Origin of the sequence: Rhodococcus sp. YL-1 (assembly GCF_001942025.1) — a bacterium.
GTDB lineage: Bacteria > Actinomycetota > Actinomycetes > Mycobacteriales > Mycobacteriaceae > Rhodococcus_F > Rhodococcus_F qingshengii.
In genome coordinates this window covers 461,374-518,457 of sequence record NZ_CP017299.1, presented here as the reverse complement: position 1 = coordinate 518,457, position 57,084 = coordinate 461,374, and the positions used below count along the sequence as shown (strand labels likewise).

The 57,084-nt window shown below is 62.1% G+C and carries 55 protein-coding genes (2 of these 55 cut by a window edge); 22 read left to right on the top strand and 33 right to left on the bottom strand.

Features of this window, described 5'->3' with window-relative positions:
- Nucleotides 1-510 carry the 3' portion of a sensor histidine kinase gene (locus tag BH682_RS02455; protein WP_075831949.1) on the top strand. Its footprint begins 870 nt before the window's first position, so 510 of the gene's 1,380 nt are visible here — the last part of the coding sequence; the start codon falls outside the window, past its left edge; its stop codon occupies nucleotides 508-510.
- Here the strand turns inward: BH682_RS02455 and BH682_RS02450 are convergent.
- The 7 genes from BH682_RS02450 to BH682_RS02420 all read right to left on the bottom strand — a co-directional run bounded on the left by BH682_RS02450 (nucleotide 407) and on the right by BH682_RS02420 (nucleotide 8,804).
- The gene (locus BH682_RS02450) at nucleotides 407-1,396 is read right to left on the bottom strand and encodes an LLM class F420-dependent oxidoreductase (protein ID WP_007732341.1); all 990 of its coding nucleotides are present in this window, start codon (nucleotides 1,394-1,396) and stop codon (nucleotides 407-409) included. The genes BH682_RS02455 and BH682_RS02450 overlap by 104 nt on opposite strands.
- A 6-nt stretch (nucleotides 1,397-1,402) precedes the next feature.
- Nucleotides 1,403-2,089, bottom strand: a complete 687-nt coding sequence (locus tag BH682_RS02445; RefSeq protein WP_003943463.1) for an HAD family hydrolase — start codon at nucleotides 2,087-2,089, stop codon at nucleotides 1,403-1,405.
- A gap of 269 nt (nucleotides 2,090-2,358) precedes the next feature.
- Nucleotides 2,359-3,810 carry a catalase gene (locus BH682_RS02440; protein WP_003943483.1) on the bottom strand — a complete coding sequence of 484 codons (1,452 nt, stop codon included), beginning with the start codon at nucleotides 3,808-3,810 and terminating at the stop codon, nucleotides 2,359-2,361.
- A 31-nt stretch (nucleotides 3,811-3,841) separates the two neighbouring features.
- Nucleotides 3,842-4,396, bottom strand: coding sequence for a Fur family transcriptional regulator (locus BH682_RS02435; RefSeq protein WP_003943517.1), 555 nt, complete (start codon nucleotides 4,394-4,396; stop codon nucleotides 3,842-3,844).
- A 112-nt stretch (nucleotides 4,397-4,508) separates the two neighbouring features.
- Nucleotides 4,509-5,252, bottom strand: a complete 744-nt coding sequence (locus BH682_RS02430) for a helix-turn-helix domain-containing protein (protein ID WP_075831947.1) — start codon at nucleotides 5,250-5,252, stop codon at nucleotides 4,509-4,511.
- Nucleotides 5,221-6,840, bottom strand: coding sequence for an AMP-binding protein (locus BH682_RS02425; protein ID WP_142006325.1), 1,620 nt, complete (start codon nucleotides 6,838-6,840; stop codon nucleotides 5,221-5,223). The genes BH682_RS02430 and BH682_RS02425 overlap by 32 nt, the downstream gene beginning before the upstream one ends.
- Nucleotides 6,834-8,804: an alpha-ketoacid dehydrogenase subunit alpha/beta gene (locus BH682_RS02420; protein ID WP_198165719.1), complete on the bottom strand. Its 1,971-nt coding sequence runs from the start codon at nucleotides 8,802-8,804 to the stop codon at nucleotides 6,834-6,836. Before BH682_RS02420 ends, BH682_RS02425 begins: the two co-directional genes overlap by 7 nt.
- Nucleotides 8,805-9,083: 279 nt before the next feature.
- Between BH682_RS02420 and BH682_RS02415 the strand changes: the two genes are divergently transcribed.
- From BH682_RS02415 to BH682_RS02385, 7 genes are all read left to right on the top strand, one after another.
- Entirely contained in the window at nucleotides 9,084-10,001 is a 918-nt protein-coding gene (locus BH682_RS02415) for an alpha/beta hydrolase (RefSeq protein WP_054187024.1), read from the top strand.
- Nucleotides 10,002-10,073: 72 nt separating this feature from the next.
- A complete protein-coding gene (locus tag BH682_RS02410) occupies nucleotides 10,074-11,372 on the top strand; it encodes a sugar ABC transporter substrate-binding protein (RefSeq protein WP_143542547.1) in 1,299 nt (432 codons plus the stop codon).
- A 17-nt stretch (nucleotides 11,373-11,389) separates the two neighbouring features.
- Complete coding sequence (locus tag BH682_RS02405) at nucleotides 11,390-12,919, top strand: sugar ABC transporter ATP-binding protein (protein ID WP_185744486.1); 1,530 nt, start codon at nucleotides 11,390-11,392, stop codon at nucleotides 12,917-12,919.
- A gap of 8 nt (nucleotides 12,920-12,927) precedes the next feature.
- Nucleotides 12,928-13,941 (top strand): ABC transporter permease, encoded by a 1,014-nt coding sequence (locus BH682_RS02400; RefSeq protein WP_190287611.1) that lies wholly within the window; start codon nucleotides 12,928-12,930, stop codon nucleotides 13,939-13,941.
- A complete protein-coding gene (locus BH682_RS02395) occupies nucleotides 13,938-14,789 on the top strand; it encodes a mycofactocin-coupled SDR family oxidoreductase (protein WP_064111995.1) in 852 nt (283 codons plus the stop codon). The genes BH682_RS02400 and BH682_RS02395 overlap by 4 nt, the downstream gene beginning before the upstream one ends.
- Nucleotides 14,790-14,838: 49 nt before the next feature.
- On the top strand, nucleotides 14,839-15,672 hold the full coding sequence (locus BH682_RS02390) for a mycofactocin-coupled SDR family oxidoreductase (RefSeq protein ID WP_075831945.1): 834 nt from the start codon (nucleotides 14,839-14,841) through the stop codon (nucleotides 15,670-15,672).
- 26 nt (nucleotides 15,673-15,698) lie between these two features.
- Nucleotides 15,699-16,001 carry a hypothetical protein gene (locus BH682_RS02385; RefSeq protein ID WP_054187019.1) on the top strand — a complete coding sequence of 101 codons (303 nt, stop codon included), beginning with the start codon at nucleotides 15,699-15,701 and terminating at the stop codon, nucleotides 15,999-16,001.
- 264 nt (nucleotides 16,002-16,265) lie between these two features.
- Here BH682_RS02385 and BH682_RS02380 read toward each other — a convergent pair whose 3' ends face one another.
- From BH682_RS02380 to BH682_RS02365, 4 genes are read right to left on the bottom strand one after another with little or no spacing between them, the layout of a single operon-like run.
- Nucleotides 16,266-16,913 carry a hypothetical protein gene (locus tag BH682_RS02380; protein WP_042922823.1) on the bottom strand — a complete coding sequence of 216 codons (648 nt, stop codon included), beginning with the start codon at nucleotides 16,911-16,913 and terminating at the stop codon, nucleotides 16,266-16,268.
- On the bottom strand, nucleotides 16,897-18,612 hold the full coding sequence (locus BH682_RS02375) for a GMC oxidoreductase (RefSeq protein ID WP_075831941.1): 1,716 nt from the start codon (nucleotides 18,610-18,612) through the stop codon (nucleotides 16,897-16,899). Before BH682_RS02375 ends, BH682_RS02380 begins: the two co-directional genes overlap by 17 nt.
- Nucleotides 18,609-20,093 carry a flavin-containing monooxygenase gene (locus BH682_RS02370; RefSeq protein WP_075831939.1) on the bottom strand — a complete coding sequence of 495 codons (1,485 nt, stop codon included), beginning with the start codon at nucleotides 20,091-20,093 and terminating at the stop codon, nucleotides 18,609-18,611. Before BH682_RS02370 ends, BH682_RS02375 begins: the two co-directional genes overlap by 4 nt.
- The gene (locus tag BH682_RS02365) at nucleotides 20,090-20,614 is read right to left on the bottom strand and encodes a TetR/AcrR family transcriptional regulator (protein ID WP_223304522.1); all 525 of its coding nucleotides are present in this window, start codon (nucleotides 20,612-20,614) and stop codon (nucleotides 20,090-20,092) included. Before BH682_RS02365 ends, BH682_RS02370 begins: the two co-directional genes overlap by 4 nt.
- Before the next feature lie 183 nt (nucleotides 20,615-20,797).
- On the opposite strand from BH682_RS02365, the gene BH682_RS02360 reads away from it, so the two are divergent.
- The 5 genes from BH682_RS02360 to BH682_RS02340 all read left to right on the top strand — a co-directional run bounded on the left by BH682_RS02360 (nucleotide 20,798) and on the right by BH682_RS02340 (nucleotide 24,564).
- Nucleotides 20,798-21,502: a response regulator transcription factor gene (locus tag BH682_RS02360; RefSeq protein WP_075831937.1), complete on the top strand. Its 705-nt coding sequence runs from the start codon at nucleotides 20,798-20,800 to the stop codon at nucleotides 21,500-21,502.
- 149 nt (nucleotides 21,503-21,651) lie between these two features.
- Nucleotides 21,652-21,918 carry a response regulator transcription factor gene (locus BH682_RS02355; protein ID WP_232354230.1) on the top strand — a complete coding sequence of 89 codons (267 nt, stop codon included), beginning with the start codon at nucleotides 21,652-21,654 and terminating at the stop codon, nucleotides 21,916-21,918.
- A gap of 131 nt (nucleotides 21,919-22,049) precedes the next feature.
- Entirely contained in the window at nucleotides 22,050-23,117 is a 1,068-nt protein-coding gene (locus BH682_RS02350) for a sensor histidine kinase (RefSeq protein ID WP_042446628.1), read from the top strand.
- Complete coding sequence (locus BH682_RS02345; protein WP_075831935.1) at nucleotides 23,114-24,211, top strand: hypothetical protein; 1,098 nt, start codon at nucleotides 23,114-23,116, stop codon at nucleotides 24,209-24,211. The genes BH682_RS02350 and BH682_RS02345 overlap by 4 nt, the downstream gene beginning before the upstream one ends.
- Before the next feature lie 47 nt (nucleotides 24,212-24,258).
- On the top strand, nucleotides 24,259-24,564 hold the full coding sequence (locus BH682_RS02340; protein ID WP_007732306.1) for a hypothetical protein: 306 nt from the start codon (nucleotides 24,259-24,261) through the stop codon (nucleotides 24,562-24,564).
- 6 nt (nucleotides 24,565-24,570) lie between these two features.
- On the opposite strand, the gene BH682_RS02335 is transcribed toward BH682_RS02340, so the two are convergent.
- From BH682_RS02335 to BH682_RS02325, 3 genes are read right to left on the bottom strand one after another with little or no spacing between them, the layout of a single operon-like run.
- Entirely contained in the window at nucleotides 24,571-25,467 is an 897-nt protein-coding gene (locus tag BH682_RS02335; RefSeq protein ID WP_374103517.1) for a hydroxymethylglutaryl-CoA lyase, read from the bottom strand.
- Nucleotides 25,468-25,483: 16 nt separating this feature from the next.
- Nucleotides 25,484-26,698 (bottom strand): CaiB/BaiF CoA transferase family protein, encoded by a 1,215-nt coding sequence (locus BH682_RS02330; protein WP_007732303.1) that lies wholly within the window; start codon nucleotides 26,696-26,698, stop codon nucleotides 25,484-25,486.
- A gap of 36 nt (nucleotides 26,699-26,734) precedes the next feature.
- A complete protein-coding gene (locus tag BH682_RS02325; RefSeq protein WP_075831931.1) occupies nucleotides 26,735-28,501 on the bottom strand; it encodes a multicopper oxidase family protein in 1,767 nt (588 codons plus the stop codon).
- 272 nt (nucleotides 28,502-28,773) lie between these two features.
- Here BH682_RS02325 and BH682_RS02320 point away from each other — a divergent pair, with 272 nt between their 5' ends.
- The gene (locus tag BH682_RS02320; RefSeq protein WP_075831929.1) at nucleotides 28,774-30,075 is read left to right on the top strand and encodes an HNH endonuclease signature motif containing protein; all 1,302 of its coding nucleotides are present in this window, start codon (nucleotides 28,774-28,776) and stop codon (nucleotides 30,073-30,075) included.
- Between the two features lie 88 nt (nucleotides 30,076-30,163).
- Here the strand turns inward: BH682_RS02320 and BH682_RS02315 are convergent, their stop codons facing one another.
- Together BH682_RS02315 and BH682_RS02310 are read right to left on the bottom strand one after the other, a co-directional pair.
- Nucleotides 30,164-31,096, bottom strand: a complete 933-nt coding sequence (locus BH682_RS02315; protein WP_081557256.1) for an oxygenase MpaB family protein — start codon at nucleotides 31,094-31,096, stop codon at nucleotides 30,164-30,166.
- Between the two features lies 1 nt (nucleotide 31,097).
- Nucleotides 31,098-32,879, bottom strand: coding sequence for an acyl-CoA dehydrogenase (locus tag BH682_RS02310; protein WP_075831927.1), 1,782 nt, complete (start codon nucleotides 32,877-32,879; stop codon nucleotides 31,098-31,100).
- 149 nt (nucleotides 32,880-33,028) lie between these two features.
- Here BH682_RS02310 and BH682_RS02305 point away from each other — a divergent pair, with 149 nt between their 5' ends.
- A complete protein-coding gene (locus BH682_RS02305; protein WP_007731498.1) occupies nucleotides 33,029-33,679 on the top strand; it encodes a TetR/AcrR family transcriptional regulator in 651 nt (216 codons plus the stop codon).
- Nucleotides 33,680-33,722: 43 nt separating this feature from the next.
- The gene (locus tag BH682_RS02300; RefSeq protein ID WP_063315200.1) at nucleotides 33,723-34,064 is read left to right on the top strand and encodes an Imm51 family immunity protein; all 342 of its coding nucleotides are present in this window, start codon (nucleotides 33,723-33,725) and stop codon (nucleotides 34,062-34,064) included.
- Nucleotides 34,065-34,126: 62 nt separating this feature from the next.
- On the opposite strand, the gene BH682_RS02295 is transcribed toward BH682_RS02300, so the two are convergent.
- From BH682_RS02295 to BH682_RS02280, 4 genes are read right to left on the bottom strand one after another with little or no spacing between them, the layout of a single operon-like run.
- Nucleotides 34,127-35,161: an aspartate-semialdehyde dehydrogenase gene (locus BH682_RS02295; RefSeq protein ID WP_003943474.1), complete on the bottom strand. Its 1,035-nt coding sequence runs from the start codon at nucleotides 35,159-35,161 to the stop codon at nucleotides 34,127-34,129.
- Between the two features lie 6 nt (nucleotides 35,162-35,167).
- Nucleotides 35,168-36,433 (bottom strand): aspartate kinase, encoded by a 1,266-nt coding sequence (locus tag BH682_RS02290; RefSeq protein WP_003943494.1) that lies wholly within the window; start codon nucleotides 36,431-36,433, stop codon nucleotides 35,168-35,170.
- Between the two features lie 49 nt (nucleotides 36,434-36,482).
- A complete protein-coding gene (locus BH682_RS02285) occupies nucleotides 36,483-37,436 on the bottom strand; it encodes a hypothetical protein (protein WP_007731502.1) in 954 nt (317 codons plus the stop codon).
- Nucleotides 37,436-37,801 (bottom strand): hypothetical protein, encoded by a 366-nt coding sequence (locus BH682_RS02280; RefSeq protein WP_042922809.1) that lies wholly within the window; start codon nucleotides 37,799-37,801, stop codon nucleotides 37,436-37,438. Before BH682_RS02280 ends, BH682_RS02285 begins: the two co-directional genes overlap by 1 nt.
- Before the next feature lie 270 nt (nucleotides 37,802-38,071).
- Between BH682_RS02280 and leuA the strand changes: the two genes are divergently transcribed.
- Nucleotides 38,072-39,880 (top strand): 2-isopropylmalate synthase, encoded by a 1,809-nt coding sequence (gene leuA / locus BH682_RS02275; protein WP_003943488.1) that lies wholly within the window; start codon nucleotides 38,072-38,074, stop codon nucleotides 39,878-39,880.
- A 240-nt stretch (nucleotides 39,881-40,120) separates the two neighbouring features.
- On the top strand, nucleotides 40,121-40,498 hold the full coding sequence (locus tag BH682_RS02270; RefSeq protein WP_003943489.1) for an SHOCT domain-containing protein: 378 nt from the start codon (nucleotides 40,121-40,123) through the stop codon (nucleotides 40,496-40,498).
- A gap of 162 nt (nucleotides 40,499-40,660) precedes the next feature.
- Here BH682_RS02270 and BH682_RS02265 read toward each other — a convergent pair whose 3' ends face one another.
- The gene (locus BH682_RS02265; RefSeq protein WP_003943476.1) at nucleotides 40,661-41,554 is read right to left on the bottom strand and encodes a LysR family transcriptional regulator; all 894 of its coding nucleotides are present in this window, start codon (nucleotides 41,552-41,554) and stop codon (nucleotides 40,661-40,663) included.
- Between the two features lie 90 nt (nucleotides 41,555-41,644).
- Between BH682_RS02265 and BH682_RS02260 the strand changes: the two genes are divergently transcribed.
- Genes BH682_RS02260 through BH682_RS02250 form a run of 3 tightly spaced genes read left to right on the top strand, consistent with a single transcriptional unit; the run spans nucleotide 41,645 to nucleotide 44,571 of the window.
- A complete protein-coding gene (locus BH682_RS02260) occupies nucleotides 41,645-42,586 on the top strand; it encodes an EamA family transporter (RefSeq protein ID WP_003943484.1) in 942 nt (313 codons plus the stop codon).
- Between the two features lie 25 nt (nucleotides 42,587-42,611).
- On the top strand, nucleotides 42,612-43,865 hold the full coding sequence (locus BH682_RS02255; RefSeq protein ID WP_003943457.1) for a Mur ligase family protein: 1,254 nt from the start codon (nucleotides 42,612-42,614) through the stop codon (nucleotides 43,863-43,865).
- Nucleotides 43,858-44,571: a type 1 glutamine amidotransferase gene (locus BH682_RS02250; RefSeq protein WP_075831925.1), complete on the top strand. Its 714-nt coding sequence runs from the start codon at nucleotides 43,858-43,860 to the stop codon at nucleotides 44,569-44,571. Before BH682_RS02255 ends, BH682_RS02250 begins: the two co-directional genes overlap by 8 nt.
- A gap of 6 nt (nucleotides 44,572-44,577) precedes the next feature.
- Here the strand turns inward: BH682_RS02250 and BH682_RS02245 are convergent, their stop codons facing one another.
- The 11 genes from BH682_RS02245 to BH682_RS02195 form a co-directional block, all read right to left on the bottom strand.
- The gene (locus BH682_RS02245; protein WP_047271595.1) at nucleotides 44,578-45,741 is read right to left on the bottom strand and encodes a low temperature requirement protein A; all 1,164 of its coding nucleotides are present in this window, start codon (nucleotides 45,739-45,741) and stop codon (nucleotides 44,578-44,580) included.
- 66 nt (nucleotides 45,742-45,807) lie between these two features.
- The gene (locus tag BH682_RS02240) at nucleotides 45,808-46,935 is read right to left on the bottom strand and encodes an acyl-CoA dehydrogenase family protein (RefSeq protein ID WP_075831923.1); all 1,128 of its coding nucleotides are present in this window, start codon (nucleotides 46,933-46,935) and stop codon (nucleotides 45,808-45,810) included.
- Between the two features lies 1 nt (nucleotide 46,936).
- On the bottom strand, nucleotides 46,937-48,142 hold the full coding sequence (locus BH682_RS02235; protein ID WP_047271591.1) for an acyl-CoA dehydrogenase family protein: 1,206 nt from the start codon (nucleotides 48,140-48,142) through the stop codon (nucleotides 46,937-46,939).
- 17 nt (nucleotides 48,143-48,159) lie between these two features.
- Nucleotides 48,160-50,370 (bottom strand): acyl-CoA dehydrogenase, encoded by a 2,211-nt coding sequence (locus BH682_RS02230; protein WP_075831921.1) that lies wholly within the window; start codon nucleotides 50,368-50,370, stop codon nucleotides 48,160-48,162.
- 27 nt (nucleotides 50,371-50,397) lie between these two features.
- The gene (locus tag BH682_RS02225; RefSeq protein ID WP_075831919.1) at nucleotides 50,398-51,528 is read right to left on the bottom strand and encodes a steroid 3-ketoacyl-CoA thiolase; all 1,131 of its coding nucleotides are present in this window, start codon (nucleotides 51,526-51,528) and stop codon (nucleotides 50,398-50,400) included.
- The gene (locus BH682_RS02220; RefSeq protein ID WP_075831917.1) at nucleotides 51,525-52,379 is read right to left on the bottom strand and encodes an SDR family NAD(P)-dependent oxidoreductase; all 855 of its coding nucleotides are present in this window, start codon (nucleotides 52,377-52,379) and stop codon (nucleotides 51,525-51,527) included. Before BH682_RS02220 ends, BH682_RS02225 begins: the two co-directional genes overlap by 4 nt.
- 1 nt (nucleotide 52,380) lies before the next feature.
- Entirely contained in the window at nucleotides 52,381-53,589 is a 1,209-nt protein-coding gene (locus tag BH682_RS02215) for a DegT/DnrJ/EryC1/StrS family aminotransferase (RefSeq protein WP_075831915.1), read from the bottom strand.
- A gap of 32 nt (nucleotides 53,590-53,621) precedes the next feature.
- A complete protein-coding gene (locus BH682_RS02210; RefSeq protein WP_075831913.1) occupies nucleotides 53,622-54,803 on the bottom strand; it encodes a lipid-transfer protein in 1,182 nt (393 codons plus the stop codon).
- A complete protein-coding gene (locus BH682_RS02205) occupies nucleotides 54,800-55,213 on the bottom strand; it encodes an acyl dehydratase (RefSeq protein WP_030535712.1) in 414 nt (137 codons plus the stop codon). Before BH682_RS02205 ends, BH682_RS02210 begins: the two co-directional genes overlap by 4 nt.
- The gene (locus BH682_RS02200; protein ID WP_054188605.1) at nucleotides 55,210-55,638 is read right to left on the bottom strand and encodes a Zn-ribbon domain-containing OB-fold protein; all 429 of its coding nucleotides are present in this window, start codon (nucleotides 55,636-55,638) and stop codon (nucleotides 55,210-55,212) included. Before BH682_RS02200 ends, BH682_RS02205 begins: the two co-directional genes overlap by 4 nt.
- Nucleotides 55,635-56,213, bottom strand: coding sequence for an FAS1-like dehydratase domain-containing protein (locus tag BH682_RS02195; RefSeq protein ID WP_054188606.1), 579 nt, complete (start codon nucleotides 56,211-56,213; stop codon nucleotides 55,635-55,637). The genes BH682_RS02200 and BH682_RS02195 overlap by 4 nt, the downstream gene beginning before the upstream one ends.
- Nucleotides 56,214-56,278: 65 nt before the next feature.
- On the opposite strand from BH682_RS02195, the gene BH682_RS02190 reads away from it, so the two are divergent.
- A complete protein-coding gene (locus tag BH682_RS02190) occupies nucleotides 56,279-56,992 on the top strand; it encodes a TetR/AcrR family transcriptional regulator (protein ID WP_172827063.1) in 714 nt (237 codons plus the stop codon).
- Here the strand turns inward: BH682_RS02190 and BH682_RS02185 are convergent.
- A protein-coding gene (locus BH682_RS02185) for an MFS transporter (protein WP_007731537.1) crosses the window boundary here: on the bottom strand, nucleotides 56,979-57,084 show its 3' end. Its footprint extends 1,367 nt past the window's final position; 106 of the gene's 1,473 nt are visible here — the last part of the coding sequence; its start codon lies off the right edge, out of view; the stop codon is at nucleotides 56,979-56,981. The two genes, BH682_RS02190 and BH682_RS02185, sit on opposite strands and share 14 nt — an antisense overlap.

Here is a 57,084-nt window from a genome sequence, read left to right as displayed (position 1 = left end):
GTTGCCGATCGCGCCGTCGCTGACGCGGGCCGTCTGCACCCGCAGGTCGACGTTCGTTTGAAAGCACCGGAAGAACTTTCGGTTCAGGCCTTTCCCGCGGGTATCCGTCTGGTGCTGACCAACGCCGTCACCAATTCCGTTCGGCACGGCAATGCCGACGAAGTCGAGATCACCGTCCGATCAGGGGCTGCGACGGGTTCGGCGACGGTATTCGTCGACGACAACGGCACCGTGATCGCGCCTTCGGAACGCGAAGCGATGTTCGAGAGATTCGTTCGTGGTACCGGTGCGGGCGACGCCGGAAGCGGTTTGGGACTGGCCCTCGTCGCGCAGCAGGCGAGGCTGCACGGCGGTAGCGCGCGACTCGACAAGAGCCCACTCGGCGGAACTCGATTGATCTTCTCGATCAACCCAATTCGACGTGCAGAGCCTCGAGCAGCGGCTTGGCCGCCTCGTCGAAGAATCGGTCTTGGGTATCTCCACCGATCTGTACCAGTGCCACATCGGTGAATCCGGCGTCCGTGTATGCCTTGACCGCTTCGACGATCACATCGAGATCGGGACCACACGGAATGCTTTCAGCTACATCCTCTTTGCGCACGAACTGAGTCGCACCCGAGAAGCTCGCCGGCGTCGGCAGTTCGGAGTTCACGGACCACCCTCCGCCGAACCACCGGAACTGCTGATGAGCTCGTGCAATTGCCGTGTCGCGATCAGGGTCCCACGAGATCGGAATCTGACCGATGGTCCGGCCTGCGGGAGCCAATCCGTATGCTCGGCCGTGCACGTGCTTCCACAAGTGCACTAGCTCCGAATCCGGTTGCACGGCAATCAAATCGTCGGCCATCGGACCGAAACGCTCGACGGACTTGTCTCCGGACATGGCCAGCGCCAGCGGAACCGGGTTCTCGGGGAGATCCCAGATCCTGGCGGACTGGACGTCGAAGTACTCCCCCTTCCAGCTCACCAGATCTCCGGCGAGCAGTGCGCGAATGATGCTCACCGCCTCCTGCAGCATGTCCTGGCGGGTGTCGATGGACGGCCAACCCTCGCCGACCACATGCTCGTTCAGGCTCTCGCCACTTCCCAATCCCAGGGTGAAGCGTCCGTCCGCGAGGATCTGGATCGTCGCAGCTTTCTGAGCGACGACGGCGGGGTGGTACCTCACGGTCGGACAAGTCACGTACGTCATCAAACCGACTCGCTCGGTGGCGTGGGCGACTGCCCCCAGCACCGACCAGGCGTAGGGTGCATGCCCCTGCTCGGTCAGCCACGGCGAGTAGTGATCACTCATCACTTCGAAGTCGAAGCCGACTTCTTCGGCCCGAACTGCATGGCGAACCAGTTCTTTCGGACCTGCCTGCTCCGTCATCAAGGTGTAGCCGAATCGTGCCATCACTGATCAACTCCCGGTATCTAGGCCTGAAACGAGTTCGGAAATCACACTGCCGTCGAGGTGGTCGAGGAGGTCGCGGGCGTCGTCGTACACGGCAGCCGCACCCGCACCTTCGAGTTCGTCGGTCGACATGCCGCCGCTGCGCACTCCCACAGCCACAACGCCCGCCCATGTCGCCGCCTTCATGTCCCAGACGGCATCCCCGACCATGACCGCATTGCCCGCGTCGACACCTGCCTTCGCGAGCGCGACCTCGATCAGGTCCGGATCAGGTTTGGCCTCGTCGACGGATTCCGAAGAGGTGGCGGCGTAGATCATTTCGTCGATGTCGAGCGTCCGGCGTAGCAACTTCAGTTCGTCGTCCGGCGCCGAGGTAGCGAGCACCACATGCAGTCCGAGCGAGTGAACTCGGCGGATCAACTCGCGCGCTCCCGGCAGTACTCGGAGACGGTCGGCCGACTGCCGGTAGTACGTGGTGTGAAGTTCTTTGGCTCGCGGTCCGCACCCGTCGATGTCTTCGCCGAGCAAGGACTCCAGTAGTTGGTCTCCGTCCATGCCGATGCTGCGGTGTACCCGCCACGCGTCGACCGGGCGACCTACCTCGAAGAAAGCTCGCGACCACGCTTCTACGTGCAGATAGTTGGAATCGACGAGCGTTCCGTCGATGTCGAAGAGAACCGCACCTATTGCCATGGGAATTGACTGCCCAACACCTCGGTTCGCGAAACTTGTGCCCCGAGCATTCTCAGCTCGAGAAGCGGATCATGGAGAGTGCGAACAGCAGAAGTGCACGTCGAACAGGGGTGTCGTCATGGAGTCAGTCGTTGTATTCCTTCTCGCATGCTTCGTCTATTGGTTTGCGCTTCTGTAGTTGGGTAGACGGAAACGGACCGCTGCCGGGAAGTGATTTCCCTTGCAGCGGTCCGCATTCGGTAGACCTAAGCGATGCTCATGTCAGCGGGTCACTGACCTGCGCGTACACCTTCTTCGACGCGCTTGCCCAAATCTGCGTCGACGTTCTTCCAGTACTCGAAGACACGCAACAGAACTTCCTCACTGACGCCGGCAAGGGCGTGGCCGACGATGTTGCTCACCAGGCGCTCACGAGCTGCGTCGTCGAGAACTTCACGGACCAGCGTTCCGGCCTGCGTGAAGTCGCCGTCCTCGGCGTGCTCGATGTATCCGGCGCGCACTGCCTTGCCGTCGAACGCCCACAGTCCTTCGTCACCGGCAACCGACGGATCGGCATGCGGTCCGCCGTACGAGTTCGGTGCGTACACCGGCGTCGACGGGGAATTGAAGCTGTAACGCATGGCGCCCTCCTTGGAGTAGGAGTTCACCTCGTTCTTCGGGGCATTGACCGGCAGGTCGGCGTAGTTGGTGCCGATGCGGTAACGATGTGCGTCGGCGTAGGAGAAGACGCGGCCGAGAAGCATCTTGTCCGGGCTGAATCCGATGCCGGGCACCACGTTCGACGGCTCGAACGAAGCCTGCTCGATCTGCGCGAAGAAGTTCTCCGGATTGCGGTTCAGCGTCCACTTGCCGACCTCGATCAGTGGGTAGTCCTTCTGGGACCAGACCTTGGTGAGGTCGAACGGGTTGAAGCGGTAGCCTTCGGCCTCGTCGACCGGCATGATCTGAACCTTGAGTGTCCAGCTCGGGAAATTACCGGCCTCGATGGCGTTGTACAGATCCGCGCGGTGGTAGTCGGGATCGCTACCGGCGAGGCTGTCTGCTTCGGCCTGCGTCAGGAACTCGATGCCCTGATCGGTCTTGAAGTGGTACTTCACCCAGAAGCGTTCACCCGCAGCGTTGACCCACTGGTAGGTGTGCGATCCGAAGCCGTCCATGTTGCGCCAGGTCTTCGGGATACCGCGGTCACCCATCAGCCAGGTCACCTGGTGAGCGGTCTCGGGACGCAGAGTCCAGAAGTCCCACTGCATGTCGTGGTCACGAAGACCGGAGCCGGGCAGTCGCTTCTGCGAACGAATGAAGTCGGGGAACTTGATGGCGTCCTTGATGAAGAACACCGGGGTGTTGTTGCCGACGAGGTCGTAGTTTCCCTCTTCGGTGTAGAACTTCATCGCGAAACCGCGCGGATCGCGCCAGGTGTCCGGGCTGCCCTGCTCACCGGCGACGGTGGAGAAGCGGACGAGTGACTCGGTCTTCTTACCCGGCTGCAGGAACGCGGCCTTGGTGTACTTGCTGACGTCGTGTGTGATGACGAGTTCACCGAAAGCGCCGCCGCCCTTGGCGTGGACGATGCGCTCCGGGACACGCTCGCGGTTGAACTGCGCGAGCTTCTCGATCAGGTAGTGGTCGTGAAGGAGCACCGGCCCCTGAATACCCGCGGTCAGCGATTCGTCATCACTTGCGACCGCGATACCGAAATTGTTGGTGGTGGGCTTGGTCATGGCGAAGCCTCCTAGCGTTGTGGGCTGGGCGTCAGAGGAGCGGGGCTGCATCCGAGTCGAACGCATGGGCTGCATGCGAGGTGGCTGACTCGGAGGTTCTGGACGCATCAATTCGATTCTGCGAGACCGCGTCCGACTCGGTGTCGGATTCGGCAGAATTCTTCAGGCAATCTTCGCAACGGCCCCAGAACACGACCTCGGCTTCGTCGATTTCGAAGCCATGATTATCGGAAGGTTCGAGGCAGGGAGCTTGGCCGACAACACAATCGACGTCGACGACCTTGCCGCAGCCGCGACAGACGAGGTGATGGTGGTTGTCACCAGTCCTCGTCTCGAACCGTGCGGGCGAACCCGCCGGCTCGATGCGTCGCAGCAATCCTGCGTTCACGCATGCCTTCAGCACGTCGTAAACGGCCTGTGTGGATACCGATCCGAGCTGCTGCCGCACGAGTGCTGCAACAGAATCGGCGTCTGAATGCGGTTGGGCTGTAACCGCATCCAGCACGGCGAGGCGCGGAGCAGTGACCCTCAACCCGACGGCGCGCAATTGCGCTCGGGGGTCGAAGTCATGCTCTCCGTCTCGCATGTTTCCCAGTATGCCGCTTTTCTGGAATTAGTCAAGAAAAGGATTGCCTAAGTTGAATCGAGACCGGTGTCACACCTAGCGGCATCACACCCAGTGCATCGCACCCGGTTACTCAGCCCAGGACGAACCAGATCGCCTTGACCGTCTCGTCCGTCTCGTTGCGCAACCGGTGGGGAACGTTCCCGACCAGGTGTATCGCTTCACCCGCCTCGAGGAGCCGACGCATTCCGTCGATGTCGATCGTCAGAGTCCCTTCCAGCACGTACCCGTAGTCGTCACCCGAATGAGTCTGCGGTGCATCGCCCGGTGCGGAATCGGCGCCGGGCTCGTACTCCGTGAGGAGGAACTGGACGTGATGGTTCGCGGGAGTGTTCGCCAACCGTTGCCAGCGAACACCCGACCGAAAGGTGAGGCAGTCGGAGATCCGCGGTTCGTGAGTCTTCGTTTCGGATGCGGATTCCCGTTCCGGATCGACGCTGTTGCCGAGCAGCACGTCCAAGGACAGGTTGAGTTCGGTCGCGATCGCAAAAAGCGTGTTCACCGCGGCCTGACTCTGCCCCAGTTCGAACTGCGACAGGAAGGACGGCGATACGCCGAGCCGCCTCGCCAATTCACGAACCGGGATTCCCTGTCTCGTGCGTTCGGCACGAACCGTCTTGCCTACCGACGTCCCCAAACCGTTGTCCTCCGTCTTCTGTTTGCGCGCCGCCACCTTGGCCGGCGCCGACTTCTGCTGTGCCGACTTCTTCTGTGCCGTCGTCTTTTGGGGAGTCGTCTTGCGCGGTTGCGATTTCTTCGATGCAGCCGCTGTCGACTCAGCCGTCTTACGAGGTGGCTTTGCGCCGGTTGCCGTCATGTCCGAACTCGCTTCCGTAGGTCTCGGGGACCGCCTGTGCGGAGCCCAAGCCTAGCGCTCGACGTAGGAGAAACTTCTGAACCTTCCCACTCTCCGTCCGAGGAAGCGACGCAACGGTCTCGACTCTCTCCGGAGCTTTCTGAACGGCAAATCCTTCGGACAGCAGGAAGATCCGCAGATCTCGAACGCTTGGCGGATCACCGTCCGGAACCACGAAGGCGCACGCGCGCTCCCCCAGATCCTCGTCCGGATACCCGACCACCGCCACCTCTCCCACATTGGGATGAGCCTCGAGGGCCCACTCGATGTCGGCAGCGCTGAATTTCTCTCCGCCCCGGTTGATGATGTCCTTGATCCGTGACGTGATCCGGATCTGACCGGGTCCGTCCACGGCGGCTACGTCGCCGGTCCGGAAAAAGCCGTCCTCGGTGAACGATTCCTCGTTGATCGAGCTGTCGACGTAGCCGACGAACAGTTCCGGGCCCCGCACCAACAGCTCGTCGTCTTCGCCGAGCCGGAATTCGTTTCCGCCGATCACAGCTCCTTCGTCCTCTGCCTGCAGGTCGATGTCACCGAAAGGATCACCCATGACGAGGGTCGGAAGTTCCGTCGATCCGTAGGTGCGAACAACCGCCGTCCCCATCACGCGATGGGCCCGACGCACCAACTCGGGCGGAATCCCGGCCCCACCACACACGAATCGGGTCAGCTGAGATCGTCGATATCCGCCCTTCTCGTAGGCGTCGGCGAGACCACGGAGAAACGGTGTCGCGCTCACGGTGAACGTGCATTGCTCGCGTTCGATCAACGCAACTGCCACTTCGGGAACCCAGTGTTGCATCAGAACGGTAGAGCAGGCTGCCGCTGCCGGCAGAACTACCGCATACGAAATTCCGGTGATGTGGGGTAACGGCGAAGGCATGAAGATTCGGTCCTGCGAATCCACGCCACAATGCGCGATCATGCTCGAACTCTCGGCCATCAGGGTCCGATGTGTGTGAAGCACGCCTTTCGGAGCCGAGGTGGTTCCCGACGTGTAGAGAACGAGGGCGACATCGTCGGGATCCGCGCGGTGGTCGGGCCGGTTCGACTCCATCCCGAAGTCCAGGAAGTCGTCGAACGTTGTGCGTCGCAACCCACCTTCGCCTCGAGCCTCCACCAGAAGAACCTCTCGGCCCAGATCACGGAGCACCGTCCCGAGTTGCTCGACGTGACGATATCCGCGGTATTCCTGCGGGGCTACGATCACCGACGGCTCAGCTTGCTCGACGATGAAGGACAACTCGTGTGCGCGGTAAATCGGGACCACCGGAAGGAGAATGCCGCCGGCAAGCCACGTGCCCCAGGCCGCAACCACGGATTCCCACCAGTTCGGCAGTTGAACGAGTACCACTTCTCCAGGCTCGAATCCCGATTTATGCAGTGCGCCTGCAAAGCTCGTTGCAGCGTCCACCAATTCCTGGTAAGTCCACCGCACACTCTCGTCGACAAGGGCCAGTGCTTCGGGATCGCGACGCAGGGCGTCGAGAAGCATCTCGGGCAGCACCCCGCCGCCGGTCATTGCCCGCGGGCGGGTAGCGCTCAGCACGACATCACCCGCCGAACGGCTGCAACGATGTCGTCAGGTCCGACTTCCCACTCACGTTCGAGCACCGGCGCATAGGGCGCAGGCGCGTACCGTGCTCCCACCCGCACTACCGGCGCGTCCAGTGAATAGAACCCGGAATCCACCGCCATAGCTGCGATCTCGGCTCCGACGCCGAAGTCCACGACGGCTTCCTGGGCAATGACCATCCGGTTCGTCCGACTGAATGATTCGAGAATCGTCTCCCGATCGAGCGGAGCAATCGTTCGTAGATCGATGACCTCGGCATCGATCCCTTCGTCTGCCAACGTCTGCGCCGCGACCAAGGCGTGCAATGCCATACGCGACCACGAGACGATGGTGACGTCCGAACCTGGTCTCGTCACCGCTGCCTTTCCGATCGGAACCCGAAAATCCTTGCTCGGCAACAAACTTTTCTTCTCGTACAGCAGTCGATGCTCGATGAACATGACCGGGTTGTCGTCCTCGATCGCTGCCCGCAACAACCCGTATGCATCCGCGCCCGAACTCGGCATGAGCACAGTCAGTCCCGGGATGTGCGCCAACAGCGCCTCGAGACTCTGCGAATGCTGACCACCCGACGATCTGCCGGAACCGAACTGCGTCCGCACCACCAACGGCAGACTCACTGCGCCGCCCGTCATGAACCGAAGTTTTGCCGCCTGATTCATCAACTGATCCAGGCACACCCCGAGGAAGTCGAGGTACATCAGTTCCACGACGGGCCTACGGCCCGCCATCGCGGAGCCGACGGCAAGACCCATGATTGCCGATTCGGAGATCGGCGTATCGAGCACTCGACCCGGATACTTTGCGGCCAATCCCCTGGTCAGACCGAAAACATTTCCGCCGGCAACGTCGATGCCGGCAAGAAACACATCCGGATCGGCCGCCAGAGAGTCATCGAGCGCCGCCTTGAGGATCTTGGACTGCGACACGGCCGCGCCGCCCGCGCCGACACCCACGTCGAGGCGGTCCGGCGGGTAGATGCGACGCGGCGAAAAGATGTACTCCATCACGCTCGACGCCTCCGGTTGCGGCGACGACCGCGCGAAACGCTCCGCCTCGGCGACCACCGCCCTCACCCGCTTGTCCACCAGATCGAGTACTTCGTCCCCGATGCCGAACTCTCGGAGTCGGCCACGCGTCAGCGTCAGTGGATCGGCCGCGAGAATGTCTCGCGCCATCTCGTCCTTGTCGCGGTACACCTGCGGATCGCCCTCGTAGTGCCCGTGCACCCGCAGAGTCGTGACCTCCACGAACACCGGACCACCGCTGCCTCGCACCTGCTCGTACACCGGCCGAATACCGTCGGCGACCGCCTCGACGTCGTTGCCTGCCAGCGTGATCGATTTCATCCCGTATCCCGCTGCGCGCGCAGAGATCGGGACAGGATGCTGATCCACCGTCGAGGAAAACTCCGAGAATCCGTTGTTCTCGCATAGGAAGATGATCGGCAGCTTCCACAGAGCAGCCATGTTCATCGCCTCGTGGAACGCACCGGTCGCAATCGCCCCGTCACCGAAGAACGCCACCACCAGATCGCCCTCACCGCGATCCTTGGCAGCGAAAGCCGCACCGACGGCAATCGGCAACCCCGCGCCCACGATCCCGTTCGCACCGAAGATCCCCAAGCGGGGATCCGCCACGTGCATCGAGCCACCCCGGCCGTTGTTGGCTCCGGTGACCTTGCCCATCAACTCCGCCATCATCCGGTCGGGCTCGAGACCTTTTGCCAGAACATGGCCGTGCCCGCGGTGCGTCGAGGTGATGACGTCACTGACCCGCGCATGAGTGAGAGCCCCCACCGCGCACGCCTCTTGACCTATCGAAGTGTGAACGAACCCCGGAATGGTGTCGCCCTTGTAGAGCGCCGAGATGCGCTCCTCCATCATCCGGATCAACAACATCTTTTCGTAGGCACACAGAACTTCTTCGCCGTTCACGAGCCGGAACACCTCCAATAATGCTGCGCTCGTTACGAATACATGCGCAGTGGGTGAGCAGGACTATACCGACGGATTTTCCTCGCTGTCCAGTGTCACTTGACAAAGGCTGTGAGGTGACTCACGATTACGGAGTACTTCGGATCCGCGACGATCCGCTCGGGGCAGTTGGCACGAGCGAACCGCGTCGATGCCGTAATACGCACGGCGACAAGACCGTCCGTTTTCTTTCGTACCTACTTCCGTTCAGCTTTCACTCGTTACATGAGGAGTCGCGCAATGCGCCGTGAAGATGTCGAATTCTCCAGCGACGGAGTCACCGTTCGCGGTTGGCTGTACCGACCCGACACCGACGACGACGTTCCGGCCGTCGTACTGGCAGGCGGTTGGTGCTACGTCCGCGAATTGGTCATGCCCTATTACGCCGAGGCCTTCGTGACGGCCGGTATGGCTGCGCTGGTCTTCGACTACCGCAACCTGGGCGTCTCGGACGGTGAGCCCCGCCAACATCTGGACCCGAAGCAACAGATTCGTGACTATCAGAACGCGCTCAGCTTTCTCGAGCGCACTCCCGGCATCGACAACGACCGTCTCGGCGCCTGGGGAATTTCCTACTCCGGCGGCCACGTGATGATTCTCGCCGCGACCGATCCCCGGGTGAAGGCCATCGTGTCTCAGATTCCGGTGATCGACGGGTACCGCAACATGCGTCGGATCCACGGGACCATGGGTTATCGAAAGCTGTGGGACGCAATTCTCGAAGATCGCCGACTCCGCTTCGACGATCCGGATCAGCGACTGCACATCGCGCATGCGAGCGAGAACCCCGAGGAAGAACTGTCGTCCTGGCCGTTCCCCGAGACGAAGACGACCTTCGCGGCACTTCAAGCCACCGAAGCTCCTCTCTACCAGAACAGTTCGACCATGGAATCCGTCGATCTCCTGCTCGACTACGACGTCAACTACTTCGTACCCCGGATTCTCGACACGCCGTCGATGATGATCGTCGCCGAAGGCGACGACCTCACGTTGTGGGACTTGGAGATCGAGAGTTTCAACAACATCCCGACTCCGAAGAAAGAACTTGTCGTCCTACCGCACACGTCGCACATGACGCTCTACAGCGATCAGTCCAAGCTCGCAGTAGCGGCCGAACACGCTTCCCGTTGGTTCACAACGCATCTGCTGGCGAAGTAGCGAAATCTCCCGTTTCCTCCACACCTCGAGACAACCTCTCGAGCCCCCTCTTGTGAGACCAAGGATGTGATCATGCCTTCGATCGAATCGAAGATCGTGGACGTCGCGCGAAACGCGACGTTCTCTCATCCACTGACCCGACGTTCCTTCTTCGCCGCAATGGGCGCAGCAGGCATCACCCTCGGCGCAGTGGCCTGCGGAGCAGGCGGCAGTTCCACCAGTACCGCCGCCGGCGGTGGCGCTGGCGCGGGCAAAGTCCAGGAAAAGACCCTCTGCCAGGTCACAACTCTCTCCAACGACTACTTCGTCGCGTTCTCGGACGGCGGCAAGCAGGCGATGGACGCGCTGGGCGTGAGCATGTCCTCGGTGGAGGACCAGGGCAACGTCAACACTGCGCTGGGACAGGTAGGCAACGTCCGCGCTTCGGGCGGCAAGTCGATCTTCGGTACTCCCGCCACCGAAGCTCAAGCGGCAGCTGTCACGAAAGCCTGCCAGGCAGCCGGGATTCTGTATGCCAGCTCGTACACGGCGCCCGCCTGGTACACACCGGCCGACGCGGACAAGTGGGTCCGCTTCATCACACCGCCGTCCACCAAGATCGCCGTCGCAACCGCCAAGGCTTTGTTCGACAAGGTCGGCGGCAACGGAACCATCATTCATGTTCCGGGGCAGAAGGGTTCGTCTTCCGACGATCAACGGACAGCTGGACTGAACGCCGCGGCCAAGGACTACCCGGGAATCAAGATCGTCACCGCGTCGCCGGGCAACTGGACTTCGGAGGACGCGAGAAAGGCGTTCACGAACATCTTGCCTTCGGTGCCGGACTTCGTCGGGGTGTTCGCGCAGAACGACAGTCAAGCTGCAGGAGTCATTGCGGCACTGGACGCCGCGAAGATCACCGGCAAGATCGTGGTCGGATTCGACGGTAACAAGCAGAACGTCGAATACATCGCGCAGGGAAAGCAATACCTGACCAGCGCGACGGTCGGCGGACTCACGGCAGGAATTCTCGGTGTCACCATCTTCGATCAACTCAACGGCGTCGACCTGTCTCTGCCGGAGCGATTCCTTTCACAGGGAGCACTCCTGGTGACTCCGGAGATCGCCGACGACGTACTGAAAACCGTGTACGCACCCACACTTCCGTTCGACTGGGCAAAAATGAGCAAGGCCCTGCATCCTGACGATTGGGACCCGCAGACCGTACTCAACCCGATCGATCCGCGGGAGTACTACGCCGGCGTATCGCAGGACCAATACACGCTGAACAGCGCTTGGAACTCTGCAGATATCACCGGAGTACGCACCGAGTACGCAGCCGCGTTCCGCTCGGGCCCGTTGCTGCAGTACAAAGACCAACTCGTGGCCTGAGAATGAGTGATACGAAGGTGAGCGACTCAGCAACCATCAGCTTGCGTGGGGTCTGCAAGAGTTACGGACCCGTTCACGCCCTCCAGGACGTCTCACTCGACGTCAGCCGAGGTGACGTTCTCGGCTTGATCGGTGAGAACGGCGCCGGAAAGTCAACGCTGATCGGCGTTTTGACGGGAACGGTGCGTCCCGACGCCGGAAGCCTCGATGTCAACGGGACACACGTGGAACTCGGCGACTCGCGTACTCTCCGCGAACTCGGAATCTCCGTGGTGGTCCAGGAGCAGTCATTGGTCGATGCACTGCGGGTGTACGAGAACATCTATCTCGGACGTGAGGGCGAGATAGGTGGTTGGGGACCCGGCCGGCGTCGGAGAATGCGCGACGCCGCCCAGTCGCTACTCGACACACTCGGCATCGAGGGGCTGCGCGCCGACGCCGTTGTCGCCGAATTGACCTACCCGCAAAGGCAACTGGTCGAGATCGCACGTGCCTTCTCGCGGATCACCGACGCCACCGAAGCGCCGGTGATCCTGCTCGACGAGCCGACAAGCGCGTTGACCGAGACCGAGGTGGAAATCCTCTTCGCGTTGATCGAGGGGTGGCGCGATCGGGTGTCGTTCATCTTCGTCTCTCACATCCTGCAAGACGTCCTGCGGATCAGCACACGGCTACTCGTACTTCGCGACGGGCGGTCCATCGAAACGCTCTCCGCTGACGGCGTCACGGCGGAGCAACTGCACGAGTTGATGGTGGGTAGCGAACGCAGCGCGGACTACTACCGCGAAGGCGAACAGACCGGAGTGCTGTCGACGAAGCCGTTGATCGAACTCCGAGATGCAAGCAGCGCAGGCGAGTTCGAGTCCGTCGATCTTGTCGTCCGACCGGGCGAGGTAGTGGGACTGGCCGGAGTCATCGGTTCGGGGAAAGCGTCGGTGGCTGCAGCAGTCGCGGGTGCGGAGTCGTTGTCGGCGGGTTCGATTCACGTCGACGGTACTGCGCACGAGCACTGGTCGGTTCCCGCTGCCGTGGCAGCCGGAGTCTTGTACGTCCCGCCGGAGCGTGCCCAGGACTCCCTGTTCCGCAGCGCGTCGATCAGAAACAACATCTCGATCGGCTTCCTCGATCTCCTCCGCCACCCGTGGACGCGGCTACTGCGTTTACGGACCGAAAGGGAATGGACGACGCAGTTAGCCCGCGCGCTGCAGGTCAAGGCCCCGTCGTTGTCGACGCCCATCGGGGAACTCAGTGGCGGAAACCAACAGAAGGCGATCTTCGCTCGGTGGCAAGGTCGCGAATGCAAAGTGCTGGTCCTCAGCGATCCGACGCGTGGAATCGACGTCGGAACGCGAGAGGAGATCTACGGTTTGGTCCGGTCGATGGCTGCATCGGGGGTCGGCGTGCTGCTGTGCGCCGAATCCCTCGAAGAAGTGATCGGAATGTCCGACCGAATCGTGATCATGAAGGACGGAGTCATCAGCGCAGAGCTGGCGGCCCCTGCAGAGCACAAGCCCGCCGAAGTCGACGTGATCAAGCACATGATGTGAGGAATGCAGTGACCCAGACACTCTCGAAGCAATCGCCGGTCAGCGATGCCGCAGCGCCGTCAGGCGCGCGCGGTCTGCTGAGTCGACTCGATCAGCACCGCAACATAGTTGTACCGACGGTTGCAGTGCTGGTCCTGATCATCTATTTCCAGTGGCGCACGGAAAGTTTCATCACTGCGACGTCCGCGCAGAACATTCTCAACCAGATGGCTTTCCTGACCGTGCTCGCGCTCGCCGGCACGTTTGTCATTCTGATCGGTGGTATCGATCTTTCGGTGGCGGCGACGGCCACTCTCGCCGGAATTCTGATCGCCACGTGGATCGACAAGTTCGGCGGCCCGTTGGCGATAGTCATGGTGATCGCCGCCGGGGCGGTGGTCGGACTGGTCAACGGATTGATCACGACAATGCTCAAGGTTCCGTCGTTCCTGGTGACGCTGGGAATGATGTCCGTACTCGACGGCATTTCCAACACCGTCTCCAAAGGCGGTCCTGTTTCCTATAATTCGAATCTTCTCCAGAGCCTGGTGAACGAGTCGATGATCCCCAACGTCCCCAACGGGGCACTGATCGCAATCCTGCTGACCATCGGCGCGACAGTCCTGGCATTCGGTACGTCGTTCGGTCGCCACATGTATGCGGTGGGCGGCAACGAACGCGCCGCGGCACTCGTCGGTGTTCGCGTACGACGCACCAAACTTGCGGTCTTCGCGGTTGCCGGAGCCGTCGCCGCGATTGCCGGAATCATCTTCACCGGCCAGGCCAGCACCGGCGTCCCGATGGGTGCAGGCCCGAGCCTGCTCAATTCCATCGCAGCCGTGGTGGTGGGCGGCACCGCACTGTCCGGTGGCGTCGGCGGCCCACATCGAACGATCCTCGGTGCACTCGTGATCGTGTTGCTGAGCGCCGGAATGGACCTGACCTCGGTCGACCCCTACACACAACTCGTCATCAAGGGCATCGTGGTGATTGCCGCAGTTGCACTGACCATCGACCGACGCCGATACGGAGTGATCAAGTGACCACCAGAGCACGCACCACCGGAAGAGTTTCGGGCAAGGTCGCGTTCGTCACCGGCGCAGCACGCGGCCAGGGCCGGGCACATGCGATCCGCTTGGCCGAGGAAGGCGCAGACATCATCGCGCTCGACATCTGCGCCGATGTCGAAGGCGTTCCGTACTCGCTGGCAAGCGAAGCCGACCTCGCCGAGACCGTCCGGTCGGTCGAGGCGGTCGGCGGACGAATTCTGGCCGAGGTGGCCGATGTTCGCGACTTCACCGCGATCAAAGGTGTCCTCGGCCGCGGAGTCGACCAGTTCGGTCACGTCGACATCGTCTGTGCCAACGTCGGTATCAACATCCCATCACCTACACACGAACTCACCGAAAGCCAGTGGGGCACTGTCGTCGACATCGATCTCAGCGGCACGTGGCGAACCGCCAAGGCAGCAATCCCCTACCTGATCGAACAGGGCGTCGGGGGCGCGATCATCCTGACCAGCTCGGCGGCCGGGCTCAAGGGATACGGCAACATCGCGCACTACACAGCCGCGAAACACGGCGTCAACGGGTTGATGAAAACTCTCGCGCAGGAACTGGCTCCCCACCGAATCCGAGTGAACACCGTCAACCCCACCCAGGTCGACACTCCGATGATCATGAACGACGCCATGTACGAGTTGTTCTGTCCGGACATCGACGAGCCGACCCGGGAGGATTTCGCCCCGTTGTCGCAAGCGATGAATGCGCTGCCCATCCCGTGGGTCGAATCCGTCGACGTCAGCAATGCCGTGCTTTTCCTCGCGTCCGACGAAGCCAGGTACATCACCGGCGTCGCACTGCCCGTCGACGCAGGCGTACTCGTCAAATAGCTCTCCGATCACCCACGTACACAACAATTTCAGCAACAGGAGGATCCCCATGACCGGACGATTCGAAGGCAAGGTCGCATTCATCACGGGTGCTGCTCGCGGGCAAGGGCGTAATCACGCATTGCGGCTGGCGCAGGAGGGCGCGAACATCATCGCTCTCGACTCCGTCAAGGACAACGACACCGTGCCGTACCCCTTGGCCACGGAGGACGACCTTCAGGAAACAATCCGTCTCGTCGAAGAAGCAGGCGGCAAGATCATCTTCTCGCACGCCGACGTGCGCAACTTCGACTCGGTCAAGCTGGCCCTCGAAGCCGGGCTCGATCGCTTCGGCCACGTCGACATCGTCATCGCAAACGCGGGCATCCTCTCCTTCGGGAACGCGCACGAATTGGACGAGGAGAAGTGGGGCGAAATGATCGACGTCAACCTCAGCGGCGTGTGGCGCACCGTCAAGGCCGCGATCCCCCACATGATCGAACAGGGCACCGGCGGCGCGATCGTCCTCACCGCCTCCGTTGCCGGGCTGCGCGCGTACACGGGTGTCGGACAATATGTTTCGGCCAAGCACGGCGTCGCGGGATTGATGAAGACCCTCGCCCAGGAACTCGCTCCGCATCGCATTCGCGTCAATACCGTGAACCCGACGCAGGTCGACACCGAGATGGTGCAGAACCAGGCGATGTACAACCAATTCGTTCCCGGCACCGACAATCCGGGTCGCGACGACTTCGCCAAGGCCTCCGGCGACATGATCCTCTACCCGATCCCGTGGGTAGAAAACGACGACGTCACCAACGCCGTCAAATTCCTCGCCTCCGACGAAGCGCGTTACATCACCGGCGTCGCGTTGCCCGTGGACGGCGGCGTGCTGGTCATGTGAGTGACCGACCAGTTCAGGAGACTCTCGTGAACCGAGTGACGAAGATGCCACCTCAGCTCTGTGGAGGGACGAGCGTCGCAACCACCCACGAATGCCAGGTTCGACGTGCCAAACGCTCGCGAAACCGTGGATCGTATGCGGACGACCTCATCGACTTCGCAATCCTGTGGCGCCCGTGGAACGGCGCCGCTGCCGAGGACATCTTCGTCACCTTCGGCCTGTCGCCGCGGACGTATTACAATCGACTGCGATCAGCTCTGAGTGGGCCGGCCGGATCGGACCTGTGCACGGCACTGAAAATGGAACTCGCCCAGCTCGGCGCTGCCTGAACTCGTCGGCCCTGCTTGAATCACTACACACCGCGTCGGAAATACTTCACGATCCCCGGGAACAAATCCGGGGAGACCGCCGTTGAACACCCTGTCGGCGTCCGAACAAGCCCCGGGCCCCACCCCTTTTGTCGCTGCGAGCGACCACCCGCCGAGAGGCGCCTGTGGGACGTCGACACCTGACTTTCACACCACACCACACGACCAAGGCCGCCCGGTCACTGACGGGCGGCCTTGGTCGCTTTTTCTCAGGTCAAACCCCCGCTACCGATGCTTGGCCGCTCCCGTAGTCATTTTTCCGCCCAGAATCACGACGCCGTGATGGGTGCCCGCAGCAAGCCAGTCCGGCAGGGTCTGCCCCTCTGCCTCGACGCCCACGCGCGCGTATCGGAACGATCCCGTCAGCCTTGCCGACGCGATCGCCAGACCTCCACCGGACTCCGGCTGCGCAAATCCCAACGCCCCGGCAATCGGCAGACGCGGCCCGAGCATCCGCGTATCCGAACGCACCCGCCAACCGTCGCCGGTTGCAGTGAATTTCTGCTGCACGTCTCCGTCGAACTCGGCCAGAACCTTGGGTAGTTGCCAGTGGACTCGCCCACCGTGCACCGACGGTTCCGAATCCACCGCGATGAAAGGGACCGCCATCCGCGGCATAGGCCCGATCCGTTTCCCTGGCGCATGCAAGACCGGACTGGCGAGGATCTCGCGATACGGGCCGACCGGCGAATCGAGGTAGTCCACCATCATGGCCACCGTCATCGGAATCGTTCGACCATCCGGGCCGAGCTCCCGCGCCGCCGACGTACTGCGGTGCCACCACAGTGTCGCGCGAACGCGAGCCGGCCACGGCGGCGGATCACTCACCGGCCAGTCGACGCGGTCACTTGTCGATTCAGGCACGCTCCACATCGGACACCTTCTCAGCTCGAATGGTCAGGGGAAGCCGCAAAGCGCCTGGTGCATGCGTCGGCACCACCGGATCGGACGGCAAAGTCGGATCGATACGTACGTATGGCTCGCCTGTCTTCGGCCGGGCGTCCGCGCCACCCTTGTTCGGCCACATCGCGCACGCTCGTTCCGCCTGCGCAGTGATGGTCAGGGAAGGATTCACTCCGAGATTTGCGCTCACCACCGAACCGTCCATGACGTGCAGTCCCTCATGACCGTATGCACGCAGATACGGATCGACGACGCCACTCGACGCGCTGTCACCGATCGCGCAGCCACCCAGAAAGTGTGCCGTCATCGGGATGTTCACGATCTCGGCGATGGAACCACCCGGGTCGCCGTCGATCTTCTCGGCGACCTTGCGAATGGCTTTATGACCCTGCGGAATCCACTGAGGAGGTGGATCGCCCGGTCCCGGTCTACTGGTGAGGGAGCGCCCGAATCGTTTGGTGTTCTTGGAAAGTTCGAGGGAGTTGTCGTCGGTCTGCATCACCAGCGCGATGACGGTTCGCTCGGACCAGTTCCGTACCGACAACGACCGCAAGAACGCTCCTGGGTGTCGGGCCGCGACCGCCAGAGTCTTCAGCACCCGGGGAGTTCGCCCACCGCCGTCACTCAGGACGGTCTGCAGAAGTCCTATTGCATTGCTGCCCTTGCCGTATCGCACCGGCTCGATGTGCGTGTGATCATCCGGGTGAAAGGACGACGTGATGGCTACGCCCTGCGTGAAGTTCCGTCGACGCGACTTCGACGTTGCGGCCAGTACGGCTTCGGAATTGGTACGTACGACGGTGCCGAGAGTATCCGACAGGCCCGGCAGGGCACCGGATTCCTTCATACCGAGCAGCAGCCTCGCCGTTCCGTACGTTCCGGCGGCAACCACCACCTGATCGGCGGTGAACCGAACTTCTCGCCGGCGGACGCCGTCCGTTCGCCTCGCGAGCAGGCTGTAACCACCGCTTGCCGCCGGCCGAAGGTCGGTGACGGTCGTGAGCGGATGAACCCTGGCGCCCGCTTGCTCGGCGAGATGGAGGTAGTTCTTGACCAGCGTGTTCTTCGCACCGACTCGGCAACCGGTCATACATCCCCCGCATTCCGTGCAACCTGTGCGTTCGGGTCCTTTTCCGCCGAAGAACGGGTCCGGCACGGAAACTCCTGCCTCCCCGAAGAAAACCCCGACGGGGGTGGACGTGAAGGTCTCCCCCACGCCCATCTCTTCGGCTACGTCCTTCATCACCGCATCGGCAGGAGTGAAGGACGGATTGGTGCGAACACCCAACATCCGTTTGGCCTGGTCGTAGTACGGCGCCAGTTCGTCGTGCCAGTCCGTGATGTGCGCCCACTGACGGTCTTCGAAGAACCGCTTGGGTGGCTGATACAACGTGTTGGCGTAGTTCAACGATCCGCCCCCGACGCCGGCTCCCGCCATCACGAGTACGTCCGGAAGAAGGTGGATACGCTGAACCCCATAACATCCGATCCACGGCGCCCACAGGTACTTTCGCATCCGCCAACTGGTTTCGGGCAACTCGTCGTCGGCAAACCGTCGACCGGCTTCGAGCACCCCGACACGGTAGCCCTTCTCCGTCAGGCGAAGAGCGGCGACACTGCCACCGAATCCCGATCCGATTACCACCACGTCGTAGTGCGTCGTGGTCATGCCTGGACGCTTTCGATCTTGCGAGCGGAGTAGTTCTCACGATCGAAATGCTCCAGCAGCGAACGGAATTTGAATGTGAACGTCGGCCACTGCACCGAGTTGCGCCCCTCCGGATCGATGTACCAACTCGAGCATCCGCCCTTGTTCCACACCGTGTGCTGCAACTCGTGCTGAATTCCCTTGTTGTAGTGCACCTGTACCGACTCGTTGACATCAAGAGCGTCCAGTCGCTCACGTTTCATGGTGTTCAACGCGTCGTTGACGTACTCGGCCTGGGACTCGAGCATGTACACGATCGAACTGTGTCCGAGGTTGGTGTTCGGACCGTACATGAGGAACAGATTCGGGAACCCGCTGACCGCAGTGCCCTTGTAGGCATTGGGGCTACCGTTCCAATGCGCGGCCAGCGTTTCGCCACGTTTTCCGGTGATCAGATGCGCCACAGGCGGTTCCGTCGGCGTGAACCCCGTGGCGAAGATGATGGTGTCGACCTTGTGCTCGACTCCGTGCCCGTCGACCACCCCGCCCTCGGTGACCGAGACGAGCCCGCTGTCGACCAGGCTCACGTCCGCGCGGTCGAGGGTGCGCAACCAGTCGTTGGACAGAAGCATGCGCTTGCAACCGATCGTGAAATCGGGAGTCAGTTTCCGGCGCAACTCCGGATCTTTCACCTGTCTGCGCAGATGGAGGCGCGCGGCCGCCTCGAAGGCCGGCAGGACCCACGTCGCATGTGACATCGCGGCACCGAGTAGCTCGCGAAAACCGTAAACCGCTCCGCGAACAACTTTCTGCGTAGCGGGAATCCGCGAGTACACGGCCTTCTGCGCCGCAGGCAGGGTGCGATCCATTCGCGGAATCACCCAGGCCGGAGTTCGCTGGAACACGGTGACATGGGCAGCAGGGTCGGCAATTTCGGGAACGAACTGAACCGCCGACGCTCCCGTTCCGATCACGGCTACGCGCTCACCACGCAGTTCGTGTTCGTGGTTCCACGTCGCCGAATGGAAAGTGGTCCCGGAGAATTGGTCGAGACCGGGGAAATCCGGGATCTTGGGCGTCGACAACGCTCCGGTCGCGGCGACCAGAGCTTTGGCCGTCAACGACCCTCGAGATGTCCGAATACGCCACAGCGCCGCATCCTCGTCCCACACAGCAGCTTCGAGCTCGCAGTTCAGGACTACGCGTTCCACGATGCCGGTGTCTGCGGCCACCTTCTTCAGATAGTTGTAGATCTCGGGTTGACGAGCAAAGGTATGACTCCAATCGGCGCTCGGCGCAAAAGAATACGAGTACAACGCCGTCGGCACGTCACAGGCACAGCCTGGATAGGTGTTGTCGCGCCAAGTGCCGCCGATGTCAGCTCCACGCTCGATCAACACGACGTCTGCAGCGCGGTTGTCGCGAAGCATTCTGGCGGCCAAGCCCATACCGGCAAATCCGGCACCGACGATCAGCGTTTCGACATGTTCGGGAAGCTTCACTTCTTCTCCACTCGGGATTGCCAGGCCGGCAACAGTCGCGCTCTGAGCGCGTCGTCGGCTTCGGATGTACGAAACAGGGCTGAGACGGCAAGCCCACGAACGAGTTCGATGGTGAGTTCGACCGACTCGGAATCGAACCGATCACCGAACAACTCGGCGCTGCCGAACTCGAGCGCCTCACTCACCTTGCGTTCGAGGGGCACCGTCGCCGCATGCAGAACGGGATCGGTCCGCGCCGCGACCCACAATTCGAGGGCGGCATAGAACAGCGGCCCGGAGAACGCGTCCGCCAGGACCTCGAGGCCTCGACCCCGATCCACCTCAGCGGTGAGGATTTCTTCCAGTCGTTTGTCGACCAGATACTCGACGGCCGCGACGACCAGCGATTCCTTGGTCGGAAAATGATGCAGTTGCGTACCCCGCGAGACGCCTGCCCGGCGGGCGATCTCTTGCGTGCTGGTCCGTGCGTAGCCCAGCTCGACCAACGATTCGACGGCGGCGTCGAGGAGGCGCCCACGCATCGCCGCTGTACGTTCGGCCTGGGTACGGCTTACTTTCGCATCGGAAGTGGTCTCGGTCACAAGACAACTGTAGAGCCGAAACGTAAAACAGTCCAGGCTGACTTCAAATCTTGACACGTAACATACCGGTCAGTCAGCTCTGCCTGATAACGTCCTCGCATCGAGCGGAGGGAAACAATCGCTATGCCAGAGCAAACAGCATTTCCACACCGCCGTGTCGGGTTGGTGGAAGACCACGAGTCGGTAGCAATCGGCGTGTCCGTGATGCTCGAGGACGAGCCGGACCTCGAATTGGTGTGCATCGCGACCACTGTGTCCGAGATGCTCGCTCAGAACGTCGCCTTGGATCTGGCAATCCTCGACCTCCGGCTGGCCGACGGTTCATCGCCCAAGAGCAATGTCGAGCAACTGCGGGCCGCCGGGCTCGAGACATTGATCTTCACCGGGGCGGAAAACCCGTACCTCGTTCGCTCGGCCGCCCGTGCCGGCGTACTGGGTGTTGTACGCAAGTCCGAACCGACTGCCGTCGTGGTTGATGCGATACGCGCCGCCGCGTCGGGAAGGCAGGTGGTGACGACAGAGTGGGCTGCCGCAATCGACGGGGATCCAGGTCTCGACGAAGTGGGTCTGAGCCCTCGACAACTCGAGGTCCTCGAACTTTACGCATCCGGAGAGAAGGCGGATCGAGTTGCGCGACTCACCGGTTTGGCGCCGCAGACGGTTAACGACTACCTCCAGCGCATCAGGCAGAAATATGCGGCTGTCGGACGACCCGCACCGACAAAAACGGATTTGTACAAACGCGCGGTCGAAGACGGGGTGTTACCAATTCCTGAACGGCCTACTTCCGGAAAAAAGCTGACTTTGACTAACAATGAGGTTCGGTAACAATAACTCTCACAGCACTGCCCCTGAGAATAGGGGCAGAGGAATTGATGTCTGGGAAAAATTTCCCTCTTCGAATTACATTCATATGACAAGAAGACGGCACTGTCGGGGGTCTGTCATTCCGCTACAGAGAAGTAAGGACGAAACTCATGACAGTCACTGTGGAAAACTGCATGTCACAGGATCCCGTCGGACCGCACCTTTCGGAGCGCGAAATCGAGGTTCTCAGGGAATGGCTACTGAGTGATTCGAAGTCACGCGTCGCTCAAAACCTCTACATCAGCGTGGGAACGGTGGGGACCCACCTGTCGCGGATTCGCGAGAAGTATGCCGACGTTGGAAGGAACGCACCGACGAAATGCGAATTACTCGTGCGAGCGATACAAGATCAGATAGTGACGATCGACGAACTCTGATCGACAGAGTTGCTTTCGACAAAACAGCCAGTGCTTCTGACGAAATTCTGAGGCTCTTCGGCCGTTTCATCGGCGCCGGCTATGTCTGCTATCTGATATTGCTTGCCCCTGCGATTGCAGAAGCCACCGCGATGTCTGCGTCGTGGTGGACTCCACTGGCGGTGGTCGCGACTTTCGGTAGTGGGCTGGCGCTGGGAGCATCGACGTTCCACGCCGACACCCGATGGGTGAAACGAACTGCGAGCGCAAATGCGGTTCTCTACGTCGTGGTCATCCTCCTGTGGTGGCCGGCGTGGAATGGTGACCACGTCACAGATTTCACCTTGTGGATTTCCAATTTCCCCGGCGTCGCCAGCCTTGCTGCCGCTGCAGCTTGGCGACCGGCCGCCGCCGTCGTGCACCTTTTCGTAGTGGCAACACTCGCACAGTTGACCAATCACATAATCCGGACGAGTCCCACGACGCACCTGTTGGTTCCCGACCTCGCCTTCGCCTGGACATTTTGCGCGGTTTTCGTAGCAGCGGCCGTCATGGCCTTGCGAACCGGACGAGTACTGGATGCGACCATCGCCACCACTCATGCCGCTGCCGCCGGCGCCGCCGCGGCCGAGGCCAAATCCGTCGAACGCGAGAGATTCGACGCACTCATCCACGACACCGTGATGTCGACTCTGCTCGCTGCTTCGAGAAACGATGCCGATCCCTCGGTCGTCGCTCAGGCGCGAAGGACGGTGGCAAGACTCGACGAACTGCGCTCCGGAACCGACCACGAGACGAGTTTCGACTTCGACGGAATCCTCGCTCAGTTGCGTTCAGCCGCTTCGGAAGTGGACGAAAACATCACGTTCGAGACCGCCCTCTCCGACGGGTCTGATCCGAGCGGATACGCACCCGACTCGATTCGTGCGATGGCCGGTGCGATGGCCGAGGCACTGCGCAACAGCGTCAAACACGCCGGAAGCAGTGCACGGCGTTCGGTCACGGTCACGGCAACCGCCACCCACCTCGAAGTAGTCGTCACCGACGACGGCGTCGGCTTCGATCCGAGCTCCGTCGAGACGCATCGCCTCGGAATCACTGTCAGCATCCGCGGCAGAATGCGTCAACTCGACGGCGGATCGGCAACCATTCGATCGTCACCCGGCCGCGGCACTTCGGTGACTCTGACGTTGAGCTTGCCCGTAGCGGTGATGACATGACTAGACCGGACGGACGAGATGTCCGCGATCTTCTCGGCATGCACAGCCGTGCTGCTCGATTCATGGCTGCATGCTTCGCGCTCACCTGCGTGATCTCGGTCGCCTACACGTCCTCCGACGTCCGCGCAGTCTGGCCGATGATCTTGGCAATTATCGTGTGCTCGACTGCGGCTTTCACACTCGTACTGAGCAGAGGCGACCCGATGCCGCTGGGGCAGAGCGTTCTGGTGTCTCTGACCGGCGCCGTCACGAGCGGCCTGGTGTTGTCAGTGGTTCCCGTCCCCGTCAACGACATGACTCAACTCTGGATGTTCGGGATGTCGACGGCAGTCTTCACCTTCATGTGCGTTCGTGGGCGTACAGCACTCGCGTGGCTCGGGCTTGGACTCATGGTGTTGGTGACCGCCATCTGGTCCTCCACCACCGGCCAGGGGGCCATGTACGGAGTGTCGTTGACGGTCATCAACGCGGGCCCTGTTCTGATGTCGACCTTCTTCGCATACACCATCCGTCCTCAAGCCAGGGTTATCTACGAACTTCGTGAGCGGTCCACCCAACGAATTGCCTCCGCGTCCGCCAGTGCTGCGATTCTCGAGGAACGCGACGCTCAACTCGACAGGCTCGATGTCCTTGCACGCCCGCTCCTCGAACGGGTCGCTTCCGGGGTTCCACTGACAACCACCGAGCGGCAAGAATGCGAACTCCTCGAGGCGCAACTCCGAGATTCGCTGAGGGCGACAGGCTTACAACAGACAGATGTCATCGATGCTGTGCGTGCCGCTCGAAACCGCGGCGTCGAAGTGGTCCTGCTCGACGACCACGGAATGGATGGCGCGAACGCCGACGTGCGCGACCGAATCCACTCGAGCATCGTCCGGGAACTCACCGCGATCACGCGAGGAAAAGTGACCATACGGATCCTTCCACCTCGGCGTACCGCTATGGCCACGATGCTGGTCGACACTGAAGACGTTCGACGAATCGAGTTCGATCACAACGGAATGCAGCTGCTACGGCAGGGGGACCGGGGAGAGCTCGGCACCTCGTCCATGTCCGTCGATTCGACTACAGACAGCGCCGTCGAACCCGAATAGCTTTCGAGGAGAGTGAGATTCACCGGGTCGATCACCAGGAGAAATGAATGATCTTCGAACTGCGTCCAGCGCATGTCGCGCGTGCCCTCGCCGCACTGTGTGCCCTTCCGATTCTGTGGACCTTCGCAGTAGAGGGAATCACCACGACAACGGAATACGACTACAGCACGGGCGAAGTGTCCTCGTCGAGCGACCTGGGCTCTCAGATCGGAAGCGTCGCGATCTGGATCGTCCTCGCGATCGCATTTGCCGCCGGTGCCTGGTATCTGGAGAAGCAGCGCATCGGTTGGCCGGCCGCGGCGCACGAGCAGCTGGTCAAACTGCAGCTGGCATCACCCAACCGAGAAGAGTAAAGGTCTTTACCGCTTCCGGTCGCCGGCGCGGAGAAGATTACTGGGAACCGTATGGCCCACTATCTCCTCTGCAACGGCAGCGGCACGAATGCTCGCATCCAGGTCGATACCTGTCGCAATGCCCATGTCTTCGAGCATGTAGACCAGTTCCTCCGTCGCGATGTTGCCACTGGCACCGGGAGCGAACGGACAACCGCCGAGACCTCCGGTGGACGCGTCGAGGTTTCGAACACCGTGCTGCACAGCCGCAAACGCGCAAGCAAGACCAGCGCCACGCGTGTTGTGGAAGTGCGCACCCAAGCCGAAGTCACCTACTCTTTCGCCCACAGCGTCGATCAATCGTCCGACACGTCCCGGCGTGGCAGTGCCGATGGTATCTGCGATCGAGAATTGATCAGCACCGAACTCCTTGGCCTGCTCCGCAATCCGCAGAACACGATCCGGGTCGGTTGGACCGTCGAACGGACAGTCCCAGGCTGTGCCCACGATGACCTCCACCCGTCCTCCGGCGTCGTGGACGATCCGGACGACCTCTCCGATACGTTCGGTCGCTTGCTCCGTCGTCGACCGAGTGTTGGCCTCGCTGTGGCCATTCGATGCCGACACAACATATTCGACGGTTTTCATTCCTGCGGCGACGGCCCGTTTCGCTCCACCGATTCCGGCGACCAATGCCGAGAACTCGATGCCGGGCCACTGGTGCAGTTCTGCTGCCAACAATTCCGCGTCGGCCAACGCCGGCACAGCGCGCGGTGAGACGAACGACGTCGCCTCGATACGCGAAACACCCGTCGCAGCCAGAGCGTCGACAAGACGAAGTTTCTCCGCCAGCGACACCGGGTCTTCGATCTGCAACCCGTCCCGTGGTCCGACTTCACGAATACTGACTGCTGGAATACCCACGCCAGGTACCGACATGTCAGATCACGCCCTTCATCTTCAGTTCTGCCTGCTCGTCGTCCGAGAGTCCGAGGAGCCCGCCCCACACCGAGGAGTTGTCGTGACCCGGCGCCGACGCTCCCGCGTTGCGCACGGATCCGGGTGTCTCACTGAAGGTAGGCACGACGCCCAAGCCGAGGACGTTTTCACCGATCCGCTCGTCGTAGTGGTCGACGAGCATCCCCCGCTCGATCAGCTGCGGATCCTTGACGACATCTTCAACCGTATTGATCGGCCCGGCAACAACTCCCACTTCGGTGAGGCGTTCCACCAGGCTGGTGGGATCTTGGAGCGCGACCCAGGCGCTGATCAGTTCGTCGAGCTCGTCCTGATGTTTGCCACGCGCAACATGATTGGAGAAGCGGTCGTCATGCGCTAGTTCCGGTCGCCCCATGATGGTGCACAGACGCACGAAGAGCGTGTCCTGATTGGCTGCGATCACCACCCAGTTTCCTTCAGAGGTCTGATAGATGTTGGACGGCGCAATACCCTCCAATCTCGTTCCCGAGGGCTGCCGGATGATCCCGCCCCGATCGTAATCCGGGATCGTGGATTCCTGCACCGCCAGACAGGATTCCGTGAGGGCAACGTCGACCACCTGACCACGGCCGGTCCGCTCTCGTGAGAGCAACGCCGCCAGCACTCCCTGAACGGCGAACATCCCGCCGAGAGAATCTCCGAGCGAAAGGGCAATACGCGGAGGCGCCTGCCCTGGATAACCGTTCAGATGCCGAAATCCGCTGACCGCTTCGGCAACCGAGGCGTAGCCGGCGCTCTTGGCTTGCGGTCCGCTCTGCCCGTAACCGGATACCCTGGCCAACACCAACTTCGGATTGCGCGCACTGAGAACGTCGAATCCCAGGCCCCACTTCTCGAGGGTGCCCGGCCGGAAGTTCTCGACCACCACATCGGCATGTTCGATCAGATTCAGAAACAGATCTCGTCCCGCGTCGACGCGAAGGTCCAAGGTCACACACCGCTTGTTGCGGGCGTGAACCGTCCAGAAGAATCGATGACCGTCCTGCTCGGCCTGACCCCAGGTACGAAGCGGGTCCGGGCGGTCCGGCGATTCGATCTTGATCACGTCGGCGCCCATGTCGCCGAGCAGTTTCCCGGCGAAGGGCCCGGCGATCAAGGTTCCGAGTTCAATCACCCGATATCCGTCCAGGGGCCCGGTGGGCGCACCTTCCGACACAGCTGCCTCCTCTGGGAACTTTTCTCCCCTTGAAGGCTACGTCACCACCCGATATCGCAACATCATGTCGTGGTCTTCGTGATCGAGCATGTGGCAGTGCCAGACGTACCCCTGCAAGTCCCCCATACCGGCTTCTCCGTGTGCCGAGTGGTCTGCCATGGAACCTCTCGCGAAAGTTGCATCCGGATCGAAGCCCAACTCGTCGGCCGTCGGAAAGCGCACGATCACGCGGGTGATCGAGTTGGCATCCACGATGACAGTGTCCTTCTCCCCCGTTTCCCACACTTCGGGAGGCCGCAGCGAAGAGGTCACGAATTCCTCTGCCGACGGCGTCCACCGGACCCCCAAGTCAGGCACCGGATACCGCTGCATCAGTGCTGCAGTGTCGAGGCTTTGGCGTCCCACAACGCGGAACGCCACCAGGTGCAGATGAATCGGATGTGGTTCCGTGGTGATGTTGATCAGATTCCATTGCTCGACGGCTCCCTGACGTGGCAGTTCGATATCCGAATCGGTGAACCTCAAATTGTTGAGCGACATAGTGATCGACGGGTAGTCCGAGGGACGCGACAGCTGCATGATCGTGAGATTTCGCACCACATCCGGGGACGCCGGTTCGGCAGCAACGGAATTCAGCTGCTGCGGGATCGAGCCGGTGAATCCCTTTGCGCTGCCCACGTCGAACCGACAGAAGACCGGCATCACCTGTGTGCCGCGTTGCGCCACCGCAAGGGGTACCGGTTCGTCGTTGCGCAATTCCACCGTCGTGCCCGGCTCGAGCATGCTGAAGTCGACCAGCAGATCAGCGCGTTCACCCGGACTCAGCCGGACGTGATCCGTCGGCGCCGGAGCGGCCAAAAATCCTCCTTCGGAACCGATCACCCAGAACCGCATACGATTTGCGAAGTGCAGATTCCACACCGAATAGGTTGCGGCATTGAGCAGTCGCAATCGGTACAGTCCGCGAGCCACCTCCACTTTCGGCCATACGACGCCGTTCACTACACCCACGTCACCGGGAGTCGCCGGATCCCAGGAACCCTGCGGAGTGAGCCACGTGGAACGGACACTCTGTTGACCGTCGGAGGTGAAGACCTTGTCCTGCAGAATCATCGGAAGCTCGAATTCGCCGGACGGCAAGCCGAGAGAATTCCCGGTGGTGCCTGTATCTGCGTCGTCACGGAGAAAATACATCCCGACCAGCCCGGCGTAGACGTTGAGGCGCGTCATTCCCATGGCGTGATCGTGATACCAAAGATTGCCGGCCGCACGACCATTCGTGTATTCGTGAACCAAACCTTCGCCCGGACGCTGGATCAGCTCCGGATGCCCGTCGAACTGCGGTGCAGTAACTCCTCCGTGCAGGTGAAGCGAGGTGGGGACCTGTGTGCGGTCGAGGTCGCTGACGCCGTGCAGACCCGGATCGACATCCGCGGCAAGCGGATACGCAGAAATGTCATTGGCATATCGGACTGTGACGAGCTGATCGACGTGAGCTTCGATGGTGGGGCCCAGATAATCCATTCCGCCGTAACCCAGCGACGGCGACGACGGTAGGTCCGGATGGAATCGGTGCATCGACGATGCCGCACGAAGCTCCAGGTTGCCACCCGAAATGCCCGGCAGGACAGGAAGGGTCTCCCGAAACGGTTCCAGACGGGGCGACGGAAGTTGGAACGGGCGCAGTGGATCGACATCAGGTGGTCGAGCCGTCGCTGATCCAGCGGACAACGCGCTCAGACCGGCCAGCAGGCCAAGCCCTTGAACAAACGATCGGCGACGGATCTTGTGTGACTCGTCCACTCACGGCCCCCTCACGCTGACGGCATCCGGAGCGGGTTACCCGTGTGCCCGCACGGTCAAACACCGACCACCTTCTCCAACCAAAGCTCGAAAATCGGCGACCTTACCCCACCGCACCGGTCGCCGTACTCGACGACCTCCTCCGTCCCGACGAAACACGTTTGCGGACAACGGATGCACTCTTGCAGCTTTGCGAGAAGCCGAAGATTCGAAAACGCTCTTGACTCGAACGCATGTTCGAGTATGATTCGGGGAGGGGATCGGGGGATTCAATGAGTGTCTTGTTGTCGGATGTGGTGTCTGGTTCTGCGGTGGGGTTACGCGGACGGTTGTGGCAGTTGACTGCTGCCGAGTTGCGCGCTGCTGCGGTGTCGGCGAGTGCGGAGATTCTGCGCCTGGAAGCCGTTCGTGTGACGGTGGTGGACGAGTTGTCGTTGCGCCCGGATGATCAGGTGATTGCCAGCCGCGGAGTGGGGTCCTGGTTGGCGGCCAACACGATGCTGCAGGTTCGGGACGGGAAGAAGATCGCCGCGTTGGGTGCGGCTTTGCGGCCGTTTCCGGCGGTGGCGGCTCGGTTCGATGGCGGGGATTGCTCCTTCGATCATGCCGTGTTGATCGTGGCGTTCTGTGAATCACCACCTAAAGGCATGCCGGAGGAGGCGCTACCGAAGTGCATCGATTTGTTGCTCGCTGCTGCGTCGGGTGTGGAGGCGACGACGACGAAGGTGCGGAACGTGATCGCGACCTTGGAGCGGTTGTTCGAATCCGATGAGATTCCACCCGCCGAAGACGTCGACCGGAACGAGTTGCGGATCGCCTCGACATTGAACGGTCGGGTGGTGGTGCGTGGGGATTTCGACGCCCTCACCGGTGAAATGTTGTTGTCGGCGTTGTCGAATCTGACGATGCCCACCCCCGCACTGGACGGGACCCCCGATGCCCGGTCGGCAGCGAAACGCACCGCGGACGGGTTCACCGAACTGATCCGCCGCTATCTCGATTGCGCCAAGACCGGTACCGATGGTGGCCAACGTCCGCATGTGAACGTGCACATCAATGCCCATGATCTCGCTGAGCATCGAGACTGCGCCGCCACACCAACTGATGGTGGTGGAGTGGCTGTGTCTGATCTTGATGTCGGGCACATGCCCTGGCTCGGGCCACTCTCGGTGTCGCAGACCAGGCTTCTCGGGTGTGATTGTTTCCTGTCGACCGTCCTGCTCGACGATCACGGCGCGCCCTTGGATGCGCAACCAGGAAAGAGGTTGGTCACCGCCGAACAACGGACTGCGTTGATTGCCCGAGACAGAGGCTGCGCGTTCCCGGGCTGCACATGCGTGCCCGCCTGGACCGATGCGCACCATATCCGGCACTGGGCAAACGGCGGCCCGACGGTGATGAACAACCTGGTCCTGCTGTGCCGTTCACACCACCGACTGATGCACCGCAAATCAGGGTTCGTCGGGAAATGGGAAATCCGCATCGGCGCCGACAACAAACCCTGGTTCATCCCGCCACCCTCGATCGACCCCGGGCAGCAACCCAGGCCGGCGAACACCACCTTCAAAACCTGAGAACGAACCTCAGGCACAACAGAACACGGCCGAGCACCGCGTCGAAGGGATCCCCCCGATGCGGTGCCAACAGGCCGTGGCGAACCCGTCAGACGGCCTGCGCAACCTTGGCGGCTCGCGGGAATCGCTCCCGAATCTCCGCTGGCGTGACAACTCTCGGGTCCAGGGGTTGCTCGTCACGCAGGTGGCGCTCCAACACCTTGCCCGTCATCGGCGCAATGACTTTCAGAGCAGTGGTCATGTTCTTCGGTGAACTACCCAACCGGACTGCCGTTCGCACCGCGGGCGCAATTGCTCTGTCCAACAACGCTGGCTGATCGAACCCACCCATCGTTCGCATCCAGCCGGGCAAAGTCGCGATAGTGGCCGGCGCGACCAATCGGCTGAATGTCGCGAACTTCGTCTTCCCCTGCGCTCTCGGTGTTCTCAACAAGTAGTGCATCGCCCGGTTGGCACGCTCGGAGGTACACAATCTGGGCCTGACTTCAGCGAAGTACTCACGTACCTCGTCTCGGGAGCGTGGAACGTCGGAGGTCTTGCATGTCTGTAGTTCGGCAGCGATCACGCATTCTTCCCAGTACCGCTGCTCTTCGACAGCTGAAAGCGGGCCCGGCCCATACATCTCGTAGCACTTGAGCACCGAATGCCAACCCGTCACGTGGATCCAGAGTTGTGACGCCGGATTGTTTGCGCTGTAACGAGTTCCGGTGATCGGTTCAACGCCCGTAGCCTGAGCATGAACTGTCATGAGGTGGTCGGACAGCGCCAGTGCTGTCCGCCCGTCGGCAGTGGCGACGGTCAGGAAGTACGCCAAGGTTCGGTCGAGTCGCCCGGCCGGATCGCTGTAAATCCCGCTCATGTCTGCCACTGCGGCAGCCAAGAAGGGGTCGAAGTGCTCGAGCACCACCGACCGCTGGAACCCGATCAGCGCTGTCGGCGCGGCCCAGATCTTCCAACTGGGTGATCCTGGGCCGAAGAAGCCGTAATCCTCACGCGGTCGATTCATCGTCAGTTCAGACATTTCATTCCTCCCCGTTCGTTGAGCCGGCACCGTTCATTTCGTAGGCACCAGACAAGGCGACTACTTGCTGCCAGACGTACTCGAATCGCTCCGCCGCGAACGTGGGGCGCCGGATAGATGCCAGTGCCAACCGTTGCTGATCTTCACTGGCGCTGGGTTTTCCGTACAACTCCACCGCTGCAGCACTGAAGTCGCGGACCAGGACATCGAAGATCTGATCCAGCACCCCACCGTTCCGCTGCTCCTCGTCCAATCCCAAGATCTCGGCTTGTTCGAGGATCAACTGGCCGTAGACGACGAGGGTGAAGAGTTCGGTGATCGCAAGGCCGAAGTCCAAGTCGACCTGCTGCGCCGCATCCGGTGCAGCTTCGGCTAGAAGGGTCACGAGCGCTTCTGCCTGGTCCACGAACAGTGCAACGTTGGGAACATCCGCAAACTTCGCGTACACCGCTCGCCAGTCGTCGAATCGAACTTTCGACAACCCCCGTGCCGGACCCTGACGGAACAGGAACTCGTCGTCGGCTGCGTCGTTGCGCGTCGGAATCGCCGGAAATGACTCGGGGGCAAAGAGGTACGCCGGCATGAACTTGGCGATCAGGGCGAGATTGACGGCGACGGTCCCCTCGAGCTTGGGCAGCCCGTCGACATCCATCTTGGCCACCGCGAGGTAGCTGTCCTTCTCGAAGCCCTTTGCCGCAGCGATGTCGGAGAGCAGTCCGATCACCTTCTGTGCCTCGGTTGTCACCTTCATCTTGGTGACGGGATTGGACAAGAGGTAGCGGCGGTCCTCGGGCGATGCGGTGCGGAAGTAGTCCACCGCACGATCCGAGAAGAGCCTCATCGCCAGCAGGCGCGCGTACGCGTCGACGAATTCACGTCGTACGTGTGGGAACGCCGTGACGGGATGGCCGAACAGGATTCGATTGTGCGCGTGGGTAATCGTCTCGTACAAGGCATGAGTCGACATACCGATTCCGCCGAAGCACAGGTTGAATTTTCCGATGTTCACGGTGTTGAGTGCGGCACTGAATGCTGCCTCGCCGGTATGCAGGATATCCTCTGCCGCAACGGGATAGTCGACGAGTGAGAACTCCGCTACGTACATCTGGGCCGGAACGATGTTCTTCACCACGGTGAATGCCGGATGGTCCGAGTCGGCGTAAAAGAAGACGTACTGATCAGTGCCCTCCACTCCGTCGACACGGCCGAAGACAGAGACCGTGTTGGCGCAGTTGCCATTTCCGATGTAGTACTTCGAACCGCTGGCTAGGTACCCGCCGCTGCCGTTGGGCGTCAAGACCATGTCGGTGGAGTAGACGTCCGCGCCATGCTCTTTCTCGGACAGTCCGAATGCCGCAACGCCTCCGGAAGCCAAAGCGGAAGCTGCTCGCGCCCTTGCCGTCTCGTTGTCGCTCTGCCACACCGGCCCGAGACCGAGGATGGTCACCTGCCACGGGTACCAGTAGTTGAGTCCGTAGAAGCCGAGGATCTCGGACAGCGCGGCGATACGACTGGTATCCCAGCGCTTGTCGGAGTCGCCACCACTGTCGCGGGCGGGCGTCAGAAATGTGGCGAACAGGCCTTCCTTTGCCGCGAAGTCGAGGAAGTCGGAGTAGAAGATCTTGTCGTGATAGTCGGCCAGAAGTCGATTCTTTCCACGCGCCTCGAACCAGTCGACGGTCGCGCCCAGCAGTCTCCGCGTGGTCGCGTCGAACTCCGGCCGATCGTACGTGGAGGGATGGAGCAACAGATCATTCGGCACTAAAGAGGTCGACGCTGTCATAGCGGTTGTTCTCCTCGAGATCTCGGCAGAGGCGCCTCACTGAGCACCATTCGAATACAACGCCACCGTAACAATTGCAGACGATGAATACAACGGTTGCGTATTATTCACGAAGAAGTGGCAGGCAGATTAGGGTGAGAGCGGAGGTGATGCATACGATGACCAGGTCACAAGCTGACGCAACGGATACACCGCGGCGCAAGTACGCCCCTCGCATGGCGCCCGAGCAACGTCGCGAGCAGCTCCTCGACGCAGCATTCGAGGTCACCGGCCGCGTTGGCCTGCACAACCTCAGCATGGAATCCGTCGCTGCCGAAGCCGGTGTCGGCAAGCCCGTCCTCTACACGATTTTCGATACCAGGACCGATCTCGTCGCTGCACTGCTGCGCCGCGAGCACGAGCGAGCCATCGCTCAGGTGCTCGAAACCATGCCGACAGATCTGAGCGAACTCGGCCCAGCGGCGTCGTACACCGGGACCGTCGGCGCCTTCGTCGACGCCGTACTGGAGAACCCGACGCGCTGGCGCCTGATTCTGACGTCTGTCGAGAACGCCCCCAGCGAGTATCACGGCTTGTTGAAGCTCTCTCGCGGAGCTGTCTTCGCCCGCGCCGAAGAACTGGCCCGCGCCGGGATTGCCCTCGAGTCGAAGCTCGAAGGCCTTGATCCGGTTCTCCTCGCACACACCATGATGTCGTTCGCCGAAATGCTCGGACGACTGGCCGTCAGTGATCCCGAAACCTATACCCGAGAACGACTTTCCAGTTTTGCCGTGGCTCTCGCACAATCGGTCGGGCGTTAGCGGCCGACTGAAACCTGTCGGTCGGATCTGCTTCAATACACGCATGACATCACCATCGATCGAACCGCTACAGCTTTTCGAAACGTCTCCGGGCAACTGGTCACTGATGCTCACCGACCAGCATTTCGGCAAGGTGGCATCGATATTCGAGCAGGTAGAGGGTTTCGAAGGCTCCGGTTACGACTGGGCGTCGGTCGCCCACGCAGTGGTAGGCCGCGATGCACCGCATCTGGAGGGCCGCTTCGGCACCGATCCCGAAGCGGGCATGTTTGTTGCGTACGGCAGCGACACCGAAGCTCTCGGTGAGCTCGGAGCGCTACTCGCCAAAGCGTATTCGGATGCCGAGTACCTCGGTGGCCTGGTCGCCATTTCCGAACTCGACTAGAGCGCCTGTCGAAACGACACCGGCCCCACACCTAGGTGCGGGGCCGGTACCGAACGAAAGATCTAGCCGACCAACAGCTCGGCAATCTGAATCGTGTTGAGCGCGGCACCCTTACGCAGGTTGTCGCCCGAAACGAAGAGCGCGAGTCCGCGTCCCTCCGGGACACCCGGATCCTGACGGATACGACCGACCAGCGACGCGTTGCCACCGGCAGCGGCCAGCGGCGTCGGAACCTCGACCAGCTCGACGCCCGGAGCGTCGGCGAGGATCTCCTTGGCGCGAGCAACCGAGAGCGGGTTGGCGAACTCTGCGTTGATCGCGAGCGAGTGCCCGGTCACGACGGGAACGCGCACGCACGTACCCGAAACCAACAGATCGGGAAGTCCGAGGATCTTGCGGCTCTCGTTGCGGAGCTTCTGATCCTCGTCGGTCTCGCCGCTTCCGTCGTCGACCAGCGAACCTGCGAGAGGCAGGACGTTGAACGCGATGGGGGCGACGTAGTTGTTCGGGGCCGGGAAGTCGACGGCACTGCCGTCGTGAACCAGCTTCTCCGCGTCTCCGACTACGGCGCGCACCTGGCCGAGGAGTTCCTCGACGCCGGCGATGCCGCTACCGGACACGGCCTGGTAGCTGGAGACGATCAGACGCTGCAGACCGGCTTCGTCGTGCAGAACCTTCAGCACCGGCATCGCTGCCATGGTGGTGCAGTTGGGGTTCGCGATAATGCCCTTGACCAGGTTCTGCGTGTCCTGCGGGTTGACCTCGCTGACCACGAGGGGAACCTCGGGATCCTTGCGCCATGCCGAAGAGTTGTCGACAACGGTCGCGCCGGCAGCAGCGAAGCGAGGAGCCTGGGCGCGCGAGAGCGTCGCACCGGCTGAGAACAGGGCGATGTCGATGCCCTTCAGGTCCTCATCCGATGTGGCGGCCGCATCCTCGACGATGATCTCTTCGCCGCGGAAGGGCAGCTTCTTACCGGCGGAGCGTGCAGATGCGAAGAACCGCACCTTGTCCGCGGGGAAGTTCCGCTCTTCGAGCAAAGTGCGCATGACGATGCCGACCTGACCGGTCGCACCGACAACAGCGATAGTCGTCATGAGAAATTACCGTCCCGTTCCAGCGTGTACTACTGCTTCTTCTTCGCCACCGAGCCCGAAAGCGTCGTGGATGACACGTACAGCGTCGTCCAATTCGGTGTCCTTGACCAGCACTGAGATGCGGATCTCAGAGGTCGAGATGAGGTCGATGTTGATGTCTGCCTTGGCCAGCGCCTCGCAGAACGTGGCGGTGACGCCCGGGTGGCTCCGCATTCCGGCGCCGACCAGGGAAACCTTGCCGATGTGGTCGTCGAACAAGATCTGCGTGAAGCCGATGTCTTCCTGACGCTTGGTCAGGATCTCGACGGCGCGGGGGCCGTCGGCCGTCGGAAGCGTGAAGGTGATGTCCGTCTTGTTTGTCTCCACCTTGGAGATGTTCTGCAGCACCATGTCGATGTTGATCTCGGCATCGGAGACTGCGCGGAACACCTTGGCAGCGTGTCCCGGTGTGTCCGGCAATCCGACAACGGTGATCTTGGCTTCGCCGCGATCGTGCGCGACTCCGGTGATCAGGGCCTCTTCCACAGGAATGTCCTCCATCGATCCGGACACGATTGTTCCGGGCTTGGTGGTGTATGACGAACGGACGTGCACAGGCACGTTGTAACGACGGGCGTACTCGACGCACCGGAGCATGAGCACCTTGGCACCACACGCTGCGAGTTCGAGCATTTCCTCGAAGGAAACCGTCTCGAGGCGGTGAGCGTCGGGGACGATGCGCGGATCGGCGGAGAAAACGCCGTCGACGTCGGTGTAGATCTCGCAGACGTCGGCGTTGAGTGCAGCTGCCAACGCCACGGCAGTGGTGTCCGAGCCACCGCGTCCGAGCGTCGTGATGTCCTTGCTGTCCTGGCTGACGCCTTGGAATCCGGCGACCAGAACGATCGAGCCTTCGTCCAGCGCAGTGCGAACACGGCCCGGCGTGACGTCGATGATCTTGGCGTTTCCGTGGCTGCCGGTCGTGATGACTCCGGCTTGTGAGCCCGAGAACGAACGAGCTTCGGCGCCGAGGGAGTGAATTGCCATCGCTACCAAGGAGTTGGAGATGCGCTCACCCGAGGTCAGCAGCATGTCCATTTCACGGGCCGGCGGGGAAGGGCACACCTGCTGAGCCAGATCGAGCAGCTCATCGGTGGTATCGCCCATCGCTGACACCACGACGACGACATCATTGCCGGCCTTCTTGGTCTCGACGATCCGTTCAGCGACTCGTCGGATGCGCTCGGCGGTTGCCACCGAGGATCCGCCGTACTTCTGGACGACGAGAGCCACGCGTTTCTACCTCCAGGTCGAAATTGTTTACAGATACCAGAGGTCGAGCTTACCGAGGTGGTCCTGGGACTTCCCGATGCGTACTGCTGTTCGCCTCAGATCCGCGCGGGATCAGTTGCGAGATCCGCGATCGCATCAACGTCGCAGAACGCGAGCCACCGGCAACGTAACCGACCACCGTGACGGCAACTCCGCAGGCGAGAAGCACGCGGATACTGCTGACCAGCGAAACTGCCAGCGCGTCGTACACCGCGACTGCCGCCTCAGATGACGGTATGTCTGAATTCTGTAAATAGACCCGGCGCACGACGGCCAGCGCCACCAACAGGGCGATCATCGCCACCGCCGTCGCCAGCCCGACCAGGGACAGTGCGCGCATTCTCCTCGGCGCAACTGCGACGGCCGCGATCGCACAGGCCAGCGACACCCACGGCAGCCAGGCCGCTGCCCGGTCGAGAGTGTTCGAGAGGTCCTGGGCCCGCACCAGCTCGTCGGATTGCAGGATCTCGAACTGCGGATCGAACGTCGGAAGACGATCGACGACGGTGAATCCGCGATCGCGGAGGTTCGTCCGCAGTTCTGTCATGATCGGCTCGAGGGACAAGGTGACTGTTCCGCTGTCGTCGGACCGAACGATGCCGTCGGTGGCTCTGCCGGTCACCATCGCAGCAAGTTGCGCGTGCGCCTGACGGTTGGCCGCGGTCCAGAGCGTCGCGAACTGGTCGCTGGAGACCAACGACTGAGCCGCCTCCCGAACAAGTTTCTCGGCTTGTCTCGTCACCACCTGCGGAAACCGGTCCAACCGCTGCGTCAGTTCCTCGGTCAGCCGATCAACGACAGCCGCTTGGACAGCAGGTTCGGAAGCCAACGGGGCAACCGTCTCGACGTAACTGTCGGTGTCGTTCACCTGGGTGTGGACGAACAGCGCGAGCACCGAGCCGGCAGCACCGAGACCAGCGAGAACGATCAGCAGTGAACAGACGATCCAGCGGATCGAGCGCATCACGTGTGCTTGGCGCGCGCCGGTCGAATCTTCGCGGTGATGTGGTGAATGCGGTGATCGTCAGCGGGTATCCGGAAGGTCTCGGTAACCCGAACGGTCATCAGGTTCCGCCCGAACAACCCGGCGTCGAGGAGGTAGTCAGCCGTCAGGTCGTCCCCGTCGACCGTCCACTCCACCTCACGAATGTCGCGGATCACGCGATACTGAGGACCTCCGGAAAGGCTGCGCCGCAAATGATTCCCCGAAAATCCGGTCTTGAGCCCGACCTCGTGGCGTACCGCGTCCGGAGCCAGCGGTACGGAACTGCCATCGTGACTGCGGAGCGCGTCGAGGTACGTCCTCGCCACGGCGATTCGGGGATCCATGGACGACAGTCCACCATTTTCGGGGCCGAAACGGCAGCACAATTCGGCGACAAATTGGACATGAGGGCGAACCCCACCGATTTCTCGCGAAATCCAGGAGTAGAGTGCTGTGCATGCAGCGCGCACTCCTTCTTGGTTGCCGCGACGGGGTCTGATCCAGACTGGCCTCCCGCCGCGGGGTTTTTGTGCGCCGGTCGACCAAGCCTTCCGGACTCATGGTCTTGACCAACAGGTCAACAGGCCGGGTCCACAATCCTGGAGATCACACCCATGTCCCCCGCTGACGCATTCACCACCGGCACTCGCACCATCACCCCGCCCACGAAGCCGGCACCGTCCGACCAGCCTGCGTGGAACACGCAGAAGAACTCGTCGATGCCGACGTTCCGCTACCGCCCGTTCGCCGAAGAGGTCGAGACGGTCACGCTGCCCGACCGCACCTGGCCGGACAAGATCATCGACCGAGCACCCCAGTGGTGTGCCGTTGACCTGCGCGACGGCAACCAGGCGCTGATCGATCCGATGAGCCCGGCGCGCAAGCGTCGTATGTTCGATCTCCTGGTTCGTATGGGCTACAAGGAGATCGAGGTCGGCTTCCCGTCCGCGAGCCAGACGGACTTCGATTTCGTTCGCGAGATCATCGAGGACGGCGCCATCCCGTCCGACGTCACCATCCAGGTGCTGACGCAGTCGCGTCCCGAGCTGATCAAGCGCACGTTCGAGGCCTGTGAAGGTGCCGAGAACGCGATCGTGCACTTCTACAACTCCACCTCGATTCTGCAGCGCCGCGTCGTGTTCCGCGCCGACAAGGACACGATCAAGAAGATCGCCACCGACGCCGCCGAACTGGTCCTCGCCGAGTCGAAGAAGTACCCGGACACGAACTGGCGCTGGGAATACTCGCCCGAGTCCTACACCGGCACCGAGCTCGAGTACGCCAAGGAAGTATGTGACGCCGTCACCGAAACCCTGGGTGCGACGCCGGCCAACCCGGTCATCCTGAACCTGCCCGCCACCGTCGAGATGGCTACACCCAACGTGTATGCCGACTCCATCGAGTGGATGCACCGCAACCTGGCCCGCCGCGATTCGGTCATCCTGTCGCTGCACCCCCACAACGACCGCGGCACGGGTGTCGCTGCAGCCGAGCTGGGCTACCAGGCCGGCGCGGACCGCATCGAAGGCTGCCTGTTCGGCAACGGTGAGCGCACCGGCAACGTCTGCCTGGTCACTCTCGCTCTGAACATGTTCACGCGCGGCGTCGACCCGCAGATCGATTTCTCGAACATCGACGAGATCCGTCGCACGGTCGAGTACTGCAACCAGCTGCCCGTCCACGAGCGTCATCCGTACGGCGGCGACCTGGTCTACACCGCGTTCTCCGGCAGCCACCAGGACGCGATCAACAAGGGCCTCGACGCCATGAAGGTCGACGCCGACAGCCAGAACTCCGACGTCGACGACATTCTCTGGCAGGTCCCCTACCTGCCGATCGACCCGAAGGACGTCGGCCGCAGCTACGAGGCCGTCATCCGTGTGAACTCGCAGTCCGGCAAGGGCGGCGTCGCATACATCATGAAGGCCGATCACGGTCTGGTGCTGCCGCGTCGTCTGCAGGTCGAGTTCTCGCAGTCGGTCCAGAAGATCACCGACGGCGAGGGCGGCGAGGTCTCGCCGAAGGAAATGTGGGACGTCTTCCACGAGGAGTACCTCGCTCCCATCACCCCGCTCGAGCGCATGAAGCAGAAGGTCACCGCGTCCGAGGAGGACGGCGGCACCGATGCGATCACCGCAATCGTCAAGGTGAACGGCAAGGAGCAGGAGATCTCGGGAACCGGCAACGGCCCGCTCGCTGCCTTCGTCGACGCGCTGGGAAGCATCAACTTCGACGTTCGTGTCCTCGACTACTCCGAGCACGCGATGTCCGCCGGTGACGACGCCCAGGCCGCGGCCTACGTCGAGTGCGCCGTGACGGGCCCGGAGGGTCAGAGCACCGTCGTCTGGGGTGTGGGTATCGCCACGTCGATCACGACGGCCTCGCTGCGCGCTGTGGTCTCGGCAGTGAACCGCGCCAGCTGACACTCAGCTCCTGACTCGTGAACAATCCCTGGTCTCACCCGATTTTCGGGTGGGGCCAGGGTCGTTTTCAGAGCACTGAAGATTTTCGGTCGATGTTTTCGATTCGGCATGACATTGGTCCCGAAAGAGTCGGTTAGCGAAGTTAACAAAAAGAATTCACCCATCGAGGATGATGCAGACGCCACGTGCGCGTGAGATAGTCAGCTCAGACAAATCCGACTTGTGAAATGGAGCTCGACAATGGATTCCTTTTGGGACTTCCTCTGGCTGATCATCATCAGCTTCGCGTTCATCGCGTACTTGATCCTGCTCTTCTCGATCATCACCGACCTGTTCCGCGATCACAAGACCTCCGGCTGGGTGAAGGCAATCTGGATCGTCTTCCTGTTCTTCATTCCGCTGCTCACCTCGCTCGTCTACCTGATCGTTCGCAGTGACGGAATGGCACAGCGGTCCCTCGAGGCTGCGCAGCAGGTCAAGAACGCACAGGACAGCTACATCCGTGAGGTTGCCGGAAAGTCCCCGGCCGAATCCATCGCAGATGCAAAGGCACTTCTCGACGCCGGCACCATCAGTGAAGAAGAATTCGCAGCACTGAAGGCCAAGGCTCTCGCCTGATACCGGCCCTCACTAAGCGACCCTCACTAAACCGTGAGGATTGCACTACCGAAACGGGAGCGACACTAATCGTGTCGCTCCCGTTTTGTGTTCATTCACCAACAGCTGCTCATTCACCGACAGCCGTTCATTCACCAACGGCCCTTCATTCACCGACAGCCTTCATTCACCGACAGCACGCGCGACGTCACGAAAGGCGTCGAGCACGACTCCGATAGCCGGACTGCGGTTGGCGTGTAACCGAGTTGCCAATTCATAAACTCGTGCAGCGCGCACTCCCGCCACCGGTTTCCTCGAAACTCCGGGATGCGTGATCGCGTATCGCGGCATCAAAGCCACGCCGTGGCCCGCCGCCACCAGTTCTTCGATGACGCGGAAATCGTTTATCCGATGAGCGACGCGAGGCTGGACGCCGGTTACCGACGCAACCGACAGCAGAACGTCGTCGACCGGAAACCCGCCGCGCACGCTTATCCAGTTCTCGTCGGCCAATTGTTCCAGCCGGACCGAATCCTGCTCGGCGAGTGGATGATCAGGCCGCAGCACCAGATCGATCGGTTCACGCATCAGCGGTTGCACGCTGACCCGGGGAAACGACGTCTCGGCTCCGCGTTCGTCACGGTGAGTGAGGATCACATCGTGATCGGCCAACAGCCCAGGGACGGCCGACGCCGGTTTGTCGACGTCGTAGGCGTCGATGTCCACGTCCGAGTTCTTCAGCGCCGTCAGGACACCGGGCAGCAGGAGCGCCGCGCCGGAGGGAAAGAACGCGACTCGCACCTTCCCCCGCGGCGAGCCTCGGTACGACGCCATCTCGTCCGCCGCCCGGTCTAGCGCCGCCACCACGTCGTCGGCGCGAAGCACCAGCGCTCGACCCGCGTCGGTGAGGCGCAGCGTGCGCCCGTCCGGTTCGAGGAGCGAGACCCCCGCTTCTCGTCCGAGGATCTTGAGTTGTTGCGAGACGGCGGACGGCGTCATCGAGAGGGCGAGAGCAGTAGCGCCGACGGTTCCTCGGTCGGCGAGCTCGCGGAGGATTCGCAGGCGCGTGGCATCCATACGGTGACTAATATCCATGTAGCAAAACTACATGGATAGTGCATCTATATTCGCTTGTTCTGATGCTTCGTACGGCTCACGATTAACGGCATGACTCCCCGCGACCGTCTCCTCGGCCTGACCGTGATCGTCTTGTGGGGTCTGAACTTCCTGGCCATTCGCGTCGGCCTGGATCATTTCCCGCCGTTCTTCTTCGCAGCGCTGCGGTTTCTGATCATCGCGATTCCGGTGGTCATCTTCGTGCCGCGTCCGCAGGTACCGCTCCGTTGGCTGCTGCTCTACGGATTCGGTTTCGGATTCGGCCAGTTCGTCTTCCTCTTCTGGGCGATGCATTCGGGGATGCCGACGGGCCTTGCATCACTTGTCCTGCAGTCGTCAGCACCGTTCACCGTCCTACTCGGCGCTTTCCTGCTCCGCGAGAAGCTCAGCGTCTGGCAGGTCTCCGGTATCGCCGTCGCCGTTGGCGGGATGTCCTTGATCGGCTGGGACCGCTCGCACCACGCGGCACTGCTGCCCGTCGTCCTCACACTCCTCGGCGGCCTGTCCTGGGCGTTCGGCAATCTCGGCAGCCGCTTGGCTGCGGCGAACACCGTCGGCGAGCCTGCACCGATGCGCTTGATGTTGTGGATGTGTGTCATCCCGCCGTTACCGATGCTCGCACTGTCAGCCGTGGTCGAAGGCCCCACAGTCGGCTGGCACGCACTCGGCACCGCATTCAGCGCCGACGCCTGGCCGTCGCTGGTCGGGCTGGCCTACATCATTCTGCTCGGCACCATCGCCGGATCCGGGCTCTGGACGATGCTCATGGGCCGCTATCCCGCCGGCATGGTGGCGCCGCTCTCCTTGCTGGTGCCAGTCGTGGGAATCGGCGCGTCCTGGCTGTTCCTGCACGAGGATCCGAGCCCGTTGTCACTGGTCGGGGCGGTCATCGTGATCGCCGGAGCGAGCGCCGCACAGATGAGGCGTAAGCCCGCGAACACTGTTTTCTCGGACACACCTGCAGCCTCACCACCGGCGCGACTCGGCGTCTGACGACGCCCTGTGCCAAACTCGGGCCGTGGGAACTGGACTATCGATCACAGCGCGCGGAAAGCTCGCCATGCGAGCTGCCGCAGCAGCATCTTGGGCATCGCAGAAGGCCGGTCGCGGCAAGGGTTCGATGATCGGCGGGCTGATCGCCCTCAAGATCGACCCGACGCTCATGACTCAGCTCGGACGCGGCAAGCGCACCGTCGTGGTCACCGGCACCAACGGCAAGTCGACGACCACGCGTATGACCGCCGCAGCGCTCGCGACACTCGGTGACGTCGCCACGCAGGCCGACGGCGCCAACATGGATGCCGGGATCGTTGCCGCTCTGGCCGCCCGTACCGATGCGACGCTGGCGGCACTCGAGGTCGACGAACTGCACGTCCCCCACGTAGCCGACGCCGTGAACCCGGAAGTGATCGTGCTGCTCAACCTCAGCCGCGATCAACTCGACCGGGTCGGCGAGATCAACATGATCGAACGGAAACTGCGCGCGTGCGTCAACGCGCATCCGAATGCGGTGATCGTCGCCAACTGCGACGACGTACTGGTCACCTCCGTGGCATACGACGCCACCAACGTCGTGTGGGTTGCTGCCGGCGGCGGTTGGGCCGGCGATTCCGTCAGCTGCCCGCGCACCGGCGAACCCATCGTGTGGGAGGGAAAGCACTGGCGCAGTACCGGTTCCGACTTCGCGCGGCCCGAGCCGACCTGGTGGCTCGACGACGACAATCTCTACGGCCCCGACGGCCTGAAGATTCCGATGACGTTGACCCTCCCCGGAAAAGCCAACCGCGGCAACGCAGCTCAGGCCGTAGCGGCTGCAGCGGCTTTGGGTGCAGATCCGGTCGGGGCAGTTGCCGCCGCATCGACGGTTCAAGAAGTCGCAGGTCGATACAGCACCGTCGAGGTCGGACCGCACTCCGTTCACATGCTGCTCGCGAAGAATCCCGCCGGCTGGCAGGAAGCGCTGTCGATGATCGATCCCACGGTGGACGGTCTGGTCATCGCGGTGAACGGTCAGGTGCCGGACGGCGAGGACCTCTCCTGGCTGTGGGACGTGAAGTTCGAGCACTTCGAAGGTGTCAAGGTAGTGGCCGCCGGTGAACGCGGAACAGATCTGGCAGTTCGCCTCACGTACGCGGGCGTCGAGCACACTCTCGACCCGGACCCGTTGCGCGCCATCGCTTCCTGCCCTCCCGGACGTGTGGAGGTACTGGCGAACTACACGGCCTTCCGTGACCTCAACACTGCCATCGCGAAGGAGTCTCGCAATGTCTGACTCGACAGTTCGCATCGGTCTGGTACTCCCCGACGTCATGGGCACCTACGGCGACGGCGGCAATGCCCTGATCCTGCGTCAGCGTCTGCGGATGCGCGGCTACGACGCCGAAATCGTGGACATCACCCTCAGCGATCCGGTCCCCGATTCGCTCGACGTGTACACGTTGGGTGGCGCCGAGGATTCTGCTCAGCGCCTCGCCACGCGTCACCTCGCGAAATACCCTGGTCTGCAACGTGCCGCCGAGCGTGGCGCACCGGTTCTGGCGATCTGCGCGGCCATTCAGGTGCTCGGCAACTGGTACGAAACCTCCAGCGGCGAACGCGTCGACGGTGTCTCGATGCTCGACGTCACAACCTCGCCGCAGGAGAAGCGTTCCATCGGCGAAGTCATCACGAAGCCGCTGATCGACGGACTCACCGCGCCCCTCTCAGGTTTCGAGAATCACCGCGGCGGAACAACTCTGGGTAGCTCAGCCTCTGGATTCGCACGTGTCACCCATGGTGTCGGAAACGGCGTCGGCGACGGATTCGAAGGCGTCGTGCAGGGTTCGGTGATCGGGACGTACATGCACGGACCCGCTTTGGCTCGCAACCCCGAACTCGCGGACCTCCTGCTCATGCGCGCCTTGGGTGTGAACGAGCTTGAACCCCTGCATCTGCCCGAGGTCGACAGGCTCCGCAAGGAGCGACTCGCGATTCGCTGACCCGGTTCAGACGGTTTCGGATTTGCCCTCGGTCAGAATCAGTTCCACGGCCAACAGCGCGGCGCAGGCCAGTCCCGCGACCAGCTCGGGCACCGCGGTGTAGGTACCACCGAGCACGACGACTATCGCGACCGAGAACGGCACGAGGGTGCGTACCGAGGAGTCGTGTAGTCGAATGTGGATGAACCACAAGGCGGCAAGGATGACCGCGACCGGAACGGTGACGGCAGCACCCGTCACCAACGCGCTGCCGTCACCGTGATGAGTCCAGAAGTCGACGCGCGAGGCCAACCCCGCACCGATGGCGGCAGCGGCGGCGAAGATGAAGTAGTGACCGAACCCCCAGACGAAGGGTGAGACGTTGTCACCGCCGATCACTTCGCCTGCATTGCGTTGGAAGTACAACCACCACAGGCTGAAGACAATCAGAATGCCGCCGATCACGACGTAGGTGACCTGCGCTGCCGGATGCTCACCGTCGACCGCGTCCTGGATCGCGATGGTGGTCGAAAGGATCGTCTCGCCCAGAACGATGATGAAGAACAACGAGTACCGCTCCGCGATGTGATGCGGGTGCCACGGCGTCATGCCCGGCTTCTCCGACCAGATCGGTACCGCGAATTCGCACAGAACCAACACCAGGAACGTCGGGACGTAAACGGCGGACGGCACGAAGTAGAAACCGATCCAACCGATCTGGACCAACACGATTCCGAGAGCGTATCGACGCGCCGTGAGCGCATGTTCGGGGTCGTTCCGCGAGACCCTGAGCCATTGGATGACCAGGGCTATTCGCATGATGACGTAGCCGACGATGATCAGCAGGGCGTCGTCGTTGAAGAAGCGGACGATGCCGGCTGCAAGGACCAGCGATCCGAGGATCTGGAATATGGTCAGCAGCCGGGCGATTCCGTCGTCGTTGTCGTACGCCGAGGTGAACCACGTGAAATTCAGCCACGTCCACCAGATCGCGAAAAACGCCATCGCGAAGTGCCCGACGCCCGAAGCCGCGTGCCCTTCGCTGATCGCGTGGTGCAGGCCGGTGGCCGCTTGAGCGACCGCCACGACGAAGCAGAGGTCGGTGAGCAGTTCGAGCGGCGTCGCCACCCGGTGCGGCTCGTGCGGGTCCCGCGGAACCAACGGCCTGATGAACGAACTGGTGCGATTCACGAAGGGCAGAGTAGCGCGATGATTGCCGGCGCGCTGCCCGTGACTGGAACCTGTCGTCTCAGATATTCACGCCGACGCCCCGATCTGGGCTCGGATCTCCAACTGATCGGCGAGTTCGGCGCCTATCGCCCCCGCGCTCCCCAAAGTGAAGGCGATCTGCCGTCCCCACAGGAAATAGCGGTGAATCGGATAGTCGACATCCGCGCCGATTCCGCCGTGCATGTGCTGGGTCGCGTGCACCACGCGCAAACCGCCGCGCGACGCCCACCATTTGGCGACCAGCGCCGCTGCTTCCGCTTCACTCTCGACTCCGCTGTCCATCAGCCAGGCAGCGCGGTGGGTGGTCAATCTTGTGCTCTCGGTGTCGAGGTACGCGTCGGCGGCCCGGACGGCAACTGCCTGGTTGGTCGAGAGTGGACGTCCGAATTGCACTCGCTCGGAGGTGTATTTCGCCGTCATCGCCAGCGCTTCCTCGCAGACGCCGGTAGCCAGGGCCGCCAGAGCGACCCGCGCACGTCGTAACGTCCAGTCTCGAACCACCGCGCCGTCCGCGGGAAGTGCGTCAGCTGCAGTAACCGCAACCCCGTCGAACTGCACAGCGCTGTTGCTCTCGCGGTTCGTCACCGCAAGCGGTGTACGCACCAGCGCGTCCCGGTCCGTCGGCACGATCATCACGGTGACACTGCCGTCCGGCATCGTCACCGGAACCACCAGTGCGGCAGCGAACTCGGCGGCCGGTACGGAGTCGACGTGGCCCGACAGAACCCAGCCGTCAGGAGCCGGCTCGGCGCGAACTGCCGTCTCGGCGTTGTAGCTGGTGTCGAAGGCGCCGGTGACGATCACCGAGCCGTCGAGCAGTCCCGGAAGCCACGACGCTTTCTGCTCCGTACTGCCGAACTCGGCAATCGGCAGCGCTGCCGTCGAAATCACCGACCAGAGCGGCACCTGGGCGACCCGGCGGCCTTGTTGTTCGAGCACCGCTGCCAGGCCTAGCATTCCGAGTCCCGCTCCCCCGACTTCCTCTGGCAGAGGAATTCCCAGAACGTCGGAGTCGGCGAGGAGCTTCCACAGTTCGGCGTCGAAACCGCCGGCGCCCTCCACTTCCCGCAGGCGGTCCACTCCGGACTTCGCCGAGAAGATCGATTCACTCAGATCCCGCACGGCGGACAAGTTGTCGTCGAATTCGAATTCCATGTCAGCTCTTTTCGTTCTGTGCAGCGGGCCGGCGACGCGCAGCAAGCGCCATGCCCAGACATTTTGCGGCGACAATTTCACGCATCACTTCGTTGGTACCACCGCCGAAGGTGTTGTTCTGGGCGCGTCGACCCAGGTTCTCGACTCGCCCTTCCAATACCGCTCCGGGTGTGCCGGGGCGCAGTAAGCCCTTGGCGCCCAGCACTTCCTGCAGCATGCCGTACGCACTGACGACAGCTTCGGTACCGAAGATCTTGGCCGCGGCCGAATCCCCGCCGCCCAAGGTGTTGGCGGCGACGTCCGCCACCAGTCGTAGGTTCATCAGGTCGGCAGCACTGAGCAGCGCGTAGACTTCCGCCAATTTCTCACGTACCCAGCCGATGTCGTAGACGTGGCCGTCACCGGCGGGTTCGGTCTTTGCCCATTCGACCACCTCGGCAAAGAGCTCGTTGGCTATACCACCGCGTGCCGCCAGGGCAACACGTTCGTGGTTGAGCTGGTTGGTGATGAGCTTCCACCCTTGATTGAGCTCACCGACGACATTGGTGATCGGCACCCGAACATCTTCGTAATAGGTTGCCGAAGTGCTGATTCCGCCCACGGTATGAATTTCGGTGACCGAGAACCCCGGCGAGCTGGTCGGTACCAGGACCACGGAAATGCCCTGATGCGTAGGCGCGTCGGGATCGGTGCGAACGGCAAGCCAGACCCAGTCGGCAAACACACCGGCGCTGGTGAAGATCTTGTTGCCGTTGATGACAAGCTCGTCACCCTCGATGCGGGCGCGTGTTTCGAGGGCCGCGAGATCGGTGCCCGCATTGGGTTCGGTGTAGCCGATGGCAAAGATCAACTCGCCCGCCAGGATCGGACGTAGGAAGAAGTCCTTCTGAGCTTGCGTCCCGTGCTTGATCAGAGCGGGTCCGACGGTGTTCAGCGTGACCAGCGACAGCGGCGCATTGGCGCGAATCACTTCGTCGTAGAACACGTACAGAGCTTCGGGGTTCTCACCCCGACCGCCGAATTCCTCCGGCCACCCCAAGCCCAACCAACCGTCTTTACCCATTCGGCGCAGAATGCGATCGAAGACGGGGCCGCCTTCGGTCTGATCCACGAGAGCACGGCGGTCTTCGTCGTTGATGATCTCCGCGAAGTACGCCCGCAATTCCTTGCGCAGAGTCTTCGACTCCTCCGACAAATCCAAGTACATGGTGAAACTCCTAAGATCTACGAACGCGGCAGGCCGAGTACGCGCTGCGCGATGACGTTGAGTTGAATTTCGACGGTTCCGCCGCCGAACAGAATCGAGGGAAGTCCGATGTGGTCTATCGCGTAATTCGCCGACGGGTCGACAACGGCGGCACGAGGTCCGAGCAGTCGCAACAGATCCCGCGAGCCCTCACGCTGCGCCAGGGCGTTGTACACCTTCGACACGCTGATCTCGGAGCCCGGTTCCTGACCCGCCAGTCGCGCCGACACCCCGCGTAGATTCATCGCGGACAGTGCCAACTCACGAGAGATACTGCGGCCGAGGCCTTCCACTGCGTCTTCGCGAGGGCAGTCGTGGCTCGCGTCGGCAATAACCTGACGGAACAGCCGACTCGAACCGTGGTGCAGCGTGCTGCCCATACTCAGGCGTTCGTTGGACAGCGTTGTCGCAGCAAGCTTCCACCCTTGCCCCGGCTCCGCCACCAGGCAGTCGTCCGGGACGAAGACGTCGTCGAGGAATACCTCGTTGAACTCCGACTTACCGGTGGCTTGTTTCAGCGGACGTACGTCGATGCCTTTCGAGGTCATGTCGACCAGGAAGTACGACAGCCCACGATGTTTCGGAGCGTCGGCGTCGGAACGCGCCAGGCATACTCCCCAATCGGCCTCGTGCGCGCCCGAGTTCCACACTTTCTGACCCGACAGGACCCAGCCACCGTCGACCTTGCGCGCTTTCGTGCTCAGACCGGCCAGGTCTGATCCCGCGCCCGGCTCACTGAACAGCTGGCACCAGATGATGTCGGCGCGCAGCGAAGGCTCGACGAACCTGTCCTGCTGCTCGGCGTTGCCGTGTTCGAGAATCGTGGGCAGCACCCATTCCCCGATCACCGTGGACGGTTGAGCCCAACCTCGCATCGCGAATTCGTGTGCGATGACGGCCTGTTCTCTCGGTCCTGCTCCCAGCCCGTACGGCGCCCGATAGTGTGGGGCTACCAGTTTGGCGTCGGCAAATCGGGCGCGTCGAGCACTCCCCTTGGCCGGCGCCCAACTGGCGCTGGTGGTTCCGTCGTCGGGCAGCAGCGCAACCTCGTCCAGAACCCTGCGAACCTGCTCTCGTAGTTCCGGCAGCATGTCCGGGTCGACAAAGGAGAAATCCCGTTCCGAATCGGCGGACCGGTCTCCCAACGTGTGTGCCCACTTCACCTCGGATCCCGCCACCGCAGCGATACTGATTGCCCGGCGCCAGTACAGATGCGCGTCATGCTCCCAGGTAAATCCGATTCCGCCGAGCAACGTGACACATTCGAGGGCGTTCTCGATGCCGACGGGCAAAGCGGCCAACGCAGCTTGAGCCGAGACAAGTCTGTGCTGATCCTCGTCGTGCTCTTCGGACCGAGCGGCGTCCCACGCTGCGGCACAGGCAATCTCGGAGCGGACCAGCATCATGGCCGCCTTGTGCTGAACTGCCTGGAAGCTTCCGACCGGACGGCCGAACTGCTGCCGGGACTTCACGTAGTCGACCGCGGTGCGTAGCGCCCACCCGGCTATACCGCTCGCCTCCGCAGCCAACACCGTGTTGACAATCAGTTCAACTCGGTGCGCCTGGAGACCCTCGACGATCAGCCCAGCGTCGACCTTGTGATCGGTCAACGTCAGCGTCCCGATCGAGCGTGTCAGATCCACTCCGTCTTCGACCTCCACCGCAGCGGAAGACGACTGCTCGAGCCGGAACCACAACTCGCCGTCTTCGCTGTTCGCTTGCACGAGAACGACATCGGCTCCGGGTAGACCTAGAGCCGGGTCGGCAGAACCGCTCACGGCCCACCCTGCATCGCTGCGAGCCGCGCGCAATCCCACGCCGGTGCAGACTGCTCCGGTTGCGCCGGTGGCCAATTCGATCAGCATTGATTCCGCAGCCGGGCCGGCAGCTGTTGCGAGGATCCCACTGGCGATGACCGTCGGAACGTACGGTCCCGGGTAAAGCGCATCACCCAATTGCTCGACTACCACCGCCAGTTCGGCAAGCCCTGCCCCGTCACCGCCGTACTGCTCCGGCAGGTGCACTGCGTGCAGTCCCTGACGGACCAATCCATCCCACGAGTCCGGCCGATCACCGGCGGCGTACCGCTTGACGTTGCTCCGCGTATCGGCGATTCCACCGAAGCGGTTCGCGAATGCGGCTACCGCTTCCGCCAGGTCACGGTGATCTTCGAGCAGGGGCAGTGCCATGGCAGGTTCCTCAATCTTCGGTTCTTGTCAGATGCGTTCGAGAATCAGGCAGGTGGTTGCGGCGGACGCGCAGATCGCGATCAGCGCGATGGACTTGTCCCGGCGCTCCAGTTCGTCGATGGCATTGGCCAACAGTCTGATTCCGGTTGCACCGGCCGGGTGGCCCAGCGCGATTGCACCACCGTTGACGTTCAGCAATTCGGGATCGACGCCGTGAACCTGCGCGAACGACATCGGTACCGAAGCAAATGCCTCGTTGACCTCGAACAGGTCGATGTCGTCGATCGTCAGACCGGTGCGGCCGAGCACGATGTTTGCCGCGTCCACGGGACCGTCGAGCATGAACTCGATGTCTCCGCCGATGACGCACTGCGCCAATATCTTTGCCCGCGGCCGCACGCCGAGCATCCTGGCTCGATCCTCGGACATCAGTAGAGCGGCACTCGCACCGTCCGAGACCTGCGAAGACGTTCCAGCGGTGTGCAATCCGCCCTCTTGAACGGTCCGCAGTTTCGCGAGTCCTTCGAGACTCGATTCGCGCAGACCCTGATCCCGATGGACCGGAGCGTCAGAGCCCGGAGCGACCACATCGATGATGTGCGAGTCGAAGCGTCCTGCCTCCCATGCTGCTGCGGCTCGCTGCTGCGAGCGCAGCCCGAAGGAGTCGAGATCCTCGCGGCCGAAACCGCGCTTGACAGCAATCCGATCGGCCGCGGTGTACTGATCGACGGTATCGAGTGACCACGACTCCGGACGTGGTGTTCCGACGCCGGTACCCACCTTGTACGTCAACGGAGCGCGGGACATCAGTTCCACACCGCACGCCACACCCACGTCGACTGCACCGATGGCAATCTGCCCGGCAATCAACTGCACCGATTGCTGCGCGGTTCCGCACTGCGCGTCGATCGTGGTGCAGCCCGCTTTCAACGGAAGGCCCGCATGCATCCAGGACGTACGCACGATGTTTCCGAACTGCTCACCGAGAGGCGTCACACAGCCGCCGATGACCTGGTCGACCGCGCCAGGATCCACGCCCACCCGATCCAGCACGCCTTTCTGCGCATAACCCAACAGTTCCGCCGCGTGGACTCCGGACAGCCAACCCTCACGCTTGCCGAACGGCGTTCGTGCTGCGTCCACGATGACGGGCTTCATGCCAACTCCTCGGTTCGTAATGCCGGGTTCTCCGGTAATGCCGTTCCGTCCAGACCACGCACGGTCAGGGACCACTCGTCGATCAGGTCCAAGCTGACGCTCGAGCGCGCGGTGAACTCGGTGTCGCAATCACACAGCGCTGTGACCGCTTCCACCATTTCTTCCATAGATTCGACCTGATCCGGCCGGATAGTCTCACCGACCAGGACCCTGGCGCCCTCACTGAGCACCGCTGCCCGCGGTTGAACCGTGTTGACGCGAACCCCCTGGCCGTAAAGCTCCACGCCCATGCCGTTGCTCATCCTGTTGAGCGCTGCTTTGGACGCGCCGTACACGGTCATGGCAGTTCCCGGTTCGACCCACGTGAACGGCGGGCCATGCCACGGTTTGACGGTGCCACTGGACACGTTCACGATCCAGCCGTATCCGTTTGCCACCATCCCCGGCACCACGGCTTGCATCAGATCGAGCGGTGCATGGACATTTGCCTCGAACATCAACCGTCGCCGCCGCAGTGGGTAATCCGAGAGCGGCTGATAGATCGCCGCTGCCGCGTTGTTCACCAGGATGTCTATAGTCCCGCCAAGCTTCTCGATCGCCAGCGGCACAACGGTGTCGCGCTGCTGCTCGTCCGTCAGATCTGCGACAACTATCTCGACTTTGGTTCCGTACTTGGCAATTCGAGCCGCAGTCTCTTCGAGACTGCCCGGCAGGGTTGCGTGTGCACCGAGCGTCCGAGCCACGAGAGCGACGTCGGCACCTTCCGCTGCCAGTCGCTCCGCGACGCCCGCACCGATTCCGCGACTGGAACCGGTGACAAGCGCTCGGCGGCCGTCAAAGCGCCTCGTCATGCTATTTGAACTTCGCGGCGAAGCGATTGATGCTCTCCGCAATCCGAGCAACTTCGTCGTCACGCAAACCGTGGCTCATGCCGAGTGTCATGCCGCGGGCAAAAACTGCGTCCGCTTCCGGCAAACCTTCGGCCGGCTGGCGAAATTCGATGTTGTTCATCATGGGGTGACGAGTGACGTTGCCGCTCCACACGGTTCGGGTGTCGATGCCGTCGGCCTCGATGGCTTCCTGCAGGTCGCTGCGCGTGAAGGGGGCGTTCTCGTTGATCATCACCGGGTAACACAGCCACGCCGTGTCGAGACCGTCGAGTTCTACCGGCGTCGTGAAGAATTCAGGGTGGGCGCCGTATGCCGCCGAGAAGGCCGCAAATGTTGCCTTACGCGTCTTGTAGTTCTGTTCCAGCTTGTCGAGCTGCACGACGCCGTAAGCTGCGCCGAGTTCGGAGGGCTCGAAGTTCCACGACATGAGCTCGAAGATGAAGTCGTTGTCGTAGTCGACGCCGTCGAGTTCTTCACGGAAGACTCGGCCGGACTTGGTACTGCCGAACAGGTTCGGCTCGCTACGACGGCCCCAGCGGCGAAGCAGCAAAGCCTTGTCACGGCTGGCTTCGTCGTCGACGCACACCATTCCACCGGTTCCCGCGCACGTGATGATGTGTGCCATCGAGAAACTGGTGACGACGATGTCCGCCCGAGACCCGGTGGGAGTACCGCGGAGCGTGGCGCCGATCGCGTCACACGAATCCTCGATCACCTTGAGTCCATGGCGATCAGCGATATCACGGATGACGTCCCAGTCTGGGCAGTTGCCGGCCAGGTTCGGCATCAGGATGGCACCGGTCTTCGCGGTGACCATGGCTTCGATCTTGGTGACGTCGACGTTGAACGTGTTGGGTTCCACGTCCACGAACACCGGCACCAGACCGGCACGCACGATCGGTGCGATGTCGGTGGAGAACGTCAACGGCGACGTGATGATCTCACTGCCGGCAGGCAGTCCGAGCAGCTCGACTGCCAAGTACAAACCCGAGGATCCCGAGTTGCACATGACGCCGAACTTCTTGCCGGCCAAGGCCGCGATACGTTCTTCCATCTCGAAGACGTTCTTGCCGATGCGCAATCCTTGATGCCCGCTGCGCAAGACGTCGACAACAGCCTGTATTTCTTCCTCGCCGTGGGTGGCCCTGGCGTAGGTGATCCGCTCGCTCATCTTGTTCCTGCTTTCTCGAATAGGCGGCAGATTCAGCGATCTGCCGAGAGGACGAGCGCACTGTGCGGGACGGGAGAGCCGCCGGTCACGAGCACGTTGTCCAGAGTTTTGGTCGGTTGATTGGTGGAGGTGCCGCGGATCAGGCGAACACCTTCGGCAATACCGTTGACGCCGTGGATGTATCCCTCACCGAGTTGACCGCCGTGGGTGTTGATCGGCAGGCGACCGTCCAGCTCGAGATTGCCGTCGGCGATGAAGTCTTTTGCCTCGCCCCGACCGCAGAATCCGTACTCCTCGAGTTGAAGCAGAACCATCGGAGTGAAGGCGTCGTAGAGAATTGCGGCATCGATGTCGTCCGGCCCGATACCGGCCTGGTCCCACAGTTGGCGCGCCACGAGTTCGACTTCCGGCATGCTGTCGATGTCGTCGCGGTAGTAGCTGCTCATCGAAATCTGTTGCGGACCTACACCTTGCGCAGCGCCACTGATGACCGCAGGTTTGTGCGGCAGGTCGCGGGCGCGCTCCGCACTGACGATGACCAGCGCCTGTCCGCCGTCACTTTCCTGGCAGCAGTCGAGCAGGCGGATGGGGTCAGCGATCATGCGTGAGTTCTGATGGTCCTCGATAGTGATCGGGCGTTCGTAGAACCAGGCCTTGGGGTTGTTCGCCGCATGCTTGCGTGAGAGGACCGAGACCTGGCCGAAGTCGGCGCTTGTTGCCCCGTACTTGTGCATGTACAGCTTGGCGAGGAAGGCTTCCTGCTGCGCCGGGGTCAGAAGCCCGTACGGGTTGATCCAGTTCCGATACTCCTGGTCCGTCGACGCGTTGTACGCAAAAGGTGGCGGCCCGGCGCCGAATCGGTGACCGGATCTTTCGTTGAAGGCGCGGTAGACGACCACAACGTCGGCAACTCCGCTGGAGACGGCAAGCGCTGCTTGTTGAACCGGTGCGCAGGCACCGCCGCCGCCGTGTGGAATTCGACTGAAGAACGTCAGTTCCGGGATCCCGAGGGCGCGTGCGACCGCAATCTCGGGATTGTTCTCCATGGTGAACAGCGCAAATCCGTTCACCTCTTCTGCCTCGATGTGAGCGTCGTCGAGTGCGGCGATCACGGATTCGCACGCCAACTGCCATTCGCTGCGGCCGGAGTTCTTGGAGAACTCGGTTGCGCCGATTCCGGCGATGGCTGCTTGCCTCGAAAATCCTCGTGTCATGCGATTACCCTTTCCACCGGTTCGAGAGTCACGTCGGCCGTCACGTGTGTTCCGCGGGCGTTTTTCCCGAGAACCGTCACGGTGAGCGCCCGGCCGTCTGTGGCGGTGACCTTGCCGGTGAATGTCATGGTGTCTCCGGGGAAGTTCGGAACACCAAGCCGTAGTGATGTTTTGACGATCCGTGATGCCGGGCCGGACCAGTCGGTGATGTAGCGGTCGATGAGCCCGTTGGTGGTGTTGATGCTCATGAAGATGTCGGGAGTTCCGCGATCCTGGGCCTTGCCCGGATCGTGATGCACGTCCTCGAAATCCTGAGAAGAGATCGCGGTGGCGACGATCAGCGTTCGATCCAACGGCAATTCGAGGCTCGGGAGGACCGAACCCACTTCGCAGTCAATCAGTTTCGTCATTGCACCGAACCCCGTCGCCTCAGTTGCGGCAGCATCTCGCCGTGAGCGTGCTCGGAGAAGGTCACTTCGAGTTCCATGCCGAAGTCGAGTTCCTCGTGATCGATCCCCGCGATGTCGGCAACCAGACGCGTGCCTTCTTCGAGATCGACGAGTCCGACGGCGAGTGGGTACTCGAAAGCAGGATCCTTCGGGTGATGGATGACCGTGAAGCTGTGCAACGTGCATCGCCGCGTGGATTCGACTGTGTCCCAACTGAACGAGCGGCATTCCGGGCAGGCGGGCGCTGGCGGGTGGCGCAGAGTCTTGCAATCCGCACACCGTTGGATCTCGAGGCGACCCTCTTTGGCCGCGGAGAAGAAGAAATCGTTGTCGTCGGTGACGGTGAGTCTCGGCACCGCGGTGTGGCGGGAGCCAGTCTCGCTCATGCGATTACCTCCTGGGCTTCGGGCTTGGTATCTGTCTGGGCATCTGGTTTGAATCTGAGCAGTCGAAAGCGCTCTTCGACCAGCGTCTTTCCGTCCTGGTCCACGTACTTCTTGAACAGAGTGATGAAGCACCCGTGACCGAGAGCCGTCTGTTTGAACGGCGAGATCGCTTCGATGGTGAAATGCGCGGTGACGTGGTCACCGGGGCTCAGCTCCGCGAAATACTCCTGCTCGACGTTGGTCGCGACAACGGAGGTGTATCCGGCCTCGTCCAACAGCGCCAGCAGTCGTGAATAGGCGAAGTCCTCGGAGACTCCGTCGGCACGAAGTTGCTGGACCTGCCTATAACGTCGGTAACCCGCCATCACCCAGGTCGAGATCATGGCGGGCGGACAGACGACGTCTCGACGACCGGTACTGCGGGCGGCCTCGGCGTCGACGTAGATCGAGTTGCGGTCGTCGTGCGCCTCGACCCAGTTGCGGATCATCGCCTCGTTGACGGCGTAGCGGGCGACGCGGGGTGGTTCGGCCTCTGCGCCGATGAAATTCGGAAACTGCGTCTGCAGGCTCTGCACTGAAATCCTCCGTGAACGAAAGTTGAGCAAGCGCTTGATTTTGAAGCTAGCATAGGAATCCGGAAGTGGAAACACGCGATCTCACCGACGAATTGGTTCGAGCCGGAGCTATCAGGCAGGATTGCGCTACGTTCGACGCCGGCAGCCCGGCACCCCCGAAACCCTGCCCTGAGCAGGACCGACAACCAGTGGAGATTTCAGTGGCATCACCAGATCGTCGGGAGAAGATCCTGGAGAGCTCAGCCGAGCTGTTTGCCAGGAAGGGTGTCGCCACCACGACCGTTCGCGAGATCGGCGACGCCGCCGGTGTGTTCTCGGGCAGCCTCTACCACTACTTCAAGTCGAAGAATGCGATAGTTGCCGAGCTCATGCGCGGCTTCATCACCGACATTCAGCTCCGCTTCGATCAGGTGGAGAAGACGGCAAACGACCCCGAGGAAGTCCTGCGCGGCTTGATCCGCGAGACGCTGGTCGTCATCGAACTACACCCGCACCCGACGGCGATCTACCAGAACGATCGGGCTTATCTTCGCGACAACGATCTCCTGCAATCCGTCGACGGGCCTTCCCGCCAAGTCCGCGAGCATTGGATGAAAGCGATTGCCGAAGGCGTCGATCAGGGAATCTTCCGCAAAGACGTGGCACCGGAAATTTTCTATCGATCGGTACGAGACACCTTGTGGTCGACAACGCATTGGCCGGATCGCCAGAAGTACACCACCGACGAGTTCGCGGATCTGATGATCACGCTCTTCCTCTCGGGATTCAGGGTCGCCTGACCAGATCCGGCAAATCCAGATGTTTCGGGGTTCGTCCCTGCGGCAACAGGATCGACACCGCGAACACGACCACCGCGCAGCCCGCGCACACC

What these genes read in the sequence shown, in the direction of transcription:
- BH682_RS02450 (WP_007732341.1), bottom strand. Translation starts at nt 1,396, where the DNA reads ATGGCACGATTCGGCTACACCTTGATGACGGAGCAGGCAGGTCCGAAA.
- BH682_RS02445 (WP_003943463.1), bottom strand. Translation starts at nt 2,089, where the DNA reads ATGGCAATAGGTGCGGTTCTCTTCGACATCGACGGAACGCTCGTCGAT.
- BH682_RS02440 (WP_003943483.1), bottom strand. Translation starts at nt 3,810, where the DNA reads ATGACCAAGCCCACCACCAACAATTTCGGTATCGCGGTCGCAAGTGAT.
- BH682_RS02435 (WP_003943517.1), bottom strand. Translation starts at nt 4,396, where the DNA reads ATGCGAGACGGAGAGCATGACTTCGACCCCCGAGCGCAATTGCGCGCC.
- BH682_RS02430 (WP_075831947.1), bottom strand. Translation starts at nt 5,252, where the DNA reads ATGACGGCAACCGGCGCAAAGCCACCTCGTAAGACGGCTGAGTCGACA.
- BH682_RS02415 (WP_054187024.1), top strand. Translation starts at nt 9,084, where the DNA reads ATGCGCCGTGAAGATGTCGAATTCTCCAGCGACGGAGTCACCGTTCGC.
- BH682_RS02410 (WP_143542547.1), top strand. Translation starts at nt 10,074, where the DNA reads ATGCCTTCGATCGAATCGAAGATCGTGGACGTCGCGCGAAACGCGACG.
- BH682_RS02390 (WP_075831945.1), top strand. Translation starts at nt 14,839, where the DNA reads ATGACCGGACGATTCGAAGGCAAGGTCGCATTCATCACGGGTGCTGCT.
- BH682_RS02380 (WP_042922823.1), bottom strand. Translation starts at nt 16,913, where the DNA reads ATGTGGAGCGTGCCTGAATCGACAAGTGACCGCGTCGACTGGCCGGTG.
- BH682_RS02375 (WP_075831941.1), bottom strand. Translation starts at nt 18,612, where the DNA reads ATGACCACGACGCACTACGACGTGGTGGTAATCGGATCGGGATTCGGT.
- BH682_RS02365 (WP_223304522.1), bottom strand. Translation starts at nt 20,614, where the DNA reads ATGCGTGGGCGCCTCCTCGACGCCGCCGTCGAATCGTTGGTCGAGCTG.
- BH682_RS02360 (WP_075831937.1), top strand. Translation starts at nt 20,798, where the DNA reads ATGCCAGAGCAAACAGCATTTCCACACCGCCGTGTCGGGTTGGTGGAA.
- BH682_RS02355 (WP_232354230.1), top strand. Translation starts at nt 21,652, where the DNA reads ATGACAGTCACTGTGGAAAACTGCATGTCACAGGATCCCGTCGGACCG.
- BH682_RS02350 (WP_042446628.1), top strand. Translation starts at nt 22,050, where the DNA reads ATGTCTGCGTCGTGGTGGACTCCACTGGCGGTGGTCGCGACTTTCGGT.
- BH682_RS02345 (WP_075831935.1), top strand. Translation starts at nt 23,114, where the DNA reads ATGACTAGACCGGACGGACGAGATGTCCGCGATCTTCTCGGCATGCAC.
- BH682_RS02340 (WP_007732306.1), top strand. Translation starts at nt 24,259, where the DNA reads ATGATCTTCGAACTGCGTCCAGCGCATGTCGCGCGTGCCCTCGCCGCA.
- BH682_RS02320 (WP_075831929.1), top strand. Translation starts at nt 28,774, where the DNA reads ATGAGTGTCTTGTTGTCGGATGTGGTGTCTGGTTCTGCGGTGGGGTTA.
- BH682_RS02315 (WP_081557256.1), bottom strand. Translation starts at nt 31,096, where the DNA reads ATGTCTGAACTGACGATGAATCGACCGCGTGAGGATTACGGCTTCTTC.
- BH682_RS02310 (WP_075831927.1), bottom strand. Translation starts at nt 32,879, where the DNA reads ATGACAGCGTCGACCTCTTTAGTGCCGAATGATCTGTTGCTCCATCCC.
- BH682_RS02305 (WP_007731498.1), top strand. Translation starts at nt 33,029, where the DNA reads ATGCATACGATGACCAGGTCACAAGCTGACGCAACGGATACACCGCGG.
- BH682_RS02300 (WP_063315200.1), top strand. Translation starts at nt 33,723, where the DNA reads ATGACATCACCATCGATCGAACCGCTACAGCTTTTCGAAACGTCTCCG.
- BH682_RS02295 (WP_003943474.1), bottom strand. Translation starts at nt 35,161, where the DNA reads ATGACGACTATCGCTGTTGTCGGTGCGACCGGTCAGGTCGGCATCGTC.
- BH682_RS02285 (WP_007731502.1), bottom strand. Translation starts at nt 37,436, where the DNA reads ATGCGCTCGATCCGCTGGATCGTCTGTTCACTGCTGATCGTTCTCGCT.
- BH682_RS02280 (WP_042922809.1), bottom strand. Translation starts at nt 37,801, where the DNA reads ATGGATCCCCGAATCGCCGTGGCGAGGACGTACCTCGACGCGCTCCGC.
- leuA (WP_003943488.1), top strand. Translation starts at nt 38,072, where the DNA reads ATGTCCCCCGCTGACGCATTCACCACCGGCACTCGCACCATCACCCCG.
- BH682_RS02270 (WP_003943489.1), top strand. Translation starts at nt 40,121, where the DNA reads ATGGATTCCTTTTGGGACTTCCTCTGGCTGATCATCATCAGCTTCGCG.
- BH682_RS02265 (WP_003943476.1), bottom strand. Translation starts at nt 41,554, where the DNA reads ATGGATGCCACGCGCCTGCGAATCCTCCGCGAGCTCGCCGACCGAGGA.
- BH682_RS02260 (WP_003943484.1), top strand. Translation starts at nt 41,645, where the DNA reads ATGACTCCCCGCGACCGTCTCCTCGGCCTGACCGTGATCGTCTTGTGG.
- BH682_RS02250 (WP_075831925.1), top strand. Translation starts at nt 43,858, where the DNA reads ATGTCTGACTCGACAGTTCGCATCGGTCTGGTACTCCCCGACGTCATG.
- BH682_RS02240 (WP_075831923.1), bottom strand. Translation starts at nt 46,935, where the DNA reads ATGGAATTCGAATTCGACGACAACTTGTCCGCCGTGCGGGATCTGAGT.
- BH682_RS02235 (WP_047271591.1), bottom strand. Translation starts at nt 48,142, where the DNA reads ATGTACTTGGATTTGTCGGAGGAGTCGAAGACTCTGCGCAAGGAATTG.
- BH682_RS02230 (WP_075831921.1), bottom strand. Translation starts at nt 50,370, where the DNA reads ATGGCACTGCCCCTGCTCGAAGATCACCGTGACCTGGCGGAAGCGGTA.
- BH682_RS02225 (WP_075831919.1), bottom strand. Translation starts at nt 51,528, where the DNA reads ATGAAGCCCGTCATCGTGGACGCAGCACGAACGCCGTTCGGCAAGCGT.
- BH682_RS02220 (WP_075831917.1), bottom strand. Translation starts at nt 52,379, where the DNA reads ATGACGAGGCGCTTTGACGGCCGCCGAGCGCTTGTCACCGGTTCCAGT.
- BH682_RS02215 (WP_075831915.1), bottom strand. Translation starts at nt 53,589, where the DNA reads ATGAGCGAGCGGATCACCTACGCCAGGGCCACCCACGGCGAGGAAGAA.
- BH682_RS02210 (WP_075831913.1), bottom strand. Translation starts at nt 54,803, where the DNA reads ATGACACGAGGATTTTCGAGGCAAGCAGCCATCGCCGGAATCGGCGCA.
- BH682_RS02205 (WP_030535712.1), bottom strand. Translation starts at nt 55,213, where the DNA reads ATGACGAAACTGATTGACTGCGAAGTGGGTTCGGTCCTCCCGAGCCTC.
- BH682_RS02200 (WP_054188605.1), bottom strand. Translation starts at nt 55,638, where the DNA reads ATGAGCGAGACTGGCTCCCGCCACACCGCGGTGCCGAGACTCACCGTC.